The 55,833-nt window shown below is 45.7% G+C and carries 45 protein-coding genes; 29 read left to right on the plus strand and 16 right to left on the minus strand.

Annotated elements, in window-relative coordinates; all coding sequences use genetic code 11:
* The first annotated feature begins 280 nt into the window (after window positions 1–280).
* From DWW90_RS13560 to DWW90_RS20840, 6 genes are all read left to right on the plus strand, one after another.
* Window positions 281–2,398: a right-handed parallel beta-helix repeat-containing protein gene (locus tag DWW90_RS13560; protein WP_122345353.1), complete on the plus strand. Its 2,118-nt coding sequence runs from the start codon at window positions 281–283 to the stop codon at window positions 2,396–2,398.
* Between the two features lie 86 nt (window positions 2,399–2,484).
* Window positions 2,485–3,054, plus strand: a complete 570-nt coding sequence (locus DWW90_RS13565) for an RNA polymerase sigma-70 factor (RefSeq protein ID WP_115499978.1) — start codon at window positions 2,485–2,487, stop codon at window positions 3,052–3,054.
* A 67-nt stretch (window positions 3,055–3,121) separates the two neighbouring features.
* Window positions 3,122–4,108: a FecR domain-containing protein gene (locus tag DWW90_RS13570; protein ID WP_122345380.1), complete on the plus strand. Its 987-nt coding sequence runs from the start codon at window positions 3,122–3,124 to the stop codon at window positions 4,106–4,108.
* A 143-nt stretch (window positions 4,109–4,251) separates the two neighbouring features.
* On the plus strand, window positions 4,252–7,743 hold the full coding sequence (locus DWW90_RS13575) for a SusC/RagA family TonB-linked outer membrane protein (RefSeq protein WP_122345354.1): 3,492 nt from the start codon (window positions 4,252–4,254) through the stop codon (window positions 7,741–7,743).
* An 18-nt stretch (window positions 7,744–7,761) separates the two neighbouring features.
* Window positions 7,762–9,669, plus strand: a complete 1,908-nt coding sequence (locus tag DWW90_RS13580; RefSeq protein WP_122345355.1) for a RagB/SusD family nutrient uptake outer membrane protein — start codon at window positions 7,762–7,764, stop codon at window positions 9,667–9,669.
* Between the two features lie 37 nt (window positions 9,670–9,706).
* A complete protein-coding gene (locus tag DWW90_RS20840; protein ID WP_233547755.1) occupies window positions 9,707–12,175 on the plus strand; it encodes a glycoside hydrolase family 88 protein in 2,469 nt (822 codons plus the stop codon).
* A gap of 108 nt (window positions 12,176–12,283) precedes the next feature.
* Here the strand turns inward: DWW90_RS20840 and murF are convergent, their stop codons facing one another.
* Window positions 12,284–13,570, minus strand: a complete 1,287-nt coding sequence (gene murF / locus DWW90_RS13595; protein WP_122345356.1) for a UDP-N-acetylmuramoyl-tripeptide--D-alanyl-D-alanine ligase — start codon at window positions 13,568–13,570, stop codon at window positions 12,284–12,286.
* 96 nt (window positions 13,571–13,666) lie between these two features.
* On the opposite strand from murF, the gene folP reads away from it, so the two are divergent.
* From folP to DWW90_RS13620, 5 genes are all read left to right on the plus strand, one after another.
* A complete protein-coding gene (gene folP, locus DWW90_RS13600) occupies window positions 13,667–14,503 on the plus strand; it encodes a dihydropteroate synthase (protein WP_122345357.1) in 837 nt (278 codons plus the stop codon).
* A gap of 4 nt (window positions 14,504–14,507) precedes the next feature.
* Window positions 14,508–15,293 carry a diadenylate cyclase CdaA gene (cdaA, locus tag DWW90_RS13605; RefSeq protein WP_115499985.1) on the plus strand — a complete coding sequence of 262 codons (786 nt, stop codon included), beginning with the start codon at window positions 14,508–14,510 and terminating at the stop codon, window positions 15,291–15,293.
* A gap of 134 nt (window positions 15,294–15,427) precedes the next feature.
* A complete protein-coding gene (gene pta / locus DWW90_RS13610; protein WP_122345358.1) occupies window positions 15,428–16,441 on the plus strand; it encodes a phosphate acetyltransferase in 1,014 nt (337 codons plus the stop codon).
* Window positions 16,442–16,515: 74 nt separating this feature from the next.
* The gene (locus DWW90_RS13615; protein ID WP_122345359.1) at window positions 16,516–17,715 is read left to right on the plus strand and encodes an acetate/propionate family kinase; all 1,200 of its coding nucleotides are present in this window, start codon (window positions 16,516–16,518) and stop codon (window positions 17,713–17,715) included.
* Between the two features lie 167 nt (window positions 17,716–17,882).
* Window positions 17,883–19,901: a hypothetical protein gene (locus tag DWW90_RS13620; protein WP_122345360.1), complete on the plus strand. Its 2,019-nt coding sequence runs from the start codon at window positions 17,883–17,885 to the stop codon at window positions 19,899–19,901.
* 167 nt (window positions 19,902–20,068) lie between these two features.
* Here DWW90_RS13620 and DWW90_RS13625 read toward each other — a convergent pair whose 3' ends face one another.
* The 8 genes from DWW90_RS13625 to rsmA all read right to left on the minus strand — a co-directional run bounded on the left by DWW90_RS13625 (window position 20,069) and on the right by rsmA (window position 26,031).
* Window positions 20,069–20,854, minus strand: coding sequence for a UDP-2,3-diacylglucosamine diphosphatase (locus DWW90_RS13625; RefSeq protein WP_122345361.1), 786 nt, complete (start codon window positions 20,852–20,854; stop codon window positions 20,069–20,071).
* Window positions 20,855–20,872: 18 nt separating this feature from the next.
* On the minus strand, window positions 20,873–21,190 hold the full coding sequence (locus tag DWW90_RS13630) for an SUF system Fe-S cluster assembly protein (RefSeq protein WP_115499990.1): 318 nt from the start codon (window positions 21,188–21,190) through the stop codon (window positions 20,873–20,875).
* Window positions 21,191–21,235: 45 nt separating this feature from the next.
* A complete protein-coding gene (gene radC / locus DWW90_RS13635) occupies window positions 21,236–21,916 on the minus strand; it encodes a DNA repair protein RadC (protein WP_122345362.1) in 681 nt (226 codons plus the stop codon).
* A 96-nt stretch (window positions 21,917–22,012) separates the two neighbouring features.
* Window positions 22,013–22,576, minus strand: a complete 564-nt coding sequence (efp, locus tag DWW90_RS13640) for an elongation factor P (RefSeq protein WP_115499992.1) — start codon at window positions 22,574–22,576, stop codon at window positions 22,013–22,015.
* A 170-nt stretch (window positions 22,577–22,746) separates the two neighbouring features.
* A complete protein-coding gene (locus DWW90_RS13645; protein ID WP_115499999.1) occupies window positions 22,747–23,445 on the minus strand; it encodes an LrgB family protein in 699 nt (232 codons plus the stop codon).
* Window positions 23,445–23,789 carry a CidA/LrgA family protein gene (locus tag DWW90_RS13650; RefSeq protein ID WP_115499993.1) on the minus strand — a complete coding sequence of 115 codons (345 nt, stop codon included), beginning with the start codon at window positions 23,787–23,789 and terminating at the stop codon, window positions 23,445–23,447. Before DWW90_RS13650 ends, DWW90_RS13645 begins: the two co-directional genes overlap by 1 nt.
* A gap of 79 nt (window positions 23,790–23,868) precedes the next feature.
* Window positions 23,869–25,218: a magnesium transporter gene (gene mgtE, locus DWW90_RS13655; RefSeq protein WP_115499994.1), complete on the minus strand. Its 1,350-nt coding sequence runs from the start codon at window positions 25,216–25,218 to the stop codon at window positions 23,869–23,871.
* Window positions 25,219–25,251: 33 nt separating this feature from the next.
* Complete coding sequence (gene rsmA / locus DWW90_RS13660; protein WP_122345381.1) at window positions 25,252–26,031, minus strand: 16S rRNA (adenine(1518)-N(6)/adenine(1519)-N(6))-dimethyltransferase RsmA; 780 nt, start codon at window positions 26,029–26,031, stop codon at window positions 25,252–25,254.
* 100 nt (window positions 26,032–26,131) lie between these two features.
* Between rsmA and DWW90_RS13665 the strand changes: the two genes are divergently transcribed.
* Complete coding sequence (locus DWW90_RS13665) at window positions 26,132–27,151, plus strand: lysylphosphatidylglycerol synthase transmembrane domain-containing protein (protein ID WP_115499995.1); 1,020 nt, start codon at window positions 26,132–26,134, stop codon at window positions 27,149–27,151.
* A gap of 33 nt (window positions 27,152–27,184) precedes the next feature.
* Window positions 27,185–28,639: an aminoacyl-histidine dipeptidase gene (locus DWW90_RS13670; RefSeq protein ID WP_122345363.1), complete on the plus strand. Its 1,455-nt coding sequence runs from the start codon at window positions 27,185–27,187 to the stop codon at window positions 28,637–28,639.
* Window positions 28,640–28,782: 143 nt separating this feature from the next.
* Here DWW90_RS13670 and DWW90_RS13675 read toward each other — a convergent pair whose 3' ends face one another.
* On the minus strand, window positions 28,783–30,516 hold the full coding sequence (locus DWW90_RS13675) for an ATP-binding protein (protein ID WP_122345364.1): 1,734 nt from the start codon (window positions 30,514–30,516) through the stop codon (window positions 28,783–28,785).
* Between the two features lie 770 nt (window positions 30,517–31,286).
* Between DWW90_RS13675 and DWW90_RS13680 the strand changes: the two genes are divergently transcribed.
* From DWW90_RS13680 to DWW90_RS13700, 5 genes are all read left to right on the plus strand, one after another.
* Window positions 31,287–34,346, plus strand: a complete 3,060-nt coding sequence (locus tag DWW90_RS13680; RefSeq protein WP_122345365.1) for a DUF6383 domain-containing protein — start codon at window positions 31,287–31,289, stop codon at window positions 34,344–34,346.
* Between the two features lie 333 nt (window positions 34,347–34,679).
* Window positions 34,680–35,330, plus strand: a complete 651-nt coding sequence (locus DWW90_RS13685; RefSeq protein ID WP_115501041.1) for a redox-sensing transcriptional repressor Rex — start codon at window positions 34,680–34,682, stop codon at window positions 35,328–35,330.
* 4 nt (window positions 35,331–35,334) lie between these two features.
* The gene (locus DWW90_RS13690; protein ID WP_115501040.1) at window positions 35,335–35,949 is read left to right on the plus strand and encodes a fumarylacetoacetate hydrolase family protein; all 615 of its coding nucleotides are present in this window, start codon (window positions 35,335–35,337) and stop codon (window positions 35,947–35,949) included.
* A gap of 16 nt (window positions 35,950–35,965) precedes the next feature.
* On the plus strand, window positions 35,966–39,352 hold the full coding sequence (gene porU, locus DWW90_RS13695) for a type IX secretion system sortase PorU (protein ID WP_122345366.1): 3,387 nt from the start codon (window positions 35,966–35,968) through the stop codon (window positions 39,350–39,352).
* A gap of 218 nt (window positions 39,353–39,570) precedes the next feature.
* Window positions 39,571–40,494, plus strand: coding sequence for an Rpn family recombination-promoting nuclease/putative transposase (locus DWW90_RS13700; protein ID WP_122345367.1), 924 nt, complete (start codon window positions 39,571–39,573; stop codon window positions 40,492–40,494).
* 4 nt (window positions 40,495–40,498) lie between these two features.
* Here the strand turns inward: DWW90_RS13700 and DWW90_RS13705 are convergent, their stop codons facing one another.
* The 3 genes from DWW90_RS13705 to DWW90_RS13715 are packed head-to-tail and all read right to left on the minus strand — an operon-like array spanning window position 40,499 to window position 43,279.
* Complete coding sequence (locus DWW90_RS13705; protein WP_122345368.1) at window positions 40,499–41,785, minus strand: DUF6080 domain-containing protein; 1,287 nt, start codon at window positions 41,783–41,785, stop codon at window positions 40,499–40,501.
* Window positions 41,782–42,381, minus strand: a complete 600-nt coding sequence (locus tag DWW90_RS13710; protein WP_122345369.1) for an HAD-IB family hydrolase — start codon at window positions 42,379–42,381, stop codon at window positions 41,782–41,784. Before DWW90_RS13710 ends, DWW90_RS13705 begins: the two co-directional genes overlap by 4 nt.
* Window position 42,382: 1 nt before the next feature.
* On the minus strand, window positions 42,383–43,279 hold the full coding sequence (locus DWW90_RS13715; protein WP_122345370.1) for a decaprenyl-phosphate phosphoribosyltransferase: 897 nt from the start codon (window positions 43,277–43,279) through the stop codon (window positions 42,383–42,385).
* A gap of 113 nt (window positions 43,280–43,392) precedes the next feature.
* Between DWW90_RS13715 and porV the strand changes: the two genes are divergently transcribed.
* A complete protein-coding gene (gene porV / locus DWW90_RS13720; protein ID WP_122345371.1) occupies window positions 43,393–44,571 on the plus strand; it encodes a type IX secretion system outer membrane channel protein PorV in 1,179 nt (392 codons plus the stop codon).
* A 24-nt stretch (window positions 44,572–44,595) separates the two neighbouring features.
* On the plus strand, window positions 44,596–45,072 hold the full coding sequence (gene ispF, locus DWW90_RS13725; protein WP_115501033.1) for a 2-C-methyl-D-erythritol 2,4-cyclodiphosphate synthase: 477 nt from the start codon (window positions 44,596–44,598) through the stop codon (window positions 45,070–45,072).
* On the opposite strand, the gene DWW90_RS13730 is transcribed toward ispF, so the two are convergent.
* Complete coding sequence (locus DWW90_RS13730; protein WP_233547756.1) at window positions 45,050–46,885, minus strand: HAMP domain-containing sensor histidine kinase; 1,836 nt, start codon at window positions 46,883–46,885, stop codon at window positions 45,050–45,052. The genes ispF and DWW90_RS13730 overlap by 23 nt on opposite strands.
* A 216-nt stretch (window positions 46,886–47,101) precedes the next feature.
* On the opposite strand from DWW90_RS13730, the gene DWW90_RS13735 reads away from it, so the two are divergent.
* The 6 genes from DWW90_RS13735 to fic are packed head-to-tail and all read left to right on the plus strand — an operon-like array spanning window position 47,102 to window position 53,355.
* Window positions 47,102–47,446 carry a translation initiation factor gene (locus DWW90_RS13735; protein ID WP_115501032.1) on the plus strand — a complete coding sequence of 115 codons (345 nt, stop codon included), beginning with the start codon at window positions 47,102–47,104 and terminating at the stop codon, window positions 47,444–47,446.
* Window positions 47,447–47,451: 5 nt separating this feature from the next.
* Complete coding sequence (locus DWW90_RS13740) at window positions 47,452–50,739, plus strand: exodeoxyribonuclease V subunit beta (protein WP_122345373.1); 3,288 nt, start codon at window positions 47,452–47,454, stop codon at window positions 50,737–50,739.
* A 52-nt stretch (window positions 50,740–50,791) separates the two neighbouring features.
* On the plus strand, window positions 50,792–51,454 hold the full coding sequence (locus DWW90_RS13745; protein WP_115501030.1) for a phosphatidylserine decarboxylase family protein: 663 nt from the start codon (window positions 50,792–50,794) through the stop codon (window positions 51,452–51,454).
* Between the two features lie 9 nt (window positions 51,455–51,463).
* Window positions 51,464–52,168, plus strand: a complete 705-nt coding sequence (gene pssA / locus DWW90_RS13750; RefSeq protein WP_122345374.1) for a CDP-diacylglycerol--serine O-phosphatidyltransferase — start codon at window positions 51,464–51,466, stop codon at window positions 52,166–52,168.
* A 54-nt stretch (window positions 52,169–52,222) separates the two neighbouring features.
* On the plus strand, window positions 52,223–52,480 hold the full coding sequence (locus tag DWW90_RS13755) for a DUF4834 family protein (RefSeq protein WP_115501028.1): 258 nt from the start codon (window positions 52,223–52,225) through the stop codon (window positions 52,478–52,480).
* Complete coding sequence (gene fic, locus DWW90_RS13760) at window positions 52,477–53,355, plus strand: protein adenylyltransferase Fic (protein ID WP_122345375.1); 879 nt, start codon at window positions 52,477–52,479, stop codon at window positions 53,353–53,355. Before DWW90_RS13755 ends, fic begins: the two co-directional genes overlap by 4 nt.
* A 9-nt stretch (window positions 53,356–53,364) precedes the next feature.
* On the opposite strand, the gene DWW90_RS13765 is transcribed toward fic, so the two are convergent.
* Both DWW90_RS13765 and DWW90_RS13770 read right to left on the minus strand, forming a co-directional pair.
* Window positions 53,365–53,808, minus strand: a complete 444-nt coding sequence (locus DWW90_RS13765) for a nucleoside deaminase (RefSeq protein WP_115501026.1) — start codon at window positions 53,806–53,808, stop codon at window positions 53,365–53,367.
* Window positions 53,805–54,032 carry a hypothetical protein gene (locus tag DWW90_RS13770; protein ID WP_115501025.1) on the minus strand — a complete coding sequence of 76 codons (228 nt, stop codon included), beginning with the start codon at window positions 54,030–54,032 and terminating at the stop codon, window positions 53,805–53,807. The genes DWW90_RS13765 and DWW90_RS13770 overlap by 4 nt, the downstream gene beginning before the upstream one ends.
* Window positions 54,033–54,102: 70 nt before the next feature.
* On the opposite strand from DWW90_RS13770, the gene DWW90_RS13775 reads away from it, so the two are divergent.
* The 3 genes from DWW90_RS13775 to DWW90_RS13785 are packed head-to-tail and all read left to right on the plus strand — an operon-like array spanning window position 54,103 to window position 55,576.
* The gene (locus DWW90_RS13775; protein WP_115501024.1) at window positions 54,103–54,468 is read left to right on the plus strand and encodes a YraN family protein; all 366 of its coding nucleotides are present in this window, start codon (window positions 54,103–54,105) and stop codon (window positions 54,466–54,468) included.
* Window positions 54,469–54,480: 12 nt separating this feature from the next.
* Complete coding sequence (locus DWW90_RS13780; protein WP_122345376.1) at window positions 54,481–54,834, plus strand: MmcQ/YjbR family DNA-binding protein; 354 nt, start codon at window positions 54,481–54,483, stop codon at window positions 54,832–54,834.
* Window positions 54,827–55,576: a biotin--[acetyl-CoA-carboxylase] ligase gene (locus DWW90_RS13785; protein WP_122345377.1), complete on the plus strand. Its 750-nt coding sequence runs from the start codon at window positions 54,827–54,829 to the stop codon at window positions 55,574–55,576. The genes DWW90_RS13780 and DWW90_RS13785 overlap by 8 nt, the downstream gene beginning before the upstream one ends.
* Window positions 55,577–55,833: the final 257 nt, after the last annotated feature.

The raw sequence follows: 55,833 nt of genomic DNA on the forward strand, positions 1-55,833 counted from the left end.
TAGCCTTTTAGCAATCAAATTGCATGCTTTCCGGAATGACCTTGGCGGCTTGTTCCGTCCGGTGTCAAAGTGAATGGCTAAAACCGTGAAAAGAGTCAATCCAAAATCGATCAAGATTGCGGACGAAATAGAAAAGTGCGCAAAAAGGGGGTTGTTGTAATTTTTTATCCGATTGTGTCAATCACTTGCAGGGGAGTTATTTAAAAGTTTTTGGATATTCTCGAATGAGAGTGAAGATATAAATCGTATATTTAGTCGCTGAACCATAAAACAATATCGTATGAAGTCTATCTTTTTAGCATTTACAATCTGTCTGCTCTCTCAAACACTCGATGCAAGTGTGAAGATTTATGTCTCTCCGCGTGGAGATGATGGCAATACCGGCTCTTTGCATCAACCTTTGGCCACTTTTGAAGGCGCCAGGGATAAAATCAGGGAGTTACGTCTTGATAAGCAGATTACGGATACGGTTTTTGTGGAAGTACAATCCGGAACTTACTATATTTCTCACGCATGGATGCTTACCGGAAAAGATTCCGGAACACCGCAGGCACCGGTGATATTTCGTGGCGATGAAAATGACAGGCCGGTTGTGTGCGGAGGAAAGAAAACGGATCGTTTTGAGGAAGTGACACCCGGGCTTTGGCGTGTTTATATTCCTGAGGTTGCACATTTAGGATTCTATTTCGAACAATTGTATGTGAATGGCCAGCGACGTTTCCGGGCGCAGACCCCTAATAAGGGCGAGTTTGTGAAAGTGAAAAGAATAGAGGAAACGGTTCTGGATGCTTCCGGTTCACAAGGCCCTACTTTTGCCGTACAGAAAATGGTAGTATCGGAGGAATATTTGCCAATCCTGAATGATATCGATAAAAGTGAATGGAATGATGTCCTGATGGTTTTTTATCATAAGTGGGACAATACCCGTAAGCGGGTTGAACATATCAATGCCCTTGATTCGACTATATGTTTTACCGGTGAAGCCATGCGTGTTTATAATAAGATCGACAGCCAAAGTCTTTGTGTCGTGGAAAATTATCGGAAGGCGTTGGACAGTCCGGGCGAGTGGTTTCTGCAACGCGACGGGTATCTGTATTATATCCCTTTACCGGACGAAACGATTGAGGATACGGAATGTGTATATCCTGTTACCGATAAACTTCTAACTATAACCGGAGACGAAGGAAGGGCAGTTTCTTCTGTCCGATTTGAAAATATCTGTTTTGAAGCGACTGCCTATCGTACGCCGCCGGAAGGAAATGAACCTATGCAGGCGGCTGCCGGTATAGATGCTGCCATTATGCTTGACTATGCCAATAATATTGAGTTTGTCAATTGCGATATAGCCCGTACGGGACAGTATGCCATTTGGTTCCGTAAGCATTGTTCCTATTCCAAGGTGGAACATTGCTATCTGTATGATTTAGGAGGAGGCGGTGTTAAAATAGGGGATTATTCTTCGCCTGAATTTATAAAGACAGGGCAGGGGGAGACTGCTGCCACCCATCACATTACTGTGCATAACAATATCATACAGCATGGCGGATATGTGTTCCCCTGTGCGGTCGGAGTGATTATCTTTCATGGAAGCGATAACACTGTTACCCACAATGATATTGCCGATCTCAGATATACGGGCGTTTCCGTCGGTTGGATATGGGGCTATGCGCCGAGTCCGTCCAAACGCAATAAAATCGAATTTAACCGCATTCATCATCTTGGATGGGGAGAGTTGAGCGATATGGGAGGTGTATATACGCTTGGCGCTTCGGAAGGAACAACAGTGAGCAATAACGTGATTCATCATATCCATTCGTTTACTTATGGCGGCTGGGGATTATATACCGACGAGGGCTCTTATGGGGTCTGTATGGAGAATAACCTGGTGTATAAGTGTAAGAGCGCTGGTTTCCATCAACATTACGGGAGGGAAAATGTGATCCGGAACAATATTTTTGCATTCAACTTGCTTTCACAAATGCAACTTACACGCCCGGAAGAACATTTATCCTTTTCGTTTATCAACAATATTATTTATTTCGGCAAAGGTCTTTTGTACATGGATAAAGGAAGTGACTCATGGCTTAAGGCCCAAACCGTCATCGACCGGAACTGCTATTGGGACCGGCGTGCCCCGCAGCCGGATTTTCATGGATTGAGCTTTTCCGACTGGAAAAAGTTAGGGAAAGATAAGCATTCAATAATTGCAGATCCGTTATTTGTTAATCCCGATGCATTCGATTTCAGGTTTAGTAATCCCCGTGTGGCAAAGAAAATAGGTTTTAAGCCTTTTGATTATTCTCGTGCAGGGGTATATGGCGATCAGGAGTGGAAAATGAAGGCTGTGTTGACGGATGAGTTGAAGGAACAGTTTGACGCCTTGCCTGTTTACCAGTAAACGGCTACGTAAACAAAATGTTAAATCATGGACCTGCGGGCGGCATTGTAATATCTTTTGCTTTTCTTTGCAACAATTAAGAGGAGATGATAGTAGAGAAGAAAATATCGCCATATAATTTTGAGGATATATATGTTTCCTATTTTTCACGGATGAAATATTTCGCTTTGGAATATGTATTGTCTGAGGAAGATGCGGAAAATATTGTGCAGGATGTGTTTACCGAACTGTGGGAAAAGAAAGAAATACTTACTTATAATATCAATCTGGTCGCATTCCTTTTTACTTCGATTAAAAATAAATGCATCGATCTGTTGCGCCATCGGGTTGTTGTGCAAGAAGCTGTCAGCGTGATGCAAGAAGAGTATCAGGCAACTTTGCGTGTGAAGCTTGCTTCTCTGGAATTGTTTGACCAATCTATGCTTTTGGAACAAGATATTGAAAGAATTATTACGGAGGCAATAGATTCATTGCCCGAAAAATGCCGGGAAATATTTATTAAAAGTAAAATAGAGGGAAAGAAGCAGAAAGAAATAGCCGAAGAACTGAATATATCGCTTAAAACAGTTGAAAACCAGATGAATATTGCCTATAAGAAGATCCGGGTCGAATTAAAAGATTATCTCCCCTTGCTGATATTTTTATTTGCTAATTAAAAAAGGCATTAACTTCTTTGGGGGTTTTTGCCTCTTGATTCGTTTATTAGAGACAAAAGCGGAAAATATGAACGAACGAATATATAAATACTTTTATGAAGAACTTTCCCCGGAGGAGCGTTTATCCCTGTTGCATGATGTTGAAGCGTGTGAGGACCTGAAAAGGCAATTTGCCGAATATCAGAATCAATATGCTTTGCTGAACTTGGGGCTTCAGATGCAAAACAAGATAATGGGCAGGCAGAAATTCGATCAGTTCATTTTGCAGAAACAGCGTTATAAGGTACGGAAGCAATGGTTCCGTAGGATAGGATATGCTGCGGCGGTATTAGTCTTGATCATTTCTTCAAGTCTTTTGACCTATTGGTCTATGCGGTCGGAACTGTCTGATGATTTATCGGCAAATGTGATGAACACCTTGTACACTCCTGCCGGACAACGGGCGCAATTAGTGTTGCAGGATGGAACGGAGGTTTGGTTGAATGCGAAGTCGAAATTAACTTATCCGGCCCGGTTTACAGGTGAAAAAAGACAAGTAGAGGTAGAAGGAGAAGCATTCTTTAAAGTGGCAAAAGATCCTTCCAAACCTTTTATTGTTTCTACGCATGATGTTAACATGAAGGTCTTAGGCACTCAGTTTAATGTCTATAGCTATCCGGAAGCCGGATATGTGCAGACCAGCTTATTGGAAGGTTCTGTCCGTGTGTCCTTTTCGGGTAAGGATAGCGAAGGGATTCTTTTAAAGCCGGACCAGCAGGTGACTGTTTCAAATGGCAAAATGAAAGTTGAAAAGATCCGCTTGCAGGATCATTTTCTGTGGCGTGATGGTATTTATGCTTTCGAGAATGAGCCTTTGATTGATATATTGAAAAAGATGGAACTTTATTATGATGTGAAGATCATCATAGAGGATACTTCCTTATTCAAAGAAACCTATACCGGTAAATTCAGGCAACGCGATAGCTTGGACGATGTATTCCGTGTATTACAACAGATACGGAAATTTAAAGTGGAAAAAGATATTGAACGAAATACAGTGACCTTAAAAAAATAGCATGTCAAACATTAAAATTTATAGCCTATGATGAAAGAACAGTAGAATAAAAAACAAAAGCGGCAGAAGCTACCAACAACTGCCGCCGGAGTTAAAGCAAACACAAGTCGTAATTTTTAGTATTCACTTTAAACTGTAAGCAAATGTACATAAAAACTTTGTTATATGCCTTTATTGTGCATAATAAACACATTAAAAATATTGTAAGGATTATGAGGATATCACTTTTCTTATTGTTTGTATGTGTGTGCCAGCTGATGGCAGAAGAGGCTGGAGCTCAAAATGTTGGGATCAAACTCAGCCGGAATAGCATGACGATTCGTCAACTAATAAAAGAAATCGAAGCACAAACTGATTATTTGGTGGTGTTTAGAAATCAAGATGTGGATGTCAATAAAGTAATTTCATTCAAGCAACAAAAAACGAAAGTTTCGGATCTTAATAAAATCTCTCTGGAAGATGTGCTCAAAAATTCGTTTGAAGGAACAAATATAAAATATGTATTTGATGGTTCTTACATATTATTTTCTCCTAAAGATGGGGTGGAGCTTATGTTATCCGGTGCACAGCAAAAAAATATTGTTTCAGGTACGGTTACTGATAATCGTGGCGAAGCAATTATAGGCGCAAATATTGTAGTCAAAGGAAGTACGTCTGTTGGGACCATTACCGATGTTGATGGGAATTTTTCTATGCAAGTACCCGATAAAGCTGTTTTGGTCATATCATATATTGGATATTTGTCACAAGAAATAGAAGTGAAGGATAGACGCCCTATACGTGTTGTACTAATTGAAGACACACAAGCCTTGGAAGAGGTTGTCGTAATTGGTTACGGAACCGCGAAACGTCGTGACTTGACTGGGGCTATTGCAAGTGTGAAAGCAGAAAAAATGGAAGTGGAGGCTCCTCGCGATATAACAGATCTTATGCGTGGAACAGCTGCCGGTTTGAATGTTGGAATGTCGACATCTGCAAAGGGAGATTTGACACCTCAAGTGCGTGGAGTAAATACATTGACCGCAGGATCGAGTCCGACGATTGTTGTAGATGGGGTTATTTATTATGGTTCTTTGTCTGATATAAATACCAATGATGTGGCGAGCATTGATGTTTTGAAAGATGCAAGTTCTGCTGCTGTATATGGTTCGCAAGCTGCTAATGGGGTTATTGTGATTACAACAAAGAAAGGTAAAGGTAAAAAGGATGGTTCCGCGACTGTTACTTTTAATGCAAATGTAGGTTTTGTTCAATCTGCAAATCAAATGCCTATTTTGGACGGTGAAGGATATTTAAAATACAGGCAGGATTATCAAATGGGAAATAGTTCAAGTGACTACTTGACGAAATATCCCGAAATTTATACGAGCCCTTTTAAGTTGGACGGAACAGGTGTTAATCCTTTAGATTGGTATAATTATAATCAAAAAATGCCGGTATCATCTGTTTCAGATGAGGAACTGACACGTGCATGGCTTTCCAGATTACAACTTTATACGCCGGAAATTGATAACTATATAGCAGGAATAGAGACAAACTGGGCCGATCTTGTTCTTCATAAAGGTTTACAGCAGGATTATACGGTAAGTGTATCTAATCGGACGGATAAAGTAAACTACCATTGGTCGTTAGGTTATGTAGATCGGAATGGTATAATAGTAGGGGATGATTATAAGAATCTTCGTACTCGGTTGAATCTCGATTCTAAGATAACAAATTTTCTAACGATTGGGATGAATGCTAATTTTGCTATCCGGGATGAAAGTTCACAATCGGTAGACTGGAAAGCAATGGCAAAAAATTCACCTTATGCATCTAATAATTTAGACGATATTGAAAGCCTGTACCGCTATTATGTGGCAGGAGACAATATGACAACGAACCCTTTGTATCCGCGTGAATACAGAGATCAAACAAAAAAATATTATTCATTGAATGCAAATTTATATGCAAAAGTTCAATTACCCTTTGGCATTGAATATCAGTTGAATTATACTCCTTATTTGCAGTGGTATCATCGATTTTATCATCAATATGCGGATAGTGAGGTCGAAACTAAAGGGGGAACATCTGAACGTCAGCACGATATTAAGTCGCATTGGACTGTAGATAATATACTCCGGTGGAAAAAGGAATTTAATAAAGAACATAATTTAGAGTTGACTTTATTGGCTAATGCTGAGAAAAAAGAAACTTGGTCAACTATTGCATCAACTTATGATTTTAATCCGAGTGATGTTTTAGGATATCATAATCTGTCTTCAGGTTTAAATCCAACCAATCAAAGCTCTGATACATATTGGACAGGGGATGCTTTAATGGCACGTGTTTTTTATTCCTTTCAAAATAAATATATGTTGACAGCTTCGGTTCGTCGAGATGGTTATTCTGCATTCGGCATTAATAATAAAAGGGCTACTTTTCCATCTGTTGCACTTGGGTATGTTTTTACATCGGAGAAGTTTATGGAAGGAGCAAACCGTTGGCTAAACTATGGAAAACTTCGTTTTTCTTGGGGACAGAACGGAAATCGTGATATCGGTCAATATGCTGCATTATCTAATATGAAAACGAATCCTTTGACTTATATTGGGACGGACGGCACTGTTTACACTTCGACTTATATTTATGTAAATACAATGGCTAATAATAATTTACGATGGGAACGGACAGAGTCTTATAATTTAGGATTGGATTTTTCTTTATTCAATGATATTATTGGTGGTTCATTAGAAGTTTATTCAGGAACAACAAAAGACTTGTTGGTAGAACGTTCTTTGCCAAGCATAACAGGCTTTGCTAATGTTACGGCAAATTTAGGAAAGCTTAGAAATAAAGGGTTGGAATTGACATTGAATGCAAATATTTTTAGGCAGGATAATTTTGAATGGTCTGCCTCTTCAACGTTTTCCATGAACAGAAGAAAGATTGTTACACTTTATGGAGATATGGAGGATATTTTGGATGGTAATGGAAATGTAGTAGGAAAAAAAGAATCGGATGATCCGAATAATGAGTGGTTTATCGGACAAGATCCGGATCGGATATGGGCCTACGAGCGTTTGGGTGTATGGCAGTTGGGAGAAGAAAAAGAGGCTGCAATTTATGGTTGTAAACCTGGTGATTTTAAATATAAAGATCAAAATGGAGATGGAGTTATGAATACAGAGGATAAGGTATTTCAAGGATACAAAACACCTCGTTATCGTTGGTCTATGAGAAATGATTTTACGATACATAAGGATTTTACAGTATCTTTTACAATGTATTCTTACTTTGGACATTATGGCGCATTTAACGAAGCTGCAAATTATAATAGTGGCTCTCCTTACAAATTTTCATCCTATGATATGCCTCGCTGGACCAAAGATAATCCGACCAATGATTATGCAAGAATCAGTTCTTATAATGCGGGAACTAACTGGGTGAAAAAATCTTTTTTACGTTTGGATAATGTTTCCGTTTCATATAATGTACCTAAACACTTCCTGCAGAAGTTTTCAGTTCAAAGTATGAGATTGACTCTTACGGCCCGTAATGTTGCTGTTTGGTCTCCTCATTGGACTTTCTGGGATCCGGAAAATGGCAGTTTGTCTCCGAGATCGTTTAATTTGGGTATAAACTTTACATTATAATTTTAAACAGAATAGATTATGGAAATTAATAGATATAAAATGAAACTTTTGGTTTGTGCCGCAATATCGCTTTTTGGATGTAGTGATGGTTGGCTGGATACAAAACCATTATCAATCTATACTCCCGAAAATTCATATGTTGATGCTGCTGGATTCGAATCGGCTTTAGGAGCATGCATGAGGAATATTGTTAGTGAATTTTATGGTGATGGAGCACCTATAGTAACAGAAATGATACAATCGGATATCTGCGTGGACGGAACAACCAATAAGACCGGGCCACAACAAGATATGGATCAAGCTCTTCTTCCAAGTGCAAAATTAACAGGAACAGATTATACGCAGGTTGGTTGGTTTTGGACTTACACTTATAATGTTGTTAAATATTGTAATACGGTTATTTCTCGAATAGATGATATTGAATGGCAAAACCCAGAGGATCGTAATCATATATTAGGGTCTGCTTTTTTTCATCGAGCTTATCGTTATTATAGAGCTGTACACCAATTTGGGAACGTGCCATTCTTGGATGAAGAGCTTACAGAACCTAAAACAGATTATTATTCGAGCGATAGATGGAGCATTTTAGAGCGTCTATATTCTGATATGGAATTTGCTTATAAATGGGTACGTGTTGAAGCTGAACGAGGAAAAGTAAATAAAGATGCTTGTGGGGTTTTGTTGATGAAAATATGTATGAGTTTAGGAAAGTTTGATCGGGCTATTGAAATAGGAAATGAAATTGTAGCCAATCATCCTTTAATGACAGAACGTTTTACATCGAACAAAAATAAGACTCGAACAAATCTGATGCATGACTTACATAGTGTGGAAGCCAAGTTGGATATGAGTAATACAGAGGGGATTTTTTATACTTCTTCTTATCCGGATATAGACGGTTCTGTACGTATTTATACAATGAGGTGCGGGGTCCCTTCTTGGAACACAGGGGGCCAGGGAACTATAACACCTGATGGAAAAACGGGTACTGCCTGGAATGTTTCGGCCATAGCAGATGATGTACGTGAGGATCCGGATTTGGATATTAATCGTGTGTATGGGCGTGGTACAGGTAAAGCGAGACCGACCAATTATTTTCAATATGAGATTTGGGGTGAGAAAGAAAAAAATGATTTGAGAGGGGTTTATAATCGCGATAGCTGGAGACGAACGGAAGATTTGAAGTATAATAATCCGGATTTAAAGAAATCAGGAAACTCCTGGTATAGGAAAAATCTACAAAAAAATGCGAATATCAGTGTGAATGATTCCATTATGTGTTGGTTTCAATGGCCACATTATAAATTATTTGTTCCCGAGAAAGAAACGGTTACACAATGGTATGGAGGAGAGACTCCCTGGTACATCTATCGATCAGCGGAAGTTTATTTGATGCTGGGAGAATGTTATTACTGGAAAGATATGAAAACTCAAGCTGCAGAAATGTTGAATGTCGTACGTACCCGTGCTGGCGCTGATCCGTTGACGGCTGCAGATATTAATATCGGAGAAATATTAAACGAACGTGCACGAGAATTGTATTATGAAGAATTACGCCATGTTGAATTAGTGCGTATAGCATATACTTATGCAAAATTTGGTAAAACTTGCGAAGTGTTTAATCGTACATATTCATTGGAAAATTTCTCCGGTCCCGGAGGAATTGGTGCGAATGTGAAGGAGCCAGGAGTTAATTTTTGGTGGGATTGGGTAATGTCTAAGAATAATTTCTATAGAGAACATATTACGACTTCGTGGTATACTTATCAGATAAGTGTTCATCATGTTTTATGGCCAATTCCTGAAGAAGCTATTGTGTCGAACGTAAATGGAGTGATTAATCAGAATATTGGTTATCCTGGAGCAGAGAAGAATGCTGAGCTGTTAACAGTTGTTCCTGTATCTCCGCAAATTGAAGGGTATTAATGATTGAATAAGAAATTTATATTAATACATTATGAAGATGAAAAAAATATTATTGTTTCTCTTTTTATTAAGCTTTTGTTCTCTTTCTGCGCAAAAGAAAGGTGAATATAGTAACTATAAAATAGATGGATATAGACCCATATGGTTCGATCTGGGCCAGAAATCCGAATATGGTTCTAAATATTCAGGAGGGCTGGGAACTTATACGGTAAAGCATAACCCAATGGCTATATACTCTCCGGAAACCAATAAAACATTTTTTGTTTTTGGTGGAACTATTGATAAGAATGAGAGGTATCTACTTTGTATGATAGGTTGTTATGACCATGCAACTGGTAAAGTCTGTAAGCCGACAGTCGTTTATGATAAACAAGGCGTAGATGACCCACATGATAATCCTGCTCTTTTGATTGACGAGAAGGGATATTTATGGGTCTATGTTGCAGGACGGGGAAATCATCGCCCCGGATTTATATATAAGAGTGTGAAACCTTATGATATTTCAATGTTTGAATCGACAGGTTTTAAAGATATAATGGCTTATCCTCAGCCTCGCTTGGTGGAAGGACAAGGGCATTTTATGTTTTGTACCCGTTATGATGGTGTTCGGCGATTGTTTTACCGAACTTCTCCAGATGGATTACAGTGGAGTGATTATCATCAGATTGCATCCATTATTCCGGAGGGAGAAAACAAGTCTGGACATTATCAGATTACAGGTCAGTATGGAAATAAACTGGTGACGACTTTTAATCGTCATAAAAACGGAGATTGTGATACTCGTACAAATATGTATTATTTGCAAACAGTAGATTTTGGGAAAACTTGGACTCTGGCCGATGGTACTCCAATTGAGTTACCGATTGTGGATAAAGACAGTCCGTGTCGGGTTATAGATGCTGAATCAAAAGGGCAAAATCTTTATATTAAAGATGTTAATTTTGATAAGAACGGGAATGCAATAGTACTGTATTTAACCAGTTATGGTCATTTACCAGGGCCTAAACATGGGCCTCGCGAATGGTTCGTTGCCTACTGGACAGGTAGAGAATGGGTACAATATCCGATTACGACCTCAACTCATAACTATGATTCAGGAAGCCTTTATGTGGAGGGGGATCTTTGGAGAGTCATAGCCCCGACTGGAGTAGGACCTCAACATTGGGGTACTGGTGGAGAAGTTGAATCATGGATAAGTACGAATGCAGGTAAAACATGGGAAAAAGAGCGTGTATATACGAAAGATAGTCCTCGTAATCATTCGTATATGCGTCGTCCGGTAAATGCGATAGATCCGTTCTATACATATTGGGCAGATGGAAATCCTGATTGTCTGAGTATATCAAACTTTTATTTTGCCGATTCGAAGGGCCATGTTTATCGTCTACCTTATAATATGAGGGAAGAATGGGAAAGGCCTGAATATGTAGATTATGCATCTAATCTATCACATCTGGATATTCAAAATAATGCTCATTTATTTAAGAAGAATTATATTAGGAAGATGATGATTAAAGTAACAGACTGGCAGTTAGAGCACCCTCGGCATAAACAAACGGATTGGACGAATGGAGCTTTTTATGCAGGAGTGTATGCTGCATGGGAGACAACTCTTTCTAAAAAGATATATAATGCAATGATGGCAGTAGGGAATGATTCAACTCAGTGGCAACCCGGGAAACGTTGGTTTCATGCAGATGATATAGCAATCAGCCAGATGTATATTGATTTATATCGTAAAGAGAAGCGTCCTGAAATGTTAAAGGCTACTATTGATGCGTTAGCACGTTTTCAAAAAGAACCTTATCCGACCTCGGGGAAAAAAGATATAATAAAATGGTGGTGGTGTGATGCTTTATTCATGGCACCTCCAACATTAGTAAAATTGGGGATTGTAACAAATGATAATTCGTATTTAGAATATAGTGATAAATGTTTTAAAGAGTGTTATGATTTACTGTACAATAAGAAAGAACATCTTTTTGCTCGTGATTTAGGATATGTTATTAAAGGGACTAAAGAGGATAGAAAGGAAGCTAATGGGAAATTGATTTTTTGGGGACGTGGCAATGGTTGGGTTATGGGAGGCTTGGTCCGCATATTACAAGAATTGCCTGCTAATTATCCGAAACGAAGCTTTTATGAACAATTATTCAAGGAAATGGCTGCTCGTATCGTCTCTTTACAACAGGCAGATGGTTTGTGGAGGGCGAGTCTCCTTGACCCGGAGTCTTATCCAGGAGGAGAAGTCAGCGGTTCTGGCTTTTTCTGCTACGCTTTAGCTTGGGGTGTTAATAGTGGATTATTAAAAGAAGAACTCTATTTGAATGCGGCGAAAAAAGCATGGATTGGATTAAATAGATGTGTAAATGAAGATGGGCGTGTTGGATGGGTACAACCAATTGGAGCGGATCCGAGGAAAAACTTTTCGGCAGATAGTTGGGAGGTTTATGGTTCCGGCGCTTTTTTATTAGCTGGAAGTGAAATGATACATCTGTCTAAGTAATTTTTTAAAGAGAGAGTGTCTTTTGTTTGTGTTATTGCGGACTTGACTCATTAGCTTAATAGTCACAAGTTAATGAGTCAAGCCTGCAATAATATACATCGAAGATTTCTATAAAATTTCTGCCATATTTTCTAATCTCATAGAATGCGACCCCTTTATCAATACATGATACCCTTTCAGCGGATTCTTGCGCAGGGCTTCGATCAGGTCTTCTGTTGTGGCGAAGGTGGCGAAGTCGTTGCCGGCGGCTTTTTGGAAATGTTCGCCGCAGAGGAATACTTTGTCGTAGTTGCCTTCTTTGATGCGGGCGATGACTTCGGCGTGGAGCTCGTCGCTTGTCGGGCCCAGTTCGCGCATGTCACCCAAGATTAATGCTTTGGGGGAAACGAGCATTGCGGCAAAATTGTCCAGGGCGACTTTCATGCTGCTGGGGTTTGCGTTATAGGCATCTATGATCAGTTCGTTCTTGTCGGTTTTTTTGAGTTGCGAACGGTTGTTTGTCGGTTCATAAGCGGCAATGGCACGGCTGATGCGCTCTGCCGGGATCTTGAAGAAGCGGCCGACAGCAACGGCTGCTAACGCGTTGTCCAGGTTGTAACCGCCGATCAGGTGGGTTTCCACTGTGTGGATCTTACCCTGCTGTTTCCACTCGAAGGTCAGATACGGATTGCTGCTGACCACACATCCCCAGGCAAAGGCCGTGTCGTCGGAACCATACGTGACCTGTTCGATCCCTTTGGCGATCTCCGTCAGGTATTTGTTGTCCTGGTTGATGAATATCTTGTTCTTTGTACGGCGTATATAATCGTATAGCTCACCTTTCGTCTTGATTATATTCTCGAATGAGCCGAAACCTTCCAGATGGGCGCGACCGACGTTGGTGATGATGCCGTAGTTCGGTTGTACGATATCCACAAGCTCTTTGATGTCGCCCGGATGGCTGGCACCCATTTCGATCACGGCCATCTCATGCTCATGCGTCAGACGGAGTAAGGTGAGCGGTACACCGATCTGGTTGTTGAGGTTGCCTTCGGTGTAGAGCAGATTGTATTTTGTCGATAAGACTGCCGCCAACAATTCTTTGGTGGTCGTCTTCCCGTTTGTACCGGTGATGCCGATAATGGGACAGCCGATTGCTTTGCGGTGGCGGTGCGCCAATTGCTGTAAAGCCGTCAACACGTCGTCCACCAGGATCGTACGCTCTCCGATGAAATAGTCCGGGTTGTCTATTACTGCATACACGCAACCGGAGGCCAATGCCTTTTCTGCATATTGGTTGCCATCGAATTTCTCACCTTTCAGGGCAAAGAAGATGGAGCCACGCGGACAGTTACGGCTGTCTGTTGTTATTTTCGGATTGTGTATAAACAATTCATAAAGTTCTGAAATAGTCATAGCATATTCTCCTTTGCAAATTCTATAAGAGTTATTTCGCGCAAATGTAGTGATTTAATGTATTTACCTTTATCTTTGCCGGAAAGAAAAATAAGAATGTTGCATAAAACGCTCAATATTAGAGGAACGCTTACCTCGCTCGAAACACCGTTGGTGATGGGAATATTGAATATCACGCCCGATTCTTTCTATGCCGACAGCCGGAAACAGACCGAGGCAGCTATTGAAGAACGCATACAGACGATTTTGTCCGAAGGAGGACAAATAATCGATATCGGGGGATATTCTTCGCGTCCGGATGCGGTGGAAGTTTCACCGGAAGAGGAGATGAGCCGGTTGGCTTTCGCTTTGAAGATATTAAACGTGCATTATCCCGATACGCCTTTGTCCGTCGATACCTTCCGGGCGGATGTTGCCCGCCGGTGCGTCGAGGAATACGGCGTTGCGATTGTCAATGATATTTCGGGCGGCGAGCTGGATCGCGAAATGTTCGATACGGTTGCCCGTTTGCATGTGCCTTATATCATGATGCATATGCGGGGTACTCCCCAGACGATGCAGCAGCATACGGATTATACGGACATGATGGAGGAAATCATGTTGTATTTTGCCGGTAAAGTCCGCCGTCTCCGCCTATTGGGTGTGAATGATATCATCCTGGACCCCGGTTTCGGCTTCAGCAAGACGGTGGACCAGAATTATGCTTTGATGAGCCATTTGCGCGAGTTCGGCGAGTTTGGCCTTCCCCTGCTGGTCGGTGTTTCCCGCAAGAGCATGATCTATAAGTTTCTGGGCGGCACACCCGCCGACAGCCTGAACGGGACAACCGTTCTCAACACTTTCGCCCTGATGAACGGAGCGGATATTCTGCGGGTACATGATGTGCGGGCGGCGGTGGAAGCAGTGAAGATTGTTAATCAGTTGAAACAATAAAACTATGTGGATGAATTTCGGAGTAAAAGACCTGATCGATGTCTTGTTGGTGGCTTTCTTTTTGTATCAGACGTATAAGCTGATGAAGAATTCCGGAACATTAGCTATCTTTAGTGGGGTCGTGTCGTTTATCGTTGTCTGGATTCTGGTTTCCCAGGTGCTGGAAATGCGTCTGATGGGAGCCATACTCGATAAGTTTATCAGTGTCGGTTTCCTGGTGCTGGTGATCCTGTTCCAGGATGAGATACGCCGTTTCTTAGTGGCGCTCGGTTCGCACCGGGGATGGAAATTCCTGGGAAAAATCTTTACCAAGAAGAGCCATGAGAATGAAAACGAAGGGAAATTTATCGCTCCGGTTGTCCTGGCCTGTATGAATATGGCGAAGAAAAAGACCGGTGCCCTGATTTGTATCCAGCAGGATGTGGATCTGACCGTTTACGAGCATACAGGTGAGATGTTCAATGCCGATGTCAATGCCCGCCTGATCGAGAATATCTTTTTCAAGAACAGTCCTTTGCATGATGGGGCGATGATCATCGCCGACAACCGCATCAAGGCGGCAGGCTGTATTCTTCCGGTAGCCCAGAACGCCAACCTGCCGAAAGACATGGGACTCCGCCACCGTTCCGGACTGGGAATGTCGCTCGAGACCGATGCTTTGGTAATCATCGTTTCCGAGGAACGAGGCAAGATATCGGTAGCCCATAATGGCAAGATAGAAGTAAACGTCACAGCTGAAGATTTGCAACAAATCCTGTCGGGAGAGAAAGAAGTGACAAATTATTGTTAAATGTTCTGAAACTGGCAGGTCGGCTTATAAATATTTTGCCGGTTTTGCAAACTCCATATTACATTTTGCCTACTTTTGTACCCGATAACCGTGGTATCAAACTAACAACATAATAATAAAATAGATCTTCCGCTATGGACTTAATGCAAGAGATTATTGCACGCGCTAAAGCAAACAAACAGCGTATCGTTCTTCCCGAAGGAACAGAGGAAAGAACATTGAAAGCTGCCGACCGTTTAGTGGCCGACGGAGTTGCAGACATTATCCTGATTGGCAATCCCGCTGAAATCAACAGCCTGGCTGCTGAATACGGGTTGAACCACATTGGACAAGCTACTATTATCGATCCGAAGAATCACGAAAAGAAAGCCGCTTACGCCGACCTGCTTTTCCAGTTACGTCAGAAGAAAGGAATGACACCCGAAAAGGCTGCCGTTTTAGTAGAAGATCCTTTGTTTCTTGCTTGCCTGATGATTAAATCCGGTGATGCCGACGGTGAAATTGCCGGCGCACAGAACACAACCGGTAACGTCTTGCGTCCGGCTTTGCAGATCATCAAGACTGCTCCGGGCATGAGCTGCGTATCAGGTGCGTTCCTGATGTTTACAAAAACTCCGCAGTATGGAAAAGACGGTGTTTTGGTATTTGCAGACTGCGCCGTAATGCCGAACCCGACAGCTCCCGAACTGGCAAGTATCGCCATCGCCACTGCTGCTACCGCCCGCGATATCGTAGGTATGGAACCGCGTGTTGCCATGCTGAGCTTCTCTACAAAAGGTAGTGCATCCCACGAAATGGTAGACAAGGTTGTGGAAGCAACCCGCCTGGCAAAAGAAATGGCTCCCGAACTGAAGATCGACGGAGAGTTGCAGGCCGATGCCGCCTTGGTTGAGAAAGTAGCTTCCCTGAAAGCTCCGGGTAGTGAAGTAGCCGGACAGGCTAATGTCATGGTATTCCCGACTTTGGAAGTAGGTAATATCGCTTATAAACTGGTTCAGCGCCTGGGTGGTGCGGAAGCTGTAGGTCCTATCCTGCAGGGTATGGCTGCTCCGGTTAACGACCTGTCCCGCGGTTGTTCCGTAGACGACATCTATAAGATGGTTGCAATTGCTTGTAATCAGTCTATCGGTCTGAAAGCCACAAAATAAAGATATATGGCCGTAGAGACGCACGGCCGTGCGTCTCTATACAATTAACATTTACGAATCATAAATCATAAAACATGAAAGTCTTAGTATTAAACTGCGGTAGCAGTTCCATCAAATATAAATTATTCGATATGACATCCGGCGAAGTGATGGCCCAGGGTGGTATCGAAAAGATCGGTCTGCCGGGCGCATTCCTGAAGCTGACTGACAAAGACGGAAAGAAAGTTGTGCTGGAAAAAGAGATTCCCGGCCATAAGGAAGGTATCGAATTTATCCTGAGCATCCTGACAGACAAAACATACGGCTGTATCAAAGAATATACGGAAATCGACGCTGTCGGCCATCGTGTGGTACACGGCGGCGAAAAGTTCGCTTCCAGCGTGAAGATCGACCAGGATGTGATCAACAAAGTAATCGAATGTTCCGACCTGGCTCCGCTGCATAACCCGGCTAACCTGAAAGGTATCGACGCTATGGAAGCGCTGATTCCGGGTATTCCCCAGGTGGCAGTCTTCGACACCGCTTTCCATCAGACAATGCCGAGCAAGGCTTATATGTATGGTCTGCCGTATGAAATGTACACGAAATACGGTGTGCGCCGTTACGGTTTCCACGGGACAAGCCACCGTTATGTATCCCGTCGCGCCTGTGAAATCTTAGGTGTTCCTTACGAAGAACAGAAGATCATCACGGCCCACGTAGGCAACGGAGGTTCTATCGCCGCTGTCGACCATGGCAAGTGTGTCGATACTTCTATGGGACTGACTCCGGTGGAAGGTCTGCTGATGGGTACCCGTTGCGGGGATGTGGATGCAGGCGCTTTGTCTTTCATCATGGATAAGGAAGGTATGGACGGTGCAGGCCTGTCCGACCTGATCAATAAGAAGAGCGGTGTTGCCGGTCTTTCCGGTATCTCGTCCGATATGCGCGAGATCGAAGCGGCTGTTGCTGCCGGTAACGAACGTGCCATCATGGCATTGGATGTTTACAACTACCGTATCAAGAAATATATCGGTGCTTATGCGGCTGCCATGGGTGGCTGCGATATCCTGGTATGGACAGGTGGCGTAGGTGAGAACCAGTGGGCTACCCGCCGTGTCGTATGTGAAGACATGGAATACATGGGTATGAAGATCGACGTTCAGAAGAACGAAGGTATGCGTGGCGAAGAAATGGTTATCAGTACGCCGGACAGCAAGGTGACGATCATCGTCGTGCCGACCGACGAAGAGTTCATGATCGCTGCCGATACAATGGAAATATTAGATAAATAATTATTCTAATCCTCACAGCTTACAAAACATTAGGATTAGTGTTTAGACTGCCCCGACACCGGTTGGGGCAGTCTTTTTTTTGTCTGTTTGACACGTATTGTCCGTTATTTGTTTATCTTTGGAAACTTCTTATTGATCGGGAAACCATTTTAATACAATATTATACCATGAAAGCTTGTAAGTTCTTACTCCTTTTATTGCTGGCAGCATGGCTGTTGCCGGAACGTGCCGAGGCACAGCAGACGATTTCCGCAGATGATTATCCGCTGTTGGGAGCGCAGGTCTTTATCGAACCCGGACAGACGGAGGAGGAGACGGAAGGCTGGTTCCGGACAATGCACGACAACGGAATGTCGGTTTGCCGCATCCGTATGTTCGAATCGTATATGCGTAAACCCGGCGGTTGGGATTTCTCTCTCTTCGACCGTGCTTTCCGCTTGGCGGAGAAGTATGATATCAAGATTATCGGGACATTCTTCCCGCTGACGGACAAGACGGATATCGGAGGCTGGAAGTTTCCGGAGAGCCGTGCACAGTTGAATACCTTTGCCGAATATATCAAGCAGATGACGACTCATTTCAAGCAATTCAAGTCCCTGTATGCCTGGGTGCTGATCAATGAACCGGGCGGAGGGCTGAAAGATAACGAGTTCTCACGCCAGATGCGCCGGGAGTGGAACAGACAGCATCCGCAGGCGGAATATCTGGAAAACGGGTATCCGGTGCTGGTCGATTTGCAGGATAAACGTTTCATGAACTACATGACAACCTGGATGCTCGGCTGGATTGCTTCCGAAGTGCGCAAGTACGATAAGAATATACACCTGCATGTCAATAATCATGCTATTTTCTCGAATATAACGGAATATAACTTCCCCGAGTGGCGCCGTTTCCTGAACAGTCTGGGCGGTTCGGCTCATGCCAGCTGGCATTTTACCCTTTTCCCGCGCGAAGAATACAGCTTGGCGATGTCTGCCGACTGCGAACTGCTGCTGTCCGGTGCGGGAGAACTGCCTTGGCTGATGACGGAGGTGCAGGGAGGCAACAATACCTATAGCGGCGCCCGTGCCATGTGCCCGACAAAGGAAGAGATCACGCAATGGCTCTGGATCGTGATGGGTACGGAAGGGAAAGGCGCGATCTTCTGGTCGCTTAACCCGCGTGCATCGGGCATCGAGTCGGGAGAATGGGCTTTGCTCGACTTCCAGCACCAGCCTACGGACCGGGTGGCTGCCGTTGCCGAGGTCGGCAACTGTCTGAAACAGCATAAAACGCTCTTCTCGGAGGCGAAGAAACTGGATCCGGGAATCAGCATCGTCTATATCCGCGAATCCCTCTGGACGGAGGATATTGTTTCGAAGGGAACGCCTGCCGCCGAAGACGGGCGTATCATGTGTATGACTAATATGCTGGGCTATTTCAAAGCCTTGTCCGGGAGTGGTATCACCCCGAACCTGAAGGCGTTTGAGGAATATGATTTCAGCCGTCCGGACTATACGGGGCAAACGATTATCCTGGCCCACCAGATTGCTGTGCCTCTTTCATACGTCCCGTTGTTAGAGTCTTTCGTCCAAAAGGGCGGAAAACTGATTGTAGACGGAATGACCGGTTTCTACGACGGGGATGTCCATAACCAGATGTTGACCGGCTTCTCTCTAAAGAATCTCTTTGGCGGCTGTATCTCCGAGTTCAAACGGATCGACACTCCTTACCTGTACCGCCTGAAAGGATACGAACAGCCTGTTCCGGGATATGGTTGGAAGGGGTTGATCCGTACGGATAAAGGTGCTGAAACGATTTGTGGGGAAGGGGAGCGTCCGCTGGCATCCCGCTTTGCTTACGGGAAGGGAGAAGTTGTCTGGGTTCCGGGTCTGTTGGGTAGCGGTGCCTGGAAAGGGGATGGCGCGCCGCTTGCCGGCTGGGTGCGGCAGGAATGCAATACGGACCGCTTGCCTTGTTCCTTCAAAACCTATCATAAAGACGTCTTGATGAAGATGTCCGAGACGAAAGACGCTTATATCGCTGTGGTCGTCAATAAATCAGGCGCTTTGCAAACGATCGCTTTACAGACGGACGGCAAGAAGCGTGCTTCAGAAATCCTTTTTGCCGATAAAAACGGTTCGATAGACGGTGATATCCTGACTGTCCATCCGGAGGAAACATTGGTTGTTTGCTGGAAAAAATAGTATTCGGACTGCGGGATTATGGCTCCCGTCCCGTTTTTTTTCGCTCCCGTCCCGTAAAATATGGCCCGTGAGCCGTCGGACAAAAGGATGCCTACCTTTTTGGAAAGCGATGCCAGTCTTTTTCAGAAGCGATGCCGACCTTTTTCGGAAGCGATGCCTACCTTTTTTCAGGAAGTCTGCTCCGCCTCGAACTGCTCCATAAAGAGGTTTTCGCCGTCCCATACGATGTATGAGAAAAGATGCATCCAGTCTCCGGCAATCAGGAGGCGGGACGTGCGCGAAAGCATCAGGTCGAGCATGATGTGGCGGTGGCCGAAGATAAAGAAGTTGATGTCGGGATGCGTCCGGAGATATTCCTTTGCAAAAAGGACCATGTATTCGTGATCCTCTCCCTGGTATTCGGCTGCTTCGCTTGTCTGATGCTTCTTCAATCCGCTTTTGCGGCTGCTGAGCGACCAGCCGAGGGCGAAGCCGAATGTCCATCGGGGATGGATGCCCGCATACAGCCATTGGCAGAATTTATTGCGGAAAAGGGTACGGATAAAGCGGAATGCCTTGCTGCGGTAGTCGACCTCGTCACCGTGTCCGAGGAAAAAGCGTTTGCCCAACAGATCAACCGTGAGTACGTCCCGGTGGATGATGGCTCCGATCTCTTTCGGCAGGTAGTCGAACATCCAGATATCGTGGTTGCCGATAAAGATATGGATTTCCACCCCGCTGTCCGACAACTCCGCCAGTTTGCCAAGGAAACGGACGAAGCCTTTGGGCGCGACATATTTGTATTCGTACCAGTAGTCGAACATATCCCCCAGGAAATAGATTGCCATCGCCTCGTCCTTGATGCTGTCTAACCAGCGTACCAGTCTCTTTTCGACGGCAAGCGGGTCTTTATGGAAACGGGCGCCCAGATGGGCATCCGAAGCAAAATATATTTTCTTTCGAAGGGAATCCATGTTTCTACCGGGTGTATATTATAAGAAACCCAATTCCAGTTTGGCCTCTTCAGACATCATATCCTTGTCCCATTCGGGTTCGAAAACAAGGTTTATTTCCACATTATTCACGCCATCGACGGATTCGATCTTCATGCGGACGTCTTCAATGATGAAGTCGGCAGCCGGGCAATTGGGGGCGGTGAGGGTCATGTCGATGCGGACGTTCTTCTCATCGTCAACCTCTATATTATAGATCAGGCCAAGATCGTACACGTTCACCGGAATCTCCGGGTCGTACACGGTTTTAAGCATGGCGACAATCGCTTCTTCTGTTTGGAGGAATTCGTTGTTCATCTTTGTTCAATTTGAATGCAAACGTACAAATAAATTGTCAATTGTTCAAAGTTTTCCTTCGTCCGAATAGCTGTAATAGCTGCCGTCGCCGATGACGATATGGTCCAGCAGGTTGATGTCGACCAGCCGGGCAGCACTTTTAAGTCGTTGTGTCAACTGGTCGTCCTCCCGGCTGGGATGGATGCTTCCCGAAGGATGGTTATGGCAGAGGATGATACTTGAGGCAAGCGCCGTGATCGCCGCTTTCAGTATCAGGCGCAGGTCGGCGGATGTTTCGCTTGTCCCTCCCTGGCTGATTTTGACCTTTTCGATGACCTGGCAAGAGCGGTTGATGAGTACGGCCCACAGTTCCTCGTGCGGAAGGTCGCAGAGCAGGGGATGAAGGAGGCGGAATGTGTCGTGGCTGCTCCGGATTTCCGGGCGTTGGATGGGATCGCAGCTCCCGCGGCGTTTCCCCAATTCGAGTGCCGCATTGATGGTGATCGCTTTTACCTGTCCGATGCCTTTAAATTTGGACATCAGTTCTTTGACGGAAAGTTTGCCTAAAGCATTCAGGTTATTATCGACGGAGAAAAGGATACGTTGTGATAGTTGGACAGCCGTTTCATGGCTGTTTCCTGAGCCGATCAGGATGGCAAGCAGTTCGGCATCGCTAAGAGACGCAATACCTTTCAATAACATTTTTTCGCGCGGCCGGTCTTCTTCGGCCCATTCTTTTATTTTCATAGCAAGACTTTATTAATTGACAATTGAGAATTGACAATTGACAATTAAATGCGGGAAACTGCAAATTCTTAATTGTCAATTGTCAATTGTCCATTGTTATCGGATACGTCCTACATAAGAACCGTCCTGTGTGTTGATTTCGATCGTTTCGCCTTCTTCGATGAACAAAGGAACGCGAACTTCCGCACCTGATTCAACCGTAGCCGGTTTCAGTGTGTTGGTTGCTGTATCGCCTTTGATTCCCGGTTCGGTATAAGTTACCTTCAGCTGAACCTTTACAGGCATATCTGCGAACAGGACTGTTTCGGTCGAAGCATCTGAAACAACGTCTACCATCTGGCCTTCGATCATGAAGTCTACACCGTTGATCAGGTCTTTGTCGATGATTACGTCGTCATATGTTTCCTGGTTCATGAAGTGATAGTGTTCACCTTCCTGATATGTGTATTGGTACGGGCGACGTTCTACGCGTACGTCTTCCAGTTTTTCACCGATGTTGAAACGACGTTCGATCTGACCGCCTTTTACAACGTCTTTCAGAGTTGTACGCATAATCGTATTACCTTTTCCCGGTTTTACGTGAAGAAAATCGACGCAGAAATAGAGTTTACCGTCCAGACGGATACATGTTCCTTTCTTAATGTCCTGTGAATTAATCATACTTATGTGCTTTATATTATATATTGTTAATTTATCTCGTGATGGATTTTGGGTGCAAAAGTAGTGTTTTCCTCTTAAAGTAACAATAAACTTCTGCTTTTTTATTTGGAAATGGGTTGCAAATCAGTTTGATATGATTCACGATGAGCATGAGTCAGGTGATGATCTGCTTAGAATAGCGAGATAATAAAACTGATAACCGGGACGAGAATTGCCGTCATAATACCCATCAACCCGATTGCCAGTCCGCTCAACGCTCCTTCCACGGCCCCGATCTGGATAGCTACGGATGTCCCGACGCCATGCGAAGAAGCTCCCAACGCCAACCCTTTGGCTATGCGGCTTTCAATGCCTAACACCTTCATGACGAACGGCCCGACGATGCTGCCGAATATCCCGACTGCGACCACGATAACTGCCGTCAGCGAAGGAATGCCTCCCGATTTCTCGGCAATACCCATCGCAATAGGCGTCGTAACCGATTTCGGTTCGAGGGTGGCGACCAATGCCGCGTCCGCTCCCATCAGTTTGCCGATAACGATGACGCTGACAATCCCGACGATCGCTCCTACAAAGACGGAGGTCAGGATCGATATGACATTCCCTTTCAGATACTGGATTTGTTCGTAAAGTACATATCCGAGCGCCACGACCGACGGCCCTAACAGGAAATGGATCAGATGGCTGCCTTTCTGGAAGGATTCATATTCGATATTCATTGTCTTCAGTACAACGATAATGACCAAGATGGAAGTGATAAGCGGATGTAGCAGGCTGATACGCGTTTTTCTGTAGAGCGCCAGCGATGCGAGGTAAGTGCCGATCACTAACGTAAGGGAAAAGACCTCCGACTGTGCCAGGTTATTCATCATTTGTCGGCCTCCTTCCCTAATTTTTGCTGGATGAGAGCCACGCTGGCGATTACTAATATCGTACTGACAACGGATGCCGTAACGATCACAACCCAGTATTTGGAGATAATGCCCAACGAATTCATCAGGCCTACGCCCGCCGGAAGGAAAAACAATCCCATATTCTCGGTCAGGAGAGTCGAGAGTCTCTTCACTTTATTCGGCTTGACGGCTTTGAATGCCAACGCTAAAAATAACAATACCATCCCGATTACGCTGCCCGGAATGAACCCGTCGATGAAATAACTGATAAACTCTCCTGTAAAATAGAAGAAGAGAATGTAAAATGCTTCTATTAGCATGTCTTTACTGTCTTTTTGATAACCTGCCGCAAAGATAATACCTATGTCGTAAATATGTTCTACAACATAGGTTATTTAACTATCCGGCCAGCGTAGACGAGATAAACATGTAAATCATCATCCCGATAATGTCGTTTGTAATGGTGATAAACGGTCCGGTCGCCAGAGCCGGATCGATCTTCAGCTTGTCGAGTGTCATAGGCACTAACGTCCCGAAGATACTGGCGAACATTACGACGGCAAACAGACTGAGGGAGACGGAAGCCGTAATAGCCCGGTCGCCTAACATAAAGAAATTATAAATGAATACGACCAGGCTGATGATACTGGCATTAATCAAAGAGACAACCGCTTCTTTCAGTATCTGAGGTACGATATTCCCTTCTTTCAAGCTGTTGTTGGCCAAGCCTTGTACCACGATAGCGGAAGATTGGATCCCGACGTTACCGCCGGTTCCGCCGATAAGCGGGATGAAGAGTGCCATTTTAGGATTGACGGCAAAGTTCCCTTCGAAGTTTCCTAATATGAGGGAGTTGCCGATGCCGCCGATCATGCCGATCAACAGCCAGGGCAGGCGGGCGGCCGTCTGGGTAAAGACGTTGTCCGAAGTCTCCACGTCCTGCGAGATACCGGATGCCAACTGGTAGTCACGTTCGTGTTGTTCGCGGACTTCATCCATGACGTCGTCGATGGTAATGCGTCCGACCAGGCGTCCGATGCTGTCGACAACCGGCAGGGCCACAAGGTCGTATTTCTCGATCGTCTCGGTCACTTCCTCGATGCTGTCGCTGTCGCGGACGGAGATCGGGTCTTTCTTCATCACGTGCTTGATCTTCGAGACGGAAGGGTTGGTGATCAGTTTCTGGAGCTGGAGCACTCCGCGCAGGCGTTCGTCGTCGTCTACTACATACACATAATAGATCTCGTCCATGTCTTCGGCTTGTTTGCGCATCTCGTCGATACATTTGGGCATACTCCAATTCTCGTTTACCACGATCATTTCCGTACCCATCAAACCGCCGGCAGTGTCTTCGTCGTATTTCAACAGGTCGACGATGTCTCCGGCCTGTTCCACGTCTTCGATGTGCGAAAGAATCTCTTCCTGGGTGTCTTCGTCCAACTCGCGCATCAGGTCTACGGCGTCGTCGGTCTCCATATTGTCCACGAAGCGTTTGGCGATCAGTTCGTTCGGAAGTTCTTTCAGTAACTTGTGACGGTCTTCTTCGTCCAGTTCCATCAGCACATCCGCCGCTTTCTCGCCATCCATCAGAAGATAAAGGTAGATCGCCTCCTGCAGGTTCAGTTCCTGATACAGTTCGGCGATATCGGCCGGATACAATTCATCCAGTGTCTCCTTGATCTTTGCGTCATCCTTCTCAGAGATGATGCCTTTCAGATTCTCTATATATTCTTTCGTCAGTTCAATCATTTCTCTGCCTATTTAGAAGATGAACAACTTGCTTTATTTCAAATTCCGTTCCGTTATCAACGTCAGCTCCACAAACTGTTCTACCGACAACTGCTCCGGTCGCTTGTCGAAGATCGGGAGCTGGTAATCGGGGCAGTCCTTGCCTAACAGCGGTTTCATGGAATTGCGTAACGTTTTGCGCCGCTGGTTGAAAGAGGTCTTGACAACCGTTTTGAAGAGCTTTTCGTCACATCCCAATTCCGTCCGGTTGTTGCGGACCATCCGTATCACCGCGCTTTTGACCTTTGGAGGCGGATCGAATACTTTCTCACTAACGGTAAACAGATATTCCACTTCGTACCAGGCTTGCAGCAGGACACTCAGGATGCCGTATGTCTTACTGCCCGGACCGGCGGCAAGTCGTTCGGCAACCTCTTTCTGTATCATGCCCGAACAGCAGGGAATATGTTCTTTATAATCGAGAACCTTGAAAAATATCTGGCTGGAAATATTATACGGATAATTGCCGATCACGCAGAACTGGCCGGAAAACAACTTGCTGAGATCCAGGCGCAGAAAGTCTTCCGCCAGTATCTTGCCTTCTAAGGCCGGAAAGTTTTGTTCAAGGTAATCGACCGATTCCAGGTCCAGTTCGACCACTGTCAGGTCGTGCCCTTTTTCCAGTAAGAATTGGGTGAGGACGCCCATACCCGGGCCTATTTCCAGTACAGGCAATTGCTTGTAGTCGGACAATGTATCCGCAATGCGTTCAGCTATTTGCAGATCTTTCAGGAAATGTTGTCCTAACGCTTTCTTTGGCTTAACTAATCTCATCCACTTCTTTGGTGTATTGTTGTGTTCGTATTTAAATATAATGCTTATCTTTGCAGGCGTACAAAAATACAACAAATAATTTAAAGTCAATCTACGCATAATGGATTTTAAAGCAATTCTACGCACGTTTCTCAAGATCATCCTCCCGCTTGCTTTCGGTTGTTTACTGCTCTGGTATTTGTATAGTAAGATGGATCTTGGCGAGATATGGAACGTGATCCGCAAAGGCGTCCGTTACGAAATCATCCTCTTTTCGCTTCTGTTCGGCTTAGGAGCCAATATCGTCCGCGGCTTGCGTTGGGGGTTGCTGATCCGTTCGCTGGGCGATAAGGTGAAGACAAGCAATGTCATTTACGCTGTCCTCGGCAACTATGCCGTAAACCTTGTCCTGCCGCGCGTGGGCGAAGTCTGGCGTTGCGGTATGATCACCAAATATGACAAAATCCCGTTTACCCGCCTGTTGGGCACTTTGCTGATCGACCGTGTGAGCGATACGATCATGGTCGGGCTGATCACGATGTCTATCGTCGTGTTCAATTTCGGTTTCTTCCAGAGCTTCTTTGCGAAGAACCCCGCCTTGCTGGACGGTTTCCAGTCGATGTTCAATTCGATATGGATTTACGTGGCGGCTGTAATTTTTATCGCCGGAATTTGGTTTATATTCACATATATGAGTAACTTTACGCTGGTGAAGAAAGCGAAGTCGATGTTGCAGAACGTCTGGGACGGGATGAAGAGCATCTGGCTGATGAAGCGGAAAGGCCTTTTTGTGATTCAAACATTACTGATCTGGACAGGCTATTTCCTGTACTTCTACATCACTTTCTACGCCTTCGACTTTACCCGCGATCTGGGTGTGACAGTCGGGCTGATCGCTTTTACAATGAGCAGTATCGCAGTGGCTGTGCCCGTTCAGGGAGGCATCGGACCGTGGCATTTTATGGTGATCGCCACCCTGATGTGCTTCGGAGTAAAGGAAACCGATGCAGCGGCTTTCGCCCTGGTCGTACACACGGTGCAGACCGCGTGGCTCGGACTTACAGGGTTGTTTGGCGTGGTGGTTTTGCCGTTCACGAACAAGGAAGCCCCGGTTGCTGTTAATGATAATACTATTGCATAAAAATAAAAGTAGCACAAATTAAATTAAACTTCTATGTCAGCAGAAATCAAAAATCTTTCTCCGCAGCCTGTCTGGGGTTATTTCTATGACCTTACGCAAATTCCTCGTCCGACCGGACACATGGAGGCTGTAACCCGTTTTATGGTAGCTTTTGGTAAAGGATTGGGATTGGAAACCCTGCAAGACGAAGTGGGAAACGTTTTGATTCGTAAACCGGCATCTCCGGGAATGGAAGGACATAAAACCGTAACCATGCAGTCTCATCTGGATATGGTTCCGCAGAAGAACTCTTCAGTAAAACACGACTTTCTAACCGACCCGATCGATGCTTACATAGATGGAGACTGGGTGAAAGCCCGCGAAACGACATTAGGCGCCGATAACGGTATGGGTGCCGCTTTTGCAATGGCAGCCCTTGCCGACAAGACCTTGAAGCATGGTCCGCTGGAAGCCCTTTTCACCATTAATGAAGAAGTGGGGATGGACGGCGCCGTCGGCTTGAAACCGGGTTTCCTGAAAGGTGAAATCCTGTTGAACTGCGATTCCGAAGAGGAAGGCGAACTGTTTGTCGGTTGTGCCGGTGGCGCAGACCTGAACGTGTCCATGCAATTTAAGGAAGATACCTATATTCCGGAAGGTGATGTCGCTGTAAAGATCAGCCTGACCGGTTTGAAAGGCGGCCACTCCGGTGTCGATATCCATCTGGGACGTGCGAACGCCAATAAGCTGATGTTCCGTTTCCTGAAAGAGGCGGTACGCGATTATGGTGCGCGCCTGTCGTCTGTCGATGGCGGCTCGTTGCGGAATGCGATCCCTCGCGAGGCTTTTGCTGTCATTACGATTCCCGGCGACAATGTGGAAGCCCTTTGGGAATTTGTATCCGATTATCAGGAAATGTATCGTACCGAATATAAAGGTATTGAAGATAATGTCAATTTCGTAGCAGAAATGACCGATATGCCGGCAACTCTGATCCCCGAAGAAATCCAGGACGACCTGATCAATGCGATCGAAGGTTGCCAGAACGGCGTTATCAGTATGTTGGCCGATTTCCCCGGAACAGTGGAATCGTCTACGAACCTGGCGATCGTGAAGTCGTCGAACGAACTGATCGAGATTCAGATCCTGGTGCGCAGCTCTTCCGAGAGCCGCAAAGAAGCGGTTTGCTCCAGCCTGGAAAGCGTATTCGCGCTCGCAGGTGCCAAAGTGGAATATGACGGCGGCTACGGCGGCTGGCAACCGAATATCGATTCTCCGATCCTGAAGATCATGCAGCAAGCCTATCTGGATTTGTACGGCAAGAAACCGGAAGCAACCGTGATGCACGCCGGCCTCGAATGCGGCATTATCCAGGAAGCCTATCCGAACATGGATATGATCTCTATCGGTCCGGATTTGCAACACCCGCATTCTCCGGACGAACGCGTAAGCATTCCGTCTGTTGCCCGCACTTGGGATTTCATTGTTACGACGCTTGCAAGAATATAATTGTCAAATCTAATAAACCGGACGCAGATAACGCAGAATACACAGAGTAACGCAGACTTATTTTAAATAAATAATATCTGCGTTACTCTGCGCTTGTCTGTGTCATCTGCGTCCGGTAAATGTCGACTTTTGACACACCTCCTTTAAATTTCCTCACATTTCACCATATCCCATCCCCGGAACTGAAGCAACAGTCGGTGGAGTGTCGTGCCTTCAGCCAACCGGCGGGCAACTTTATCTTCACTGTATTGTAATAATTGGCGGCGACCCTCTTCAGCTTGTGCATCCAGTTCAGCATCGGTAGCCGTACGCGCGGCATATTTGAGTTCCAGAATATAACTGTGTTTGATGTCCGGATAACGCTGCTTATCAGGCAAAAGGAAGAAATCGCAATAGCCGTAATTCATTTCTAATTCCGGTTCCATCAAGTAATAGGAAGCAAGTGCAAGATAGGCTTTCAGGAAACCTTGCAGGTTTCTTTCGCCTTCCATCGCATCGCGTACGGAAGAGTTTTCACGGTAGACGCGGGCGATGGCTTCAAAGAAGGGCTTCCACTTGCCGTCGTAAGCAAAATCGTCTATCAAATCTTTTAAATAAGAGAGATCGACTCTATGTGTTTGCTGGTAATAATCGCGCAGAAAACCAAGATATTGTTCGCGTACGCAATTATTGGGAATGCACATCCTTAAGCGATCTCCCCGTGTGCCGCATATCGTGAGCAGCCCGTAGTAATAGAGTAAGCTACGAAAATTGTCGATGTCCGCCACCCGTTCTGCCGGAAACGAAGTATGCAGATTCACCAGAATCTCGCCTTTTGCAGCGATTTCTTCGATTGTACTCATGCGGCTTCCTTCGTGTGTACTGTCGTGGTCGATGCGTGCCAGCATTTTCAATTTGCTGTAGTCGGTGCGGATATTTTTGTCTACCATTTCTGCCGGGGCACGATGCTTTTGTACTTGATTGCTCAAATAGTAAAGTGTCATATCGCAATTGAAAACCCTGTCGTCATCCAGGCTCATTCGAGCAAAACAATAGTTGTCATACCAAGGTTTCATTTCGGCAATCATGGCTTCTATGTCACCTGTCAATAGTTGATTCTGCTGGTAATAGCGGAACATTTCGCGTACCTCTTTTTCCTCAAATCCCATCATGGCATTAAATGTCTCATCCGTCGAAATATTCCAGTCTATATTATATCCGCTGGACAGGTCATCCAGCGTAATAGGACTGACTCCCATCAGGAAGATGCGGTCGAACATCCCCTTGAATTGTTTGAAATATTCACGATAGAAACCGCTGGCATGCGTCAGGTCGTGAAACATTTGCTGGCCGTGTTCGCTCAGTATGACATTCGTGAAATTGTCGTATTCATCTATAATAAGGTATAATGGATAACCTTTTTCATGCGCTTTCACTTCGATGTACGACAATTTGGCTTTTGCACTCTCGATGCTGCTGACTGTCGCTTTGAAATCAGGATCGTAGAATGAGGAATATTCATGCGCAAACTGGTTGATGATAATGTTACAATAATCGTTGAAACTTGTCATCATATCGGTTCCCGCCAGCGAACAGCCTGCTTTCGAAAAATCGAAATAGAGAACCTGATAACGGTTGCGCTGTTCGGTCGGATGGCTGCCGATCCATAAATCTCCAAAATATTTATCGAAATTATCTCGTTGCAAGATGTCGTAATAAGTGCGCATCATGCTCAGAAACAGGCTTTTCCCGAAACGCCTCGGCCGGATCAGGAACAGGTAACTCGGCATCTTCTCGATCAGAGGCAAGTACATGGTTTTATCCACGAAATAAAAGTTCTCGTTTCTCATCCGGTTGAAATCGGATATCCCGTAAGGTATTCCTTTGACTCGATTCATTTTATGACAAGTTTTTATTGTATTATAGGCAAAGTTAGTCCATTGCTCGGAATAAGCAACGGTTTCAAGTCGATTTTCAGGAGTTTCAAGCTTAAATTGCAATTGAAACTTTAGTTTCAAGCAGTCCATCTCTTTGAAACTAAAGTTTCATGCCGATGGAACTAAAGTTTCCTGGGATGAAAATTTAGTTTCCTGCCGTGAAACTTTAGTTTCGACCGCAGACACTTTAGTTTCAATGACTGTCTTTATTTTTGGATAAATATCCGGCTCGATAGGGGCTAAAAAGGGCTGTTTTGGGCGGTTATCTGCAAAAAGGCGTCTTTTTGCATTTTAGCGGTTTTCGTAATGTGTTGATTAATAGCAATGTGCTAATTTATATAATGTACGCGTAAAAGGGGTGTTTTAGGGGGTAAAACGGGTATAAAATTGAATATAAAGCATTGAATTTTAAAAAGATAGGAAGTTGATCAGAAATGACTAATGAAAACGTACGTTTAAATTCGTCATTTTTCAGCTACAAAAATACATATACTTTTTAAACCTGCAATCCTTTCCGCAAAGATTTTTCTTTTTCTATATTGTTTCTTATCAATTAGATAGCTTAACCTGTACGAAATTACACCTTTTCAACACGAACCTCCAACACCCTCCCGAAAAATGACTAAAAAAAACGTACGTTTTCTCTCGTCATTTCGATAGACGATCCCAAGAAGGGACGCAAAGAACTGAATTTCATTATATATAGTATTATTAATTAAATTATTTAGATTATGAACAAAAGATTTTCTACTCTTTTGGCTGCCGTTCTGGTAGCCGGTGGATTGTCTACAACGGCGATGGCTGCAGCAGGTCCAGTAGATGATTCAAAATTGGAATCAGGAGATTTCACCTATTTGGCTAATAGTGATGAAAAGTTGGTGATTGGTTCCGACCAGAAAACATTGGAAACAAAAGATTTTTCATCTGCTCCAACAACATTGGCTGGTTATGATGCTGCTTTATGGAAAATAACTAAGATTAAAAAGACTTCTCAGCAAGGAGACTTTAATGTTTATCAATTTAGAAATAAGGCAACAAATCAATTGCTGGCGGTTAAATTGCAAACAGCGCCTACTACTGCTGCAAGTGCTGGAGCTGCTTCTGTTTCTGCAAATGTAGCAGTCTTAGACGGTGCTGGTAACTCTGAATGGCTATGCGATCAGGATAAAGGTTTGTATATCTCAAAAGGAGACTCTACCTTTTATTTTGATGGTTTAAAGCTTGCAGCCGTTAAAGGTACTATCGCTGATGTAACTGCTGGTGCGAAACCATTAACATTTTCTGCTTTGACTACTAGTGATAAAGTAGTCTTAACTGCTGATCTATTCAATGAATTGGTTAAAAAGACTGGCGGTAAGTTGTTCTTTAATAATAGTAAGAATGTAAGTACCGGTGAAGAAAACATTTTGACCAAATATTCATGGGAAGCTATTCAAGGCGAAGGTGTTGTAACAGCATCTGCTCCTAAATTATTCTTAGCTGCTAAAGGGAAAACAACTTCAATCAACAAGGCTCCTTATCTATTGATGGTGGATTCTTTGTATAGCGATGATGTAACTCCTGCTTACAACAAGTTGACAGTCGATACGTTGGCTGCTGCTCCTGCTGCAGATGGTTCTAATTTCGCAGCTCTTGCTGCTGTTGTAAAAAAGATCAATAAGAAAAATACAACTACTCGTCCAGTTGGTACTGCTCAATTTACTGCAACATTATTCTTGAAGAATGATTCTGTTGCACTTGCTGCACTTCAAGCACCTAAAGTTATTGGTAGTACGAAATTTTTCTATACAGGCGATGCTTCAACAGCAATGGCTTCTGACGACTTGACGGGTGGTAATGTCGTATTGAGAAAACTTTCTAATACCGTTGTCTTAACTGTTTCTACAACAACAAGCTTGGCTGGTTACATTGAACCTCTAATTCAGCCATATGCAACGCAGAGCATGGGTGGAACAGCTGAAATTACTCCCAACAAAATTTACTATGTTGCCGATATGAGGACTTGGGATGCTTCTAACAATAAAGCGAATCCGTATTATGGCAAGTTCTATGATTATAATTTCCCGAATCAGGCGAAATATTTGAACGAAGGTCAGGCTTTTAATGTGTTCTCCCAGTTTGTAGTATTTGCAACTCCGGGTACAGATAAGGGTAGCTATACGATTAAGACTCGTTATAGTGGCAAAACTGCTTGGACAGGTGTAGCCGATTCTTTGGAAAATGGTAATATTGTATTTGGTTCTGATACAATTAAATTGGTTGATGCTAATATCGAGTATAAGGGCGAAACTCAGTATATCGGTTATCATGCAACTGATTTTGCATTGAAGAACAAACAATTCAAGATTCAGTCTGCTTCTCCGTTATTAGGAGAAGATATGTTCATACATATGAAGAAAGACAGCTCAATGACTTTGAAAGCTGGCGAAGTTCTGTACACTTTGGATCGTATAAATGTAGTTCCGAACGAAGATGCTGCTATCGAAGATGCGGTTGATCCTCTGGCTTGGGATGTTTATGCAATAAAGACTTCTAAAGGTGAGTACTTGATTATGGATGCTAATGGTAATTATGCCTTAACAGCAGATCCTGAAAAGTATAACTACACTGTTTCTTATAATTATGAAACGAGTGAGGTTGCAACAAAATCATTTATTGCAACAGGCTTTACTTTCATCCCGACAGAAGCTGCTGATAAGTATGTGATCATGCCGGTATTCCCGAGAGTAAAAGTAGCTGCTGATCAGACAAAGAAATTGAATGAGATAGCAGTATCTTGCGAATATTCTTCAGTTCCTGGACAGACAGCTGAAAATGCAACTGTTGTTTCAACTCCTGTTCCTGATGCACTGAAAAACAGTATGATTACTGTAAATACAAATAGTGGTGATCTGGAAAACAGTTTGTTAGGTAAGGTTAAATACGATCTCTTCTATGTAGCTGAAGAAGATGATCCTCAGAGTTTGTTTACGATGCCGAAGCATATTCAGATTGAAACAACAAATAACCAGTTCGTAACCGTGAATGCTAAAAACGAAGCATTGGTTGTTGCTGAGAATGCTTTGAAAGCTGCTAACTATACAGCTGAAGACTTTACATTCTGGTTGGATACAGCAAAATATAACCGTAATGGCGAAACTGTTGTTACCCCTGAATATTATGTAACAAGAGGTGTTGCCGCCGATACAACAACTAAGGTTGATGCTCACAGATTGTACATGTATAATGCTGCTGACTCTGCTGCAAATGCAACTGTCAATAAAGAGCAATATACTGCATTTGAATCAGCTCGCGTAATCTTCCGTGAAGCTCAGCGTTATGGTGCTGACTCATTGATCGTAGCAGGTGATACACTGACAATCGACGGAAAGAAGACGACTGTTATTGCTAAACCGAAAGCTGGTGTCAACGATTTCCGTTTCAACTTCCTGCAGGCTAAAGATGAAGCCACTGGTGTTTACAATATCAAGAATGGTGACAAGTATCTGCGCAATTTGAATGGTGTACTGGTAATCGGTGAAGCAGAAGAGGCTGCAATGGTAACAGTGAATGCTGCTGAAGCTCCGACCGCTAACGAAGGTGTTGAAGTTTCTGAAGTAACAGTTATCGCTCAGAACGGCGCTGTAAGAATCGCTAACGCTGAAGGCAAGAAAGTTGTTATCACGAACATCTTAGGTCAGACAATTGCTAACACAGTCATCACTTCAAGCGACGCTGTAATCGCTGCTCCTGCTGGTGTAGTTGTTGTAGCTGTTGAAGGCGAAGAAGCTGTAAAAGCAATCGTTAAATAAAACAGACATTAGGTAGAGGCGGAGTGTGCTCCGTCTCTCTTAATCATATAATTCTATAATTTATCGTGCAGCCTTCGGGCTAATTATCCCGTGACGGGTGAACAAGCGGTAGATATTAATACTAAAGTAAAAAATTAAAAAAAGTTCATCTGCCAGTATCCCTGTGAAGAGAAAACGCAGACACAAAATGAAACCTCCCCGGCGGTAGTACCGGGGAGGTTTTTTTGATATAAATACAAATACGAAACAGCCCGTTTCGTATTTGTATTCTATTTTTCTATTCCCTAAGAAAAAAGTTGTACTTTTGTGAGCTACATCAATACGTATGGACGAATGGCTAACGATGAAATGAAACAACTTTGGAAAGTACCGGAGCCGACGCTCAGGAGGCTGCCTTGGTATCTTGCCTTCTTGAAGTTGATGAAGGGAAGAGGGGAGACTTTTGTATCATCTACGCAGATTGCCAAAGAGATAAATGTGGACCCCAGCCAGGTGGCGAAAGACCTCTCTTTTGTGAATATTTCGGGGAAGACACGTGTGGGATATGAGATATGTACGCTGGTGGACGTGTTGGAAGATTTCTTAGGGTTCACGGCACAGCATAAGGCATTCCTGTTCGGTGTCGGTAGTCTGGGTGCAGCCTTGTTGCAAGACTCCGGTCTGAAACAGTACGGACTGGAGATTGTCGCCGGCTTTGATGTGCGCCGGGAGCTTGCGGGAACCCGGATCAACGGTATTCCGGTCTATCATATGGATGATTTTCCCGCCAAACAAAAGGAGTTCGGAGCGACAATCGGCGTGATCACCGTCCCGGTGGATAAGGCGCAGGAAGTGACCGACCATATCATCACCGGAGGCATTAAGGCGCTCTGGAACTTTACCCCTTTCCGGATACGCGTTCCGGAGGATATCGTGGTGCAGAACACCTCCATGTACGCCCACCTTGCCGTCATGTTCAACCGCTTGAATTCAATCAATCACTGACATAATGAAAATAATAGCCGTAGGAATGAATTATGCCGCCCACAATAAAGAGCTGCATCATTCGTTAGAATTATCGGAGCCTACTATCTTTATGAAGTCCGACTCTTCGTTGCTGAAGGACGGCAAGCCGTTCTTTATACCCGATTTCTCTTCGGAGATACACTATGAGACGGAGATTGTCGTAAAGATAGACCGGCTGGGAAAAAACATAGCCGAACGTTTCGCCCACCGTTATTACAACGAGGTGACGGTAGGGATCGACTTTACAGCCCGCGACCTGCAAAGCAAACTGCGTGCGCAAGGTCTGCCCTGGGAGATCAGTAAGGCGTTCGATAATTCGGCTGCTCTCGGGACGTTTATTCCCGTGGAGCGTGTGGGCGATATAAATCGCATTCCTTTCCATCTGGATATTAACGGGACGACCGTCCAGGCGGGGAACACACAAGATATGCTTTTCCCGGTCGACAAGATCATCGCGTATGTCAGCCGTTTCTTTACGCTGAAGATAGGCGACCTGATCTATACCGGAACCCCGGTAGGCGTGGGGCCGGTCAAGATAGACGACCACTTGCAGGGATATATCGGCGAGCAGAAGCTGCTGGATTTCTTTGTGAGATAACACGGAAAAAGAACATATGAAGAGAATCTTATATACCCTGCTGCTTGTATTCGGTCTGCTGGCTTCTGCCTGGGCGGACGGTAGCCGTTATGCTTCCCAATCGGTGCTTAGCTCCGGAAAGTGGGTGAAGATACAAGTGGCAGAAGATGGTATCTACAAGCTGACGCTGGCCGACCTGAAGAAGATGGGCTTTTCTAACCTCGACAAGGTTGCCGTCTATGGGTATGGCGGTTGGCCGCTTGATGAAGATTTCTCTAAGACTTATGTGGATGATCTGCCGGAAGTGGCGGTGTGGAAGAATGCGGATTACCTTTTGTTCTATGGGAAAGGACCGCGTAAATGGGAATATGCTTCTTCCTCCTTTGTCCACACCAATAATCCTTATTCCAACTACGGATATTACTTCGTGACCGAAAAGGAGACTGCCGGGCGGACGATGGAAAAGGCAGCTTCCGCCGACGGGGCGACTTTGCAGGTGACGACCTTCGACGACTATATGGTGAAGGACGACGACGTGGTGTCTGTCAATAATTCGGGCCGTGAGTTGTACGGCGACTCGTTCGAGTCAACCTTGTCGCGCTCTTACACGGTCACGATTCCCGGCATTACGAACGATGCTGGGAAAGCCACCCTTTCGTTTATTGCACGTGCGAGTGGCAATACGGGCAGCGTTACGATGAGTGTCGATAAGAACCAACTGATCTCGGGTAATTTCAATACTACATCCGATGAATATGTCGTGGCGACAGAAGTTTACAGGACTGCAAACTGGACGGCCGACAAGAATGAAAAAGTAAACATCGATATTCAATATAATACAACCGGGCATAAGAACGTGCGCCTGAACTTTTTCCGTCTGCAGATGAAACGGCAATTGAAGGCGTATGATGCTTACACCTTTTTCCGGAGCCTTGCCGCAAGAGGGAATGCCTCCCGCTTTATTATCCAAGGGGCCGATGCAAACACATTGGTGTTTGATGTAACCGACGGCATCAACCCGCAGCAGATGGAAACGACTTTGAGCGGGACAGAACTGTCGTTTACGATTCCCGCCTCTATGGATTTGCGCGAGTTCGTTGTTGTGAAACCCTCCCAGATAAAAGCGCCTGAAACGGTTGGCGAAGTCGCAAACCAGAACCTCCATGCTTTGGCGCAACAGGACATGGTTATAATAGCCCAGCCCGGCTTGGCTGCCCAAGCGGAACGTCTGGCTGAAGCGCACCGGACAAAAGACAACCTGACAGTCCAAGTCGTAGCTCCGGAAACGATCTATAACGAGTTTTCCAGTGGCACACCCGACGCAACCGCCTATCGCCGTTTTATGAAAATGTTCTACGACCGGCAGACTTCGGAAGCCGACGCTCCCAAATATCTTCTGCTCTTCGGAGACGGCTCGTATGATAACCGACAACTTACTTCTGCTTGGAAATCGGTTGATATGAGTAATATGTTGCTGACGTATCAGACAAAGGAGTCGTTGAACAAGTTCTCTTATGTGGTAGATGATTATTTTGGTTTCTTGGATGACGCCGATAATAAGGAAGATATTTCCAATAAGAAAGTAAATATCGGAATTGGTCGTTTCCCGATCCGTTCTGTTGATCAAGCAACTAAGGCCGTGGACAAAGTTATCTCTTATATGGATAATAAAGAAACAGGAGTTTGGAAGAATAATCTTTGTTTCTTGGCTGACGACGGTAGTAATGCTGATGGTTTTGCGCAATATCACATGGTTCAAGCAGATACTTTAGCCGATTATTTGGCGGTTGATCATCCTGAGTTCCTGGTAAATAAACTCTATTTTGATGCTTATAAGAAAGATGTGACCGGGGGGCAAAACGGTTATCCGGATATTCGTACAAACTTGCAGAAGTTATTGAAAGATGGTTTGCTTTTGGTAAACTATACCGGACATGGCGGAACGACTGCTTTAAGTGATGAGAAAGTCTTGACGCAAGCAGATATAACCCAGTTCACCTATCCCCGTTTACCTGTATGGATTACGGCGACTTGTGACTTTACACGTTTTGATGATTTGGCGACTTCTGCTGGAGAAGATCTTTTTCTGAATGAAAAGAGTGGTGGCATCGCTTTGTTTACGACGGTTCGTGTTGCTTATGTGCCTTATAATGCCCATATCAATAGCCGTCTGATTCGTAATATGTTTGAAAAGAAAAATGGAAAACGTCGGACTTTGGGAGAGATAGTCAAAGAAACGAAATGTGATTTGATTAATACTTCGTCTGCCCAATATAAACTCGGTTTCTGTCTGATCGGTGACCCGGCAATGAAATTGAATTACCCTGAATACCGTATGCAGGTGACGTCTGTTAATGGAAAACCCGCTGATGGTGAAGCAATCCCTTTCAGAGCATTGGAAAAGATAACAGTCGAAGGACAAGTCTTGAATGCTTCGGGAACGTTGGCTACTGATTTTACGGGTTTGTTGAATCCAACAGTAAAAGACAGCAAGGTGACTATTACCTGTTTGAATAATAACAAGACGGAAGATACTCCCTTTAGTTTTACCGATTATCCGAATACTCTTTTTATCGGAAACGATTCCGTGCGTAACGGAAAGTTCAGCTTTACCTTTACTGTCCCGAAAGACATCTCTTATTCCGGGTTGCAAGGGAAAATGAACCTGTATGCAGTCGATTCCGAGAACGGCAATGAGGCGCAAGGTAATTTTGATAATTTCACTGTCGGAGGTACTTCCGAAACAGCGGATACTGATACGGTAGGTCCTGAAATACGTATGCTTTATCTGAATGACACAACTTTTGTGGATGGTGGAAAAGTAAACACGACTCCCTATTTTGTTGCTGAGCTGTGGGACAAGAGCGGCGTGAATATTACGGGTAGCAGTGTCGGACATGATATGATGTTGGTGATAGACGGATCGCCTCTTCTGAGTTATAACCTCAACAGTTATTATAACTTGTTGTCGGGTGAAGAGGGAGCCGGTATTGTCCAATTCTCGATTCCTGCATTAGAGCCGGGTATGCACACGGCTGAGTTCTGGGTTTGGGATATTTTGAATAACTCGACTGTCCGGACCTTTACCTTTGAAGTTGTCGAAGGCCTGAAGCCCAATCTGGTCGATGTCGTAGCAACCCCAAGTCCCGCACGCGGACAAGTGACCTTCCATATTACGCATAACCGCCCGGAAAGCCGGATGCGTGTTGGCATCATGGTCTACGATCTGGCAGGCCGTCTCTATTGGAAACATGAAGAAAGCGGCACGTCCGATCTCTTCAGTGCCTATTCAGTCTCCTGGGATCTGACCGACGGAGCCGGTGCACGCCTGCGTCCCGGTGTCTATATCTACCGGGCAGCCATCAGCACCAATAACTCCAAAGAGGCAACGACTGCGAAGAAGTTGATAATATTAGGTGAGTAATACATTTTTCGTTCCCGTCCGAAAAAATATGATTCCCGTCCGAAAAAATATAGCCTATGACCCATCCGTCAACAGGCTATAGGGTAGCGGCTAAAAGGCGCTTACTCTAAGAAAAACATGACTTTGGATAAATTAATTCCTCTTTCTGGGTAGTATGTGAATATTAATGTCTACATTTGAGCACGTCTACAAATGGACGCAACTAAAATTATTTAGCTATGAGCAAATTTATCAATCCTTTCTCGGATTACGGCTTCAAGTTGATTTTTGGCAGTGAGGTCAGTAAAGATCTAATCATTAGTTTTTTAAACAGTGTTATTCAGGATGAAGTAATCGTTAATATTACATTTCGTAATGTGGAAATGCTTGGCATGAAGCATGACCAGCGCAAAGCCGTTTTCGATATCTTCTGTGAAAATGAAAAAGGTGAGTTTTTTATCGTGGAGATGCAGAAAGCGCGGCAGAAGTATTTTTCTGACCGTATTCTCTACTATGCCTCATTCGCGATTCAGCAACAGAGTATCGTGGCACGTGAAAAGATCGCGTGTCTGGAAGACGAACCTAAGAAGGCTTATTGGGATTACAGCATCAGCAAAGTCTATATCGTCTGCATCCTTAATTATGTTATGGAACCGTCATTACCCCATAAATACCGTTGGGATGTGGTGCGAATGGATCGCGAATTGAAGGTCCCTTTCAGTGAAACCTTGAATGAAGTGTATTTTGAAATGCCGAAATTTGTGTTACCTTTGTCAGAGTGCAATAGCATTTATCTTAAATGGCTGTATGTGTTGAATAATATAGATATAATGGACCGTTTACCCGAAGAACTGAACAACCAGCTGTTCCGCAAGTTGAAAAGCATAGTGGAAATCGAGCGGATGTCTGCCAACGAACGTTTGGAATACGAACTGAGTTTGGCTGTCGAACGCGATATGCTCTCCGCTCTTGACGCCAGTCGGGAAGAAGGTCTGGTGAAAGGTCGTGCAGAGGGGTTAGCGGAAGGCGAAGCAAAAGGAGAGGCTAAAGGTCTTGCAGAAGGATTGCGCCAAACAGCTATAAACATGAAACGCACAGGATTGGATGTAGACACCATTGTAAACTGTACGGGCTTATCCAAAGAAGAAATCCTTGCCTTGTAAACAATTACCCCACTTCCTCCCACAACCGCATAAACTCCAACGTATTCATGGTGGCAGTCAGGACAAAGAAGCCGATGACGGTCCAGTCCAATATCCGGTACATGCGGACCGGGAGGCGGTTGTACAGCCAGCCTAACAGCATCGGGACGGCAAACATCCAGTGGCCGCCGAACAGAATGGCTTCGTTCATTCCGTAGCGGATAATAAAGTGGATCACGAAGTCGATGCTCAGATACATAAGCAATAGCTGCACATACTTGTTTCGCAGGTTGAGCAAGGCAGAGGCCGCCACCAACACTAACAGGAGCACGACCACCGCATTGTTCCAACTATGTAGATATTCGCTGGGACGCAGCACCACCTCATGGCCGACCTGTTGTTGCGTCAGAGGCGTACTCATGATCGTGTTTCCCCAGAAATCGATCAATGCCTGTTTGCTGAATGTCTCGTCGTGGATGAAATACTGTCCGAGTTGTTGCGTTGTTTCGATCGGGGAGGGCCCTTCGGGAGCGAACAACTTTGCTTTAAGCGTGTAAAAGCCCATGATGACGGCTACGCAAACGACGAAGGGAAGCATCACTTTGAAGCCTGTCCGTATCTTATGCAGGAAAGGCGTTTTGTTCAGAAATACCGCCATTGCCGGTTTGGCTGCGTTTGTAATCGTGATTCCTCCACAGAGGAAAGAAAGGAAGAGGATGGTCCGTCCCTTTATATATCCTGTCAGTTTATATTCCCTCGATAGCATTAACAGGGAAAAGACAAGCAGGAAGAAAGAGAACGGATAGCTTTCGGTTGTGAACGACAAGACGACAGTCGTAAAGAAACAACCTGTAAATCCGGTGAGCAGTAAGGCACGGCGGGTGGAGACCTGGACAATCTGTTTCAGGTAACGATAGATCAGTACCAGACCGCCGGTTATCAACAGGTTCATCAGCACCAGACAGATAATACCGCCGGTTTTCTCTTTGAACAGGCTTGTCAACAGGATTATCAACAGGGTTTTCAACAAATGAAACAAGCTGAAGAACGGATGGCTGACGTCGAACGCCCCTCCGCGTGTATGCAGGTGGAACAGGTTGTCATAGCCTAAATAGCTGCCCGGCCCTCCGTTCGGAACGTCTATCAGCTCTGTGTAAAAGAGCATATAGTAGCCGATTATCCCATAAAGAAGGAAGAAGAAAAGAAAGAGTCCGGTCTCTGTCCAACTGGGCGGAAACAGGGTTCGTCTCGTCTCTCTCCACTCGATTCGGAGTGCGCGCAGCAGGGTGGACAGGCAGGAAGGTATCGTCATCTTTGTCGTTTATTGAATGGTTTATAATGGGGAACGTCGGCAATGGCAAGCAGTTCTTTGTCACCGGAACTGTCACCATACACATATAAAGTCTCGGAAATAACATCCGGATATAGCTTGCGAAGCCTGCGGACTTTCTCGGTCCCTTTGCAGTTGGGTGTGGAAAAACGTCCTGTCAGGACACCGCCTTCGACCTCCAGTTCCGTTCCTTCCACCTGCCGGATTCCGACTGTTTCCGCCCAAGGACGTATCCAGTCCGGTACGGAGGCGCTGATGATGACGACTTTGTCACCCTTTTCCTGGTGCTTGCGAATCTCTTCCAGGGCGGCAGGATAAACCAACTCCGGTATGCGGGCGGCATATCGCAGGCAAGCTTGCCGGAAATCCGCTACGCTCATTCCGCGAAGGAAGGATGAAAAGACAAGTTCTTTCGCCCGGTGTGTGGAGAGGATGCCTGTCAGGGCTGTTAGTTTTAATATGATTATCAGGGGAAGACGGAGGATGAACGCCGTCCGTCCGCAAGTCCGTATCAGGAAGTCCGGTAGGGAGTCGCGGGAGATGATCGTTCCGTCAAAGTCGAATACAGCTATTGGCATATCAGTAAATAAGTAAAGCGAATACGACGAACCAACCCGCGACAGTCAGTTGCAACGTCCGGTCTTGCAACAAAATATCGGTCGGGTTACAATTACTTTTTTCCACCAGGATGATTTGCAGGTATCGCATGATTCCTGCCAGAACGAACGGGATCGTGACATACAGATACTCGCTGCTCCTTGCCGTCACTTCCGGCGAAAGGGTGTACAGGATGTAGGTCACGGCAATAATGGAGGAGAGGAACGACAGGACTACATTCAGGTAGTCGATTGTATAGCCGGTAATATTTTTCCGGGAAACCTGTCCCGTCTCCATGAAATTAAGCAAATCGTCCCTTCTCTTGGCAAAAGCGAGGAAGAGGGAGAGGATGAAAGTCATAATGATCAGCCAGTGGGACAACTCGATGTCTCCCGCCGTCGCTCCTGCCTCCAGACGGATGATGAAACCGCAGGCGACAATCATGACGTCTATGATCTGCACCTGTTTGAGGTAAAGCGTGTAAGCCAGGTTCAGGAGGATATATCCTCCCGCCAGCAACCAGATGAGGTTGCTACTTGTATGTATAAAGCTGAAGCATACAGCGCTTATGCCGTAAAGAAGGAGCATGAAACCGACAGCCTCTGCCGGCGATACCTTGCGGGCGGCAATCGGGCGGAACCGTTTGGCGGGGTGCAAGCGGTCTTCCGCCGCATCCATTAAGTCATTGAACACATAGACGCCGCTGGTAAGCATACAGAAACCGGCAAACAGGAGCACAACGTTTTGCAGCCTGTCCAAAGCCCCTATCTCCTGCGCAAAGAACAGAGGGAGAAACAAGATGATGTTTTTTACCCATTGGGAAGGGCGCATCAAAAGAAATAATGCTTTAACTTTGCCTGTCGATTGCATATCTTTCATACTCAAAGGGCAAAAGTAGGAATTTTATTCGAGCATACAATAAAGTTAGGATTATTCAGTTTATAATACAGTCGGCGAAGGACTGCCGGCTGGGTTCAATTAAATTAAAACGTATGATAAGTAAATTCAGAATCGGGACACTCGTTATATTGCTTGGTCTTTTCATCTCCGCAACAGCGTGGGCGGAAGGCGATGATATTAAATATTCACCTATCGAAATGGCTGTGCCTTCCTTGATTATCGCTCCTGATGCGCGTGGCGGCGGAATGGGTGATAACGGTGTTTCCACTTTGCCGGATATCGGTTCACAATATTGGAACGCGGCCAAATATGCTTTTATGTATAGCAAGGCAGGGGTGAACCTGTCTTATACGCCTTGGTTGCGTAAGTTGGTCAACGACGTGGCATTGGTGAATATGTCCGGTTACTATAAAATAGGGGATAATGATTTGCAGGCGGTTGGTGCCTCTTTGCGCTATTTCTCCTTGGGTGAAGTGCCGCAGTATGAAAACATCGGCGACCAGCCTATTTATGCAAACCCGTATGAGATGGCGTTCGACGTGAGTTATAGCCGTAAGTTGTCGGAAAACTATTCAATGGCGGTTGCTTTGCGTTATATCCGTTCCGATATGGGTGTCGACCCGAATGAGTTGAAGCATGCCGGCAATGCGTTTGCAGCCGATATCTCCGGATATTTGGAGAAGTATGTGATGATGGGCAGTGCGGAAGCTTTGTGGAGTTTCGGTTTCAACCTGTCGAACATCGGTAGTAAGATTTCGTATGACGAAGGTACGAACAATATGTTCCTTCCTGCCAAGTTAGCTTTGGGTACCGGTTTGCTTTATCCTATTGACGAGTATAACCGTATCGGCGTTTATCTGGATTTAAGTAAATACATGGTTCCTTCCGTTCCGCAGAAGAAAGACGGAGAGACGGATGAAGAGTTTACCGCCCGCAAGGAAGACTACAAGGCTTTGTCCAGTATCTCCGGTATGTTCAAGTCGTTTAGCGATTCTCCTAACGGCTTTAAAGGCGAATTGGAAGAGGTGATGGTTTCGGTCGGAGCCGAATATAGCTACAATGAACAATTCTTCGTTCGTGGCGGTTATTTCTACGAGAGTGCGAATGTCGGTAACCGTAAGTATTTCTCTGTCGGCGCCGGTTTCCGTATGAGCGTTTTCCAGTTGGATGCCGCTTATCTGATCAGTACCGTTCCGCAGAACCCGTTGGACCAGACACTTCGTTTCTCCCTGTCCTTCGATATGGACGGGATTAAGAATCTGTTTCGGTAATTGAAAGTTGAAAGTTAAAAGAAGATGAAGATACGGGTGGGTTTCGGATATGATGTGCATGCGTTGGTGCCGGACCGCGATTTGTGGTTGGGCGGAGTGAAGATCGAGCATACGTTGGGCTTGCAGGGCCATAGCGATGCCGACGTGTTGATCCATGCCATTTGCGATGCCCTTTTGGGGGCGGCCAATATGCGCGATATCGGTTACCATTTTCCCGACACGGCAGGCGAATATAAGGATATAGACAGCAAGATCCTTCTTTATGATACGATGGAACTGCTTCGTGATGCCGGATATACATTAGGCAATATAGATGCGACAGTCGCAGCCGAACGCCCGAAACTGAATCCGCATATCCCCGAAATGAAGCGGGTGATGGCGCAAGTCCTGCAAGTGGATGTCGAAGATATATCCATTAAGGCGACAACCACCGAAAAGTTAGGCTTCACCGGACGGCAGGAAGGAATCGCCGCCTACGCTACGGTCTTGATTCAGAAGTAAGAGAGTCTGCGTCCGACCCAGGCTCGCAGGGGATCGTAAACCAGAAAGTGCTTCCTTTACCTTCCTTCGATTTTACCCCTATTTCTCCTTTCAGGCAGTCTATGATGGTCTTGCAAATGGAGAGGCCGAGTCCCGTTCCCTGGATAAAGGTGTCGAACTTGGCGAACCGCTCGAATACGTGCGGGATGTTTTCTTCTGCAATCCCTTTCCCCGTATCTGTTACATAGAAACGCAATCCTCCTTCTGTTTCCTCGTATCCCATTGTGATGGAACCTTTAAATGTGAACTTACAGGCATTTGTCAGGAAATTGCTCATAACCTGCATCAGCCGGTTCTTCTCCGAATGGATGACGTAAGGCTTTTCAGGCAGGATGCATATTAGCTCCACGCCGGGTTTGGTTTTGTCACGGAACACCTGCATCAGGTGGTTGAACATCTCGGAAACATTTATGTCGCTATATATGAAGTCCAGTTTGCCCGCTTCTATCTTGGACAGGTCGAGGATGTCGTTGATAAGCTGCAGGAGCAATTCGTTGTTTGTCTCTATTGTTTTACAGAACTCTTCCCGGTTTTCTTCCGGGCATTCTCCCTGGGCGATCAGGTTGGAGAAGCCGACGATTGCGTTCAGCGGCGTACGTATCTCGTGGCTCATATTCGCTAAGAATGCCGTTTTCAGGCGGTTTGCCTCTTCTATCTTTTCTTTCTCCCGTTGTTCTTCTTCCGTTTTCCGTTTCTGGATCAGCAGTCGGATACGCAGGAAGGCAACAGACATCAACAGGATAAGGATGACAATCCCGCAGATAATTTGGACTTTGTATTTCTCCAGGAATGTAGGGGGCTGTTCGAAATAGACAGCATTTTGGGGATAGCGGGACGGGGAAATACCATGCCTGTACAGATGCTGGTAATTCAGATATGTCCTGGGAGTCCCGGCCATATGTTCGTGTGTGTTATCTATCTTTTTGCCTTTCAGCATTTCCTGCAGGTAGGTGATGACAGTCTTGTTAAAGTCTTCAACCGAGATATAATGCCCTCCGGCAAAGTTACCTCCCTCTATGTCGAGGTCGTTAATAACGTAGACGGGAGGATTGGAAAAGCTGTTTGTCATTTTCTGTACGTTGTCGATCAGGTAATGGTTCTCTCCTTTCTGGCTTGCCGCATACCAGGAGTAATAGATGATGCCGGCATCTTGGTTGCTGTAGGTCGTGAGCGTATCCAACAGATGTTCCGTCGAAAGCTGCGGCCATGAGAGTACGTCTAACTGAAGGTCCGGGAATTGCTGTTCCAATACGCTTTGCACTTCCTGGCGGGTCAGGATGCTGATGTAGCGGTTGTCGTTCACAAACACGACTTTCTTCAATTCGGGCTGCATCTTTTGCATCATTTCGATTGTCTCCCGGATATAAAGCGGCTGGCTCAGTGTTATAGCATTGTACCCTTTTATGATTGTGGATGTCGGGACCATGGCTTCCTGGGGGTCGAGCTTGCGCTCCACCATATCTTTTATGTTCCGTGGAACCATGCCCCGCGAATAGCAAACCAGACTGGGAACGCCTTTCCATTCGTTATCGAACAGAGGGCGTATCACGAGCCATGCCGGATCGCCGATGCAGACGACAGCCCGGGGAGGGAGCGGATATTCTTCCCGTAGATGGGCCAACTTATTCAGAATCTCTGTTGTGTCTTTGATTATCGGTATCTGCAGCTCTTCTCCTTTGACTTGTAGCCCTTCCTGGGTGATCAGGGTTTGAATGGTCTCATAGGTTTGATGTGTCCAGGTTTCATTAAAGTTGATAGAATGTACTACCAGCACATAGTCTTCATCTGTATGCTGGGCGGACCGTGCCTGCCTGCATATCAGAAGAATAAGAAATGTGAATAAATACCCTGTTATTCTCATATTCGATTGGCAAAATGATAAAGGTACTTGAAAATCATAAAGTTTATGCAAATATAGGTATTATTGTTTGTAATCTTGTTTATCCCGGTGTTAATTTGTAGATTTGAACCCATAAAGAAAAGAGTAAATATGAAGACAAACGACTGGAAAGAGCGTCTGGGGGTTATGTATTCCACCAACCCGGATTTTCAATATAACACAGGTGATGAAGAGGAAGAAGACACACTTCCGAAAGAGAAACAACAGTTGCGTATTTCTTTAGATAAAAGGAACCGGGGCGGAAAAGCCGTGACACTGGTGACCGGTTTCCGCGGGACGACTTCCGATTTGGAGGCGCTCGGCAAATTCCTGAAAGTGAAATGCGGTGTCGGCGGTTCCGCCAAAGAGGGGGAAATCATCGTGCAGGGTGACTTGCGTCCGAAGGTGCTGGAGATATTACAAAAGGAAGGCTACGTCAAGAGCCGTATAATCTGAACCGTATGCTGACTGTCTACAGAGCTTCGGCGGGAGCCGGGAAAACACACAAACTGACCGGGGAATACCTGACCCTGTTGTTCACCGGGCCGGGCGCTTTCCGCCGCATTCTTGCCGTGACCTTTACGAATAAGGCGACGGACGAGATGAAGACCCGTATCATCGATGAACTGTATAACTTAGCCTCCGGCAAGAAATCGGATTATGTGGAATTACTCGGCTCGACCTATTCGCTTACGGAGACGCAGGTCCGGAAGCAGGCAGCAAAGATACTGATTGATATCCTGCACGACTATTCCGCCTTTAATATCAGCACGATCGACCGCTTTTTCCAACAGACTATGCGTGCCTTTACCCGCGAGATTGGCTTGCAGGGAGGATATGGCATCGAGATGGACCAGGAACTGGTCCTGACTACGGCTATCGACAACCTGCTGTCGGATTTGGAAAAGCCCGAGAGCAAGGATCTGTTAGGTTGGTTGCTCCGGTTTGCGGAAGACAAGATAGAGAACGGCGGGGAGTGGAACCTCCGTAAAGACATCATGTCCCTGAGCCGGGAAGTTTTTAAGGAAAGTTATAAGGCTTTCAGTGAAGAAGTCGGCCGGGATATAGAAGATAAGAAAGCGTTGGATGACTATAAGAATGCTCTCTACGGCATCATCCGTTCTGTGGAGACTGCCGCCAAAGAATTGGGGGAACGCGGATTGGAGATTCTGGCTGAATACGCACTCAAACCGACGGACTTCAAGGGAGGGAGCCGTTCGCCCCTGACCCTTTTCGACCGTTTGGCGCAAGGGGAAATGAAGGAACCGTCAGCGACCTTTATCGGCTTGGCGGACAACCTGGACGGATGCTTTACGAAGACGACCCCGCTCGGCGCCCGGCAAATCATCGGATGTGCCTTTGAAGACGGACTGAACGACTGCATCAAAGGCATTGTCGCCTTGTTTGGCGATCTGACCGCCTATAATACGGCCCGTGAGATTGTGCGCTATTACTACACGTTGGGAATCCTGACGGATGTTTCCCGCCAGATTGCGGCTTACCGGGAAGAAAAGAATGTGATGCTGATAGCCGACACGACCGAACTGTTGAATAAGGTGATCGGCGGGAGCGATGCCCCTTTCATCTATGAAAAGACCGGTACGCACGTCGACCATTATATGATAGACGAGTTCCAGGATACCAGCGGGATGCAGTGGAATAACTTCCGTCCGCTGATTGAAGAAAGCCTGGCGCATAACCGGGATAACCTGATCGTGGGAGATGTGAAACAGAGTATCTACCGTTTCCGCAATTCCGACTGGAAGCTGCTCGATGAGCAGGTGCAGGCCGACTTCTCGCCCGAAGAGGTCCGCGAAGAGACCTTGAAAGATAACTGGCGCAGTTGCCGGAATATCGTGATGTTCAACAATGCCCTTTTCACGACATTGCCCGGCGTGCTTCAAGGGATGTATAACGAAGCCCTTTCCGCCTCTTCCCTGACGGAAGAACAACGGGCGGCCTATTTTACCAAGATCATGTCCGCCTACGACAATAGTTTCCAACAGGTTCCTCCGCCTTTCCGGGAGAAAGAGGGGCATGTGCGGATCGAATTCCTCTCCGGTGATGACGAAAAAGACTGGAAGGAAGAGGCGCTGGAACGTCTGCCGGGCGTACTTGAAAAACTGCAGGACAACGGATATGCCCTGAAAGATATTGCCATTCTCGTCCGTACCAACCAGGAAGGGGCGCAGGTGGCGGATACGTTGCTGACATATAAGGAAGAACATCCTTCCGACCATTATAACTACGATATAATCTCCGATGAGGCCCTGTTTGTAAGCGGTTCGACGGCGGTCCGCTTCTTAGTTTCCCTGTTGCGCTACCTGAAGAACCCGGACGACAGGACGAACGAACAGATCGCCTTGTACTCCTATTGGATACTGAACGCTGTTCCCGCACCCGATGCAGGGTCGCAAACGAACAGCATCGAATGCGGAAGCCGCGCAAAGACCTTCCCGCCGGAGATCGCATCAGCCCTGCAAGGGCTTTCCCGCCAGTCGCTGTATGAGATAACGGAGGGGCTGTTCCGCCTCTTCTCCGCCGACTTTCCGGCGAACGAGCAGGTCTTTGTACAGGCTTTCTTAGATATGGTTTCCGAATATACCCAGAAGGAGAGCGCAGACCTGAGCCGTTTCCTGAAATGGTGGGATGAGACTGGTTGCCGGAAAACGATTGCCACGCCTGACGGACAGAACGCGGTCCGCATCCTGACGGTCCATAAGTCGAAGGGATTAGGCTTTAAGGTTGTGATCATACCTTTCGGCGATTGGGAAATCGACCATAAGCCGACGAAGCCTGTGATCCTCTGGTGTCATCCGGAGGAGAAACCATTCAACCGTCTTCACCTGGTCCCCGTGCGTTACAGCCAGTCGTTGGCGAAGACAATCTTTGCAGCCGATTACTTTAAAGAACGTTTGCACGCCTTTATCGACAATCTGAACACATTATATGTCGCCTTTACCCGCTCGAAAGAAGAGTTGGTCGTATTCTCCCCGCGTCCGAAGAAGATCAAGGAAGAAACAGGCGAGGTGGAAAAGATATCCTCTTTGACGGATGCTCTTTGGGCAGGCCTGCACACGGAGGTCTCCGATACCCGGGCAGGCGAGAGACTGATCTCGTTGCCGGCATCTTTTGATACCGGAAGAGGCGTGTTCGAACTGGGTGACTGGTGGCGTCCGGTTGCCAAGACCGAAGAGACAGGCATGCAGGAGGTCGGAATGAGTCGCATGAACTCGATCTCTCCGGATGACCGCTTGCAACTGCGTCTGCATGGGAAAGGCTTCTTCTTCGATAATGCCCGCCGGAAGCATGGCGCCCTGATGCATGAGGTGTTGAGCCGTATCCGTACGCGGAAAGATATCCCCCAGGCCGTTGAACGCTACCGCCAGGAAGGCGTGATCGACCGGACGGAAGCGGCGGCGCTTGTCTCCCGCCTGGAAGAGTTGTTGAATATGCCGGATGCCGCACCCTGGTATGACGGGACGACCCGCGTGCTGAACGAAGTCGACATCCTGTTCGGAAACGGGCTGTCGAAGCGTCCGGACCGTGTGATGATTACCGATGACCGGGTTGTTGTTGTCGACTATAAATTCGGGGAACATCCTGACCAACGCTATCATCGCCAGATTCGCAACTATCTGAAGCTGATCCGCCAGATGGGATATAAGGAGGTGGAAGGTTTCCTCTGGTATGTCGAATTAAGCAAAATAGAAGCTGTGAAAGGGGGATATATTTTTGTTATTCGGTAAAAATGAATATTTTTGCAGATTCTTACGATAAAATACACGATTAGATTACAGAATGAAAGTACATAAAGAAGGAACAGGTCTGTTGTTAACGCTCTTCACGATATTCTTTATTGTGGACGTTGCGCTGTATCATACTGTCAACAAAGGATGGGTCTTTTACGGCACAACCTTTGTCACCACTGTCCTGTTCTTATTGGTACTTAACTTCTTTCGCAGTCCGTTCCGCCGCTTCCCCTACGATTCGGAAGGCTTGGTGATTGCTCCCGCCGACGGGACGATCGTGGCGATTGAAGAAGTGAAGGAGAACGAGATATTGCATAGGGAATGCCTGCAAATCTCAATATTCATGTCCGTCTTTAACGTGCATGCCAACTGGTTCCCCGTAAACGGGACAGTCAAGCACGTATCGCATCAGAACGGACGTTTCATGGCGGCCTACCTGCCGAAAAGCAGTACGGAGAACGAACGTTCGGCCGTTGTGATTACGACCCGCAACGGGATAGATGTCCTGGCGCGGCAGATTGCGGGAGCGATGGCGCGACGCATTGTAACTTATGCCAAAGTCGGCGACAAATGCCACGTCGACGAGCAGATGGGATTTATCAAATTCGGTTCCCGTGTGGATGTCTACCTGCCTGTAGGGACGGAAGTACTGGTTGAAATGGACCAGAAGGTTACCGGTAACCAGACTCCGATAGCCCGCTTGGGAAAATAAAAGAAGTAAATGAGCATCAAACAAAGTATACCTAATTTAGTGACCTGTTGCAGTCTTGTATCAGGTTGCATCGCCTGTGTGATGGCGTTGAAAGGCAACCTGCCGATGGCAACCCTGTGGATTGTCGTGGCGGCTGTTTTTGATTTTTGCGACGGTTTTGCCGCCCGTTCCCTGCATGCCTATTCTCCGATGGGAAAGGAACTGGATTCCCTTTCCGACATGGTTAGTTTCGGGGTGGCCCCCGGAATGATTGCCTACTGGCTGTTGGAGCAGGCTTGTATGACGGTTCCCGCTTTGGGAAACGCCGCCCCTTATATTCCGTATTTGGCTTTAGTGATACCTGTCTTTTCCGGGTTGCGCCTTGCCAAATTCAATATCGACGAAAGGCAAACGACCTCTTTCATCGGTATGCCGGTGCCGGCACATGCTCTTTTCTGGGCTTCTATCGGATATGCGTTTCGGGCTTCCATTCCGGTGGACAACATCGGGTTCATTGCCGGGATAATCGTTTTAGCGATCCTGTTCTCTTTGTTGTTGGTCTCGGAGGTCCCGATGTTCTCTTTAAAGGTCAAGTCGTTAAAGTGGAAAGGCAACGAACTTCGCTACATCCTGGTAGGCGGCGCAGTGGTCTTTGTGGCTCTCTTTGGCGTTCTGGGTATTGCCGGAACGATTATACTCTATATCGCCTTGTCTTTTTTTAACAAAAGAAGATAAACAAGAATTCGTATCTTTGTGTTTGTGTAATAAAAACCAACTAAGTGACGGAGTATGTTTAAATTTTTGTTTGTAATGTTCTTCTTCTTTATCCTGTTAGTATTCCTGATGGGATTTTCAATCTTGCGTACGTTCAAAAATATCCTGTTTGGCAGCGGAAGCAGCGGGAAAAAAGGAGGGCAACGCCGTCAAACAACCACCTCTTCTTCCTCCGGACGGAGCAGCACGTACGAAGAACCTTCTTCCGTATCCCGTAAAAAGATATTCGCCAAGGACGAAGGCGAGTATGTCGACTATGAGGAGGTGAAATGAATCCCAAAATATCCATCCGCTTTTTTGCAGACCGCGAGGTTCGTGCTATATGGGACGACGAACGTGAGAAATGGTATTTTAGTGTTATTGATATTGTCAGTGCTTTAAACGGGCAGGACGATTATACAAAAGCCCGTAACTATTGGAAATATCTTAAGAACAAATTAAAAAAAGAGAACAGTCAGTTGGTTAGTGACGCTCACCAACTGAAATTAACTGCACCTGATGGAAAGAAATATTTGACAGATACGTTTGATAGTGACGGCGTGATCTCTCTTGCCAAGCATTTCCCAAATAACAAAGCCCTGAAGTTTCTTGATTGGTTTACATATAGCGATAACAGCAGTGACGGACAGAGTAAGAAAAAAGCATATTCTTTTTTTGAAAGTAACCTGGTCAGGGAATCGGAAATCGGGACGGTGAAAAGTTTGCAGCAAATCCATGCCTATATTTTCGGAGGGATATATGACTTTGCGGGAAAAATAAGGCAGAAGAATATTTCGAAAGGCGGCTTTCAGTTTGCAGTGGCGCACTTTTTAGGCAACACATTAAAGCAAATTGAACAAATGCCTGAGAATACATTCGACGAGATAGTCGATAAATATGTGGAGATGAATATAGCCCATCCATTCATGGAAGGAAATGGCCGGAGTACGCGTATTTGGTTAGATCTGATTTTCAAGAAACACCTGAAACAGTGTGTGGATTGGAGCAAGATTAATAAAACTGATTACATGGACGCAATGGTAAGAAGTTCTATAAACAGCAGCGTACTGAAACAGTTACTGAAGAATGCTTTGACAGATAAGATCAACGACCGTGAAATCTTTATGAAAGGGATTGATTATTCGTATTATTATGAAGAAAACGAATAATATGCTCTTTTAGCGCTTTTGCTGGAAAAAGCGCTTCATCTCTTCTGCGCATTCTTTTTCGAGGATGCCCGTTTTTACGATGGCTTTAGGATGGAAGGCTTTCGGGGCATATTGCCGGAAGCCTCTTTTTTCGTCTGTCGCTCCGTAGACGATTGTGCTTAGTTGTGCCCATCCGATGGCTCCGGCACACATGACGCAAGGCTCCACGGTTACATACAGGCTGCATCCCGTCAGATATTTGGCACCTAAGACACCTACGGCGGCCGTTATCGCCAGCATCTCGGCATGGGCGGTAGGGTCGTTGAGGCGTTCCGTCTGGTTATGTGCACGGGCTATGATCTGGTTGTTGCATACGATGACGGCGCCGACCGGGACTTCGCCTTCGGCAGCTGCGGCGCGGGCTTCTATCAGCGCCTGCTTCATGAAATATTCGTCGTTGAAAGGATTGATCATCTTCTCATTTCGTTTTCGTTGAAGAGGGTCGGATAGTCCTCTTCCAGTGTTTTGAGTATGTGGGACAGGATCGTCTCGCGGTACCAGCGGGACTTGTTGGCTATCTTATACCTGGCAAGATAACGCTCCACAGCCTTCTGCTCATCGTCGTTGAGCATAAAAGTAACCTTGTGCACACGCGGGTGGTTCGGTTGAGGGGGCGAATATTTACGTTTCAATGCCATTGTTCTGCAAATGTAAGATTGAAAGCTCAAATAAAAAAGAAAAACGTTATATTTGTGCAAATTACACAGGATGGCAAAACGGAACGAAACAGGGAAAGACGGGGAAGCCGTTGCGCGTGTTTTTCTGGAAAAGCATGATTATACGATTGTCCATACGAATTGGCATTGGCATCATTATGAGTTGGATATCGTTGCCATGAAAGACGGCGAACTGGTTGTCGTGGAGGTCAAGACTCGCTCGGATGATTATCTTTTAGCGCCGGAGGAGGCTGTGGATAACGGCAAAATCCGCCGCATCGTGACAGCAGCCGATGCCTATGTCCGCTTTTTCAATCTCGAATTGCCGGTCCGTTTCGATATTATTACCGTGATAAAGAAAGGCGGGGACTATGAAATCGACCATATCGAAGACGCGTTTTATGCTCCTTGCCGCTAATATGAAAGATATATGAATATAGAAGAAGCCCGGGAATATTGTCTGTCGTTGAAGAATGCGACGGAATGTTTCCCTTTTGACGATGTCTCGTTAGTGTTTAAGGTGGAAGGGAAGATGTTCCTGCTTCTGCCGTTGGATGCGAGTGAACCGTGCGTGTCGCTGAAATGCAGTACCGACTACACCGAGGAGCTGCGCGAACGCTATACGGCTGTGGAAGGCGCCTATCATTTTAATAAGAAATACTGGAACACGATCTATCTCGACCGCGATATGCCGGATGAGGAGATCAAGCACTGGATCCGCCATTCCTACCGTGAAGTAATAGCCAAATTGCCGAAGAAAACAAGAGAACTCTACAATGAATAAAGAGAACGAAACTCCGCGGATTATCCGGCTGGATGAGACAAATTCAACCAATAACTACCTGCGGGAGCTACTTGCCGGGGACGCATTGCCGGAGGGCAGCCTTGTCATTGCCGACTTCCAGACTGCCGGAAAAGGGCAGGTGGGGAACTCATGGGAGTCGGAAGCCAGGAAAAACCTGATGTTCAGTCTCCTGCTGTATCCCGATTTCCTTCCGGCAAACCGCCAATTCCTGATTTCCCAGATCGCTTCCCTGAGCGTCAAGGAGACGTTAGACGGCTATATCGACTCCGTCACGGTGAAATGGCCGAACGATATCTACTGGAAAGACCGTAAGATATGCGGTATGCTGATCGAGAATGATTTGTCGGGACAACATCTGTATTGTTCGGTTATCGGCATCGGCCTCAATATCAATCAGGAGGTTTTCCGGAGCAATGCCCCCAATCCTGTATCGCTCACCCAAATTACCGGGAAGACGTACGACCGCGAAGAGGTCCTGAAACGTTTCCTGCGTATCTTCTTCAATTATTATTGCCTGTTGCTGCAAGAGAAAGAGGAAGAGGTCCGCGCGGCTTATATGGCAGCTTTATATCGTGGTGACGGCTATTATCCCTATGTCGACGAAAACGGCCGTTTTGAAGCCCGTATCTACGCAATCGAGCCGACCGGCCACCTGATCCTGCAACTGCGTGACGGGGAGCGGAGGAGATATGCTTTTAAGGAGGTGACGACGGTTATTTAGCTGAGACATATACATAACCACCTTTCCGTATATCCTCAAAACTTTGTATGCCGATCGGCATTTTTCTGATTGCTCTATCCATAAAGCCGTTGCCCGTACGTTAATGTGATGGCACGTCAAGAGGTATGGACGAAAAGGGGTGATATTCCTGTTTTTTTATTACCGATTACCACCGGAAGCATTTGATAATGTGAGATTTATTCCGTATATTTGATTAATTAAAAACACAAGAAAATGACAACAACAACCTTCCGCAT

The sequence above is a fragment of the Parabacteroides sp. AF17-28 genome, assembly GCF_003479205.1.
GTDB lineage: Bacteria > Bacteroidota > Bacteroidia > Bacteroidales > Tannerellaceae > Parabacteroides > Parabacteroides acidifaciens.

What these genes read in the sequence shown, in the direction of transcription:
- cdaA (WP_115499985.1), top strand. Translation starts at nt 14,508, where the DNA reads ATGTGGATGAATTTCGGAGTAAAAGACCTGATCGATGTCTTGTTGGTG.
- pssA (WP_122345374.1), top strand. Translation starts at nt 51,464, where the DNA reads ATGAGCATCAAACAAAGTATACCTAATTTAGTGACCTGTTGCAGTCTT.
- DWW90_RS20840 (WP_233547755.1), top strand. Translation starts at nt 9,707, where the DNA reads ATGAAAAAAATATTATTGTTTCTCTTTTTATTAAGCTTTTGTTCTCTT.
- ispF (WP_115501033.1), top strand. Translation starts at nt 44,596, where the DNA reads ATGAAGATACGGGTGGGTTTCGGATATGATGTGCATGCGTTGGTGCCG.
- DWW90_RS13565 (WP_115499978.1), top strand. Translation starts at nt 2,485, where the DNA reads ATGATAGTAGAGAAGAAAATATCGCCATATAATTTTGAGGATATATAT.
- radC (WP_122345362.1), bottom strand. Translation starts at nt 21,916, where the DNA reads ATGAAAATAAAAGAATGGGCCGAAGAAGACCGGCCGCGCGAAAAAATG.
- DWW90_RS13575 (WP_122345354.1), top strand. Translation starts at nt 4,252, where the DNA reads ATGTACATAAAAACTTTGTTATATGCCTTTATTGTGCATAATAAACAC.
- DWW90_RS13615 (WP_122345359.1), top strand. Translation starts at nt 16,516, where the DNA reads ATGAAAGTCTTAGTATTAAACTGCGGTAGCAGTTCCATCAAATATAAA.
- DWW90_RS13645 (WP_115499999.1), bottom strand. Translation starts at nt 23,445, where the DNA reads ATGAATAACCTGGCACAGTCGGAGGTCTTTTCCCTTACGTTAGTGATC.
- DWW90_RS13675 (WP_122345364.1), bottom strand. Translation starts at nt 30,516, where the DNA reads ATGAATCGAGTCAAAGGAATACCTTACGGGATATCCGATTTCAACCGG.
- DWW90_RS13580 (WP_122345355.1), top strand. Translation starts at nt 7,762, where the DNA reads ATGGAAATTAATAGATATAAAATGAAACTTTTGGTTTGTGCCGCAATA.
- DWW90_RS13685 (WP_115501041.1), top strand. Translation starts at nt 34,680, where the DNA reads ATGGCTAACGATGAAATGAAACAACTTTGGAAAGTACCGGAGCCGACG.
- DWW90_RS13620 (WP_122345360.1), top strand. Translation starts at nt 17,883, where the DNA reads ATGAAAGCTTGTAAGTTCTTACTCCTTTTATTGCTGGCAGCATGGCTG.
- DWW90_RS13705 (WP_122345368.1), bottom strand. Translation starts at nt 41,785, where the DNA reads ATGACGATACCTTCCTGCCTGTCCACCCTGCTGCGCGCACTCCGAATC.
- DWW90_RS13780 (WP_122345376.1), top strand. Translation starts at nt 54,481, where the DNA reads ATGAATATAGAAGAAGCCCGGGAATATTGTCTGTCGTTGAAGAATGCG.
- rsmA (WP_122345381.1), bottom strand. Translation starts at nt 26,031, where the DNA reads ATGAGATTAGTTAAGCCAAAGAAAGCGTTAGGACAACATTTCCTGAAA.
- DWW90_RS13670 (WP_122345363.1), top strand. Translation starts at nt 27,185, where the DNA reads ATGTCAGCAGAAATCAAAAATCTTTCTCCGCAGCCTGTCTGGGGTTAT.
- DWW90_RS13650 (WP_115499993.1), bottom strand. Translation starts at nt 23,789, where the DNA reads ATGCTAATAGAAGCATTTTACATTCTCTTCTTCTATTTTACAGGAGAG.
- DWW90_RS13785 (WP_122345377.1), top strand. Translation starts at nt 54,827, where the DNA reads ATGAATAAAGAGAACGAAACTCCGCGGATTATCCGGCTGGATGAGACA.
- DWW90_RS13665 (WP_115499995.1), top strand. Translation starts at nt 26,132, where the DNA reads ATGGATTTTAAAGCAATTCTACGCACGTTTCTCAAGATCATCCTCCCG.
- porU (WP_122345366.1), top strand. Translation starts at nt 35,966, where the DNA reads ATGAAGAGAATCTTATATACCCTGCTGCTTGTATTCGGTCTGCTGGCT.
- DWW90_RS13715 (WP_122345370.1), bottom strand. Translation starts at nt 43,279, where the DNA reads ATGAAAGATATGCAATCGACAGGCAAAGTTAAAGCATTATTTCTTTTG.
- DWW90_RS13680 (WP_122345365.1), top strand. Translation starts at nt 31,287, where the DNA reads ATGAACAAAAGATTTTCTACTCTTTTGGCTGCCGTTCTGGTAGCCGGT.
- DWW90_RS13630 (WP_115499990.1), bottom strand. Translation starts at nt 21,190, where the DNA reads ATGAACAACGAATTCCTCCAAACAGAAGAAGCGATTGTCGCCATGCTT.
- DWW90_RS13740 (WP_122345373.1), top strand. Translation starts at nt 47,452, where the DNA reads ATGCTGACTGTCTACAGAGCTTCGGCGGGAGCCGGGAAAACACACAAA.
- DWW90_RS13625 (WP_122345361.1), bottom strand. Translation starts at nt 20,854, where the DNA reads ATGGATTCCCTTCGAAAGAAAATATATTTTGCTTCGGATGCCCATCTG.
- folP (WP_122345357.1), top strand. Translation starts at nt 13,667, where the DNA reads ATGTTGCATAAAACGCTCAATATTAGAGGAACGCTTACCTCGCTCGAA.
- efp (WP_115499992.1), bottom strand. Translation starts at nt 22,576, where the DNA reads ATGATTAATTCACAGGACATTAAGAAAGGAACATGTATCCGTCTGGAC.
- DWW90_RS13755 (WP_115501028.1), top strand. Translation starts at nt 52,223, where the DNA reads ATGTTTAAATTTTTGTTTGTAATGTTCTTCTTCTTTATCCTGTTAGTA.
- fic (WP_122345375.1), top strand. Translation starts at nt 52,477, where the DNA reads ATGAATCCCAAAATATCCATCCGCTTTTTTGCAGACCGCGAGGTTCGT.
- pta (WP_122345358.1), top strand. Translation starts at nt 15,428, where the DNA reads ATGGACTTAATGCAAGAGATTATTGCACGCGCTAAAGCAAACAAACAG.
- DWW90_RS13570 (WP_122345380.1), top strand. Translation starts at nt 3,122, where the DNA reads ATGAACGAACGAATATATAAATACTTTTATGAAGAACTTTCCCCGGAG.
- DWW90_RS13700 (WP_122345367.1), top strand. Translation starts at nt 39,571, where the DNA reads ATGAGCAAATTTATCAATCCTTTCTCGGATTACGGCTTCAAGTTGATT.
- DWW90_RS13735 (WP_115501032.1), top strand. Translation starts at nt 47,102, where the DNA reads ATGAAGACAAACGACTGGAAAGAGCGTCTGGGGGTTATGTATTCCACC.
- DWW90_RS13745 (WP_115501030.1), top strand. Translation starts at nt 50,792, where the DNA reads ATGAAAGTACATAAAGAAGGAACAGGTCTGTTGTTAACGCTCTTCACG.
- DWW90_RS13765 (WP_115501026.1), bottom strand. Translation starts at nt 53,808, where the DNA reads ATGATCAATCCTTTCAACGACGAATATTTCATGAAGCAGGCGCTGATA.
- DWW90_RS13775 (WP_115501024.1), top strand. Translation starts at nt 54,103, where the DNA reads ATGGCAAAACGGAACGAAACAGGGAAAGACGGGGAAGCCGTTGCGCGT.
- DWW90_RS13770 (WP_115501025.1), bottom strand. Translation starts at nt 54,032, where the DNA reads ATGGCATTGAAACGTAAATATTCGCCCCCTCAACCGAACCACCCGCGT.
- DWW90_RS13710 (WP_122345369.1), bottom strand. Translation starts at nt 42,381, where the DNA reads ATGCCAATAGCTGTATTCGACTTTGACGGAACGATCATCTCCCGCGAC.
- DWW90_RS13690 (WP_115501040.1), top strand. Translation starts at nt 35,335, where the DNA reads ATGAAAATAATAGCCGTAGGAATGAATTATGCCGCCCACAATAAAGAG.
- DWW90_RS13560 (WP_122345353.1), top strand. Translation starts at nt 281, where the DNA reads ATGAAGTCTATCTTTTTAGCATTTACAATCTGTCTGCTCTCTCAAACA.
- mgtE (WP_115499994.1), bottom strand. Translation starts at nt 25,218, where the DNA reads ATGATTGAACTGACGAAAGAATATATAGAGAATCTGAAAGGCATCATC.
- porV (WP_122345371.1), top strand. Translation starts at nt 43,393, where the DNA reads ATGATAAGTAAATTCAGAATCGGGACACTCGTTATATTGCTTGGTCTT.
- murF (WP_122345356.1), bottom strand. Translation starts at nt 13,570, where the DNA reads ATGACTATTTCAGAACTTTATGAATTGTTTATACACAATCCGAAAATA.